This is a genomic window from Mycobacterium sp. E3251 (assembly GCF_001666835.1).
Classification (GTDB): Bacteria; Actinomycetota; Actinomycetes; order Mycobacteriales; family Mycobacteriaceae; genus Mycobacterium.
On record NZ_LZJF01000007.1, the window covers coordinates 1 to 53,836 of the forward strand.

52 protein-coding genes and 1 riboswitch are annotated in these 53,836 nt (G+C 66.6%); of the genes, 30 read left to right on the top strand and 22 right to left on the bottom strand.

The annotated features are described in order from the left end of the window. Positions 1–1,117: exodeoxyribonuclease VII large subunit (xseA, locus tag A5697_RS00660; RefSeq protein ID WP_231971930.1), on the bottom strand; the 1,117-nt coding region annotated here is incomplete at its 3' end. After that, positions 1,114–1,695, bottom strand: a complete 582-nt coding sequence (locus A5697_RS00665) for a lipid droplet-associated protein (protein WP_067949739.1) — start codon at positions 1,693–1,695, stop codon at positions 1,114–1,116. The genes A5697_RS00665 and xseA, both read right to left, overlap by 4 nt. Positions 1,696–1,784: 89 nt before the next feature. Between A5697_RS00665 and A5697_RS00670 the strand changes: the two genes are divergently transcribed. Then, complete coding sequence (locus A5697_RS00670) at positions 1,785–2,783, top strand: 4-hydroxy-3-methylbut-2-enyl diphosphate reductase (protein ID WP_067210529.1); 999 nt, start codon at positions 1,785–1,787, stop codon at positions 2,781–2,783. Between the two features lie 22 nt (positions 2,784–2,805). Here A5697_RS00670 and A5697_RS00675 read toward each other — a convergent pair whose 3' ends face one another. Further along, positions 2,806–3,960 carry a DUF6542 domain-containing protein gene (locus tag A5697_RS00675; protein ID WP_197500871.1) on the bottom strand — a complete coding sequence of 385 codons (1,155 nt, stop codon included), beginning with the start codon at positions 3,958–3,960 and terminating at the stop codon, positions 2,806–2,808. A 131-nt stretch (positions 3,961–4,091) separates the two neighbouring features. Between A5697_RS00675 and ychF the strand changes: the two genes are divergently transcribed. From ychF to A5697_RS00690, 3 genes are all read left to right on the top strand, one after another. Beyond that, complete coding sequence (gene ychF / locus A5697_RS00680) at positions 4,092–5,165, top strand: redox-regulated ATPase YchF (protein ID WP_068007058.1); 1,074 nt, start codon at positions 4,092–4,094, stop codon at positions 5,163–5,165. Positions 5,166–5,204: 39 nt separating this feature from the next. Next, positions 5,205–5,780, top strand: a complete 576-nt coding sequence (locus A5697_RS00685) for a dihydrofolate reductase family protein (RefSeq protein ID WP_068007061.1) — start codon at positions 5,205–5,207, stop codon at positions 5,778–5,780. Between the two features lie 123 nt (positions 5,781–5,903). Continuing rightward, positions 5,904–6,458, top strand: a complete 555-nt coding sequence (locus A5697_RS00690; protein ID WP_067949746.1) for a VOC family protein — start codon at positions 5,904–5,906, stop codon at positions 6,456–6,458. Positions 6,459–6,628: 170 nt separating this feature from the next. Here A5697_RS00690 and A5697_RS00695 read toward each other — a convergent pair whose 3' ends face one another. Together A5697_RS00695 and A5697_RS00700 are read right to left on the bottom strand one after the other, a co-directional pair. Next, on the bottom strand, positions 6,629–7,282 hold the full coding sequence (locus A5697_RS00695; RefSeq protein ID WP_068007064.1) for a TetR/AcrR family transcriptional regulator: 654 nt from the start codon (positions 7,280–7,282) through the stop codon (positions 6,629–6,631). Positions 7,283–7,350: 68 nt separating this feature from the next. Then, positions 7,351–8,286 (bottom strand): metal-dependent hydrolase, encoded by a 936-nt coding sequence (locus A5697_RS00700; RefSeq protein WP_068007153.1) that lies wholly within the window; start codon positions 8,284–8,286, stop codon positions 7,351–7,353. Between the two features lie 152 nt (positions 8,287–8,438). On the opposite strand from A5697_RS00700, the gene A5697_RS00705 reads away from it, so the two are divergent. The 7 genes from A5697_RS00705 (at position 8,439) to A5697_RS00730 (ending at position 13,032) form a co-directional block, all read left to right on the top strand. Further along, the gene (locus A5697_RS00705) at positions 8,439–9,455 is read left to right on the top strand and encodes a hypothetical protein (protein WP_068007068.1); all 1,017 of its coding nucleotides are present in this window, start codon (positions 8,439–8,441) and stop codon (positions 9,453–9,455) included. A gap of 62 nt (positions 9,456–9,517) precedes the next feature. Continuing rightward, the gene (locus A5697_RS26810; RefSeq protein WP_197500872.1) at positions 9,518–9,901 is read left to right on the top strand and encodes a hypothetical protein; all 384 of its coding nucleotides are present in this window, start codon (positions 9,518–9,520) and stop codon (positions 9,899–9,901) included. 107 nt (positions 9,902–10,008) lie between these two features. Further along, a complete protein-coding gene (locus tag A5697_RS00710; RefSeq protein WP_068007155.1) occupies positions 10,009–10,407 on the top strand; it encodes a VOC family protein in 399 nt (132 codons plus the stop codon). A gap of 85 nt (positions 10,408–10,492) precedes the next feature. Beyond that, on the top strand, positions 10,493–11,149 hold the full coding sequence (locus tag A5697_RS00715) for a DUF998 domain-containing protein (RefSeq protein ID WP_068007070.1): 657 nt from the start codon (positions 10,493–10,495) through the stop codon (positions 11,147–11,149). 175 nt (positions 11,150–11,324) lie between these two features. Then, a complete protein-coding gene (locus tag A5697_RS00720; RefSeq protein WP_067949754.1) occupies positions 11,325–11,684 on the top strand; it encodes a hypothetical protein in 360 nt (119 codons plus the stop codon). A gap of 145 nt (positions 11,685–11,829) precedes the next feature. Next, a complete protein-coding gene (locus A5697_RS00725) occupies positions 11,830–12,384 on the top strand; it encodes a glycoside hydrolase (protein ID WP_068007074.1) in 555 nt (184 codons plus the stop codon). A gap of 324 nt (positions 12,385–12,708) precedes the next feature. Continuing rightward, the gene (locus A5697_RS00730) at positions 12,709–13,032 is read left to right on the top strand and encodes a putative quinol monooxygenase (RefSeq protein WP_067949756.1); all 324 of its coding nucleotides are present in this window, start codon (positions 12,709–12,711) and stop codon (positions 13,030–13,032) included. Here the strand turns inward: A5697_RS00730 and A5697_RS00735 are convergent. After that, entirely contained in the window at positions 13,029–13,718 is a 690-nt protein-coding gene (locus A5697_RS00735) for a guanylate cyclase (RefSeq protein WP_068007076.1), read from the bottom strand. The two genes, A5697_RS00730 and A5697_RS00735, sit on opposite strands and share 4 nt — an antisense overlap. 100 nt (positions 13,719–13,818) lie before the next feature. On the opposite strand from A5697_RS00735, the gene A5697_RS00740 reads away from it, so the two are divergent. Next, the gene (locus tag A5697_RS00740; protein ID WP_068007078.1) at positions 13,819–14,028 is read left to right on the top strand and encodes a hypothetical protein; all 210 of its coding nucleotides are present in this window, start codon (positions 13,819–13,821) and stop codon (positions 14,026–14,028) included. Here the strand turns inward: A5697_RS00740 and A5697_RS00745 are convergent. Beyond that, positions 13,980–14,804: an adenylate/guanylate cyclase domain-containing protein gene (locus A5697_RS00745; RefSeq protein ID WP_068007080.1), complete on the bottom strand. Its 825-nt coding sequence runs from the start codon at positions 14,802–14,804 to the stop codon at positions 13,980–13,982. The two genes, A5697_RS00740 and A5697_RS00745, sit on opposite strands and share 49 nt — an antisense overlap. Before the next feature lie 124 nt (positions 14,805–14,928). Between A5697_RS00745 and A5697_RS00750 the strand changes: the two genes are divergently transcribed. Both A5697_RS00750 and gnd read left to right on the top strand, forming a co-directional pair. Beyond that, positions 14,929–16,332: a glucose-6-phosphate dehydrogenase gene (locus tag A5697_RS00750; RefSeq protein WP_067949802.1), complete on the top strand. Its 1,404-nt coding sequence runs from the start codon at positions 14,929–14,931 to the stop codon at positions 16,330–16,332. A 15-nt stretch (positions 16,333–16,347) separates the two neighbouring features. Next, positions 16,348–17,370: a phosphogluconate dehydrogenase (NAD(+)-dependent, decarboxylating) gene (gene gnd / locus A5697_RS00755; protein WP_068007081.1), complete on the top strand. Its 1,023-nt coding sequence runs from the start codon at positions 16,348–16,350 to the stop codon at positions 17,368–17,370. A gap of 68 nt (positions 17,371–17,438) precedes the next feature. Here the strand turns inward: gnd and A5697_RS00760 are convergent, their stop codons facing one another. Beyond that, positions 17,439–18,305 (bottom strand): alpha/beta fold hydrolase, encoded by an 867-nt coding sequence (locus A5697_RS00760; protein ID WP_067949766.1) that lies wholly within the window; start codon positions 18,303–18,305, stop codon positions 17,439–17,441. Between the two features lie 122 nt (positions 18,306–18,427). Between A5697_RS00760 and A5697_RS00765 the strand changes: the two genes are divergently transcribed. The 3 genes from A5697_RS00765 to A5697_RS00775 all read left to right on the top strand — a co-directional run bounded on the left by A5697_RS00765 (position 18,428) and on the right by A5697_RS00775 (position 21,160). After that, positions 18,428–18,901: a VOC family protein gene (locus A5697_RS00765; protein ID WP_068007083.1), complete on the top strand. Its 474-nt coding sequence runs from the start codon at positions 18,428–18,430 to the stop codon at positions 18,899–18,901. A 111-nt stretch (positions 18,902–19,012) separates the two neighbouring features. Beyond that, positions 19,013–19,918, top strand: a complete 906-nt coding sequence (locus A5697_RS00770) for an alpha/beta fold hydrolase (protein WP_068007084.1) — start codon at positions 19,013–19,015, stop codon at positions 19,916–19,918. Continuing rightward, on the top strand, positions 19,919–21,160 hold the full coding sequence (locus A5697_RS00775; protein WP_068007087.1) for a WS/DGAT domain-containing protein: 1,242 nt from the start codon (positions 19,919–19,921) through the stop codon (positions 21,158–21,160). On the opposite strand, the gene A5697_RS00780 is transcribed toward A5697_RS00775, so the two are convergent. Beyond that, positions 21,161–21,775, bottom strand: coding sequence for a hypothetical protein (locus tag A5697_RS00780; RefSeq protein WP_068007090.1), 615 nt, complete (start codon positions 21,773–21,775; stop codon positions 21,161–21,163). Continuing rightward, the gene (locus A5697_RS00785; protein ID WP_231971932.1) at positions 21,772–23,412 is read right to left on the bottom strand and encodes a pyruvate, phosphate dikinase; all 1,641 of its coding nucleotides are present in this window, start codon (positions 23,410–23,412) and stop codon (positions 21,772–21,774) included. Before A5697_RS00785 ends, A5697_RS00780 begins: the two co-directional genes overlap by 4 nt. A 140-nt stretch (positions 23,413–23,552) precedes the next feature. On the opposite strand from A5697_RS00785, the gene A5697_RS00790 reads away from it, so the two are divergent. Continuing rightward, positions 23,553–24,062, top strand: coding sequence for a DoxX family protein (locus A5697_RS00790; RefSeq protein WP_067949778.1), 510 nt, complete (start codon positions 23,553–23,555; stop codon positions 24,060–24,062). Positions 24,063–24,270: 208 nt separating this feature from the next. Here A5697_RS00790 and A5697_RS00795 read toward each other — a convergent pair whose 3' ends face one another. The 3 genes from A5697_RS00795 to A5697_RS00805 form a co-directional block, all read right to left on the bottom strand. Next, entirely contained in the window at positions 24,271–24,759 is a 489-nt protein-coding gene (locus A5697_RS00795; RefSeq protein WP_231971931.1) for a hypothetical protein, read from the bottom strand. A 69-nt stretch (positions 24,760–24,828) separates the two neighbouring features. Next, on the bottom strand, positions 24,829–25,155 hold the full coding sequence (locus A5697_RS00800; RefSeq protein ID WP_067949782.1) for a hypothetical protein: 327 nt from the start codon (positions 25,153–25,155) through the stop codon (positions 24,829–24,831). Between the two features lie 84 nt (positions 25,156–25,239). Continuing rightward, positions 25,240–26,604, bottom strand: a complete 1,365-nt coding sequence (locus A5697_RS00805; protein WP_068007098.1) for an FAD-dependent oxidoreductase — start codon at positions 26,602–26,604, stop codon at positions 25,240–25,242. A gap of 117 nt (positions 26,605–26,721) precedes the next feature. On the opposite strand from A5697_RS00805, the gene prpD reads away from it, so the two are divergent. Then, positions 26,722–28,230: a 2-methylcitrate dehydratase PrpD gene (gene prpD, locus A5697_RS00810; protein ID WP_082953175.1), complete on the top strand. Its 1,509-nt coding sequence runs from the start codon at positions 26,722–26,724 to the stop codon at positions 28,228–28,230. Positions 28,231–28,322: 92 nt separating this feature from the next. Here the strand turns inward: prpD and A5697_RS00815 are convergent, their stop codons facing one another. Next, positions 28,323–28,541: a hypothetical protein gene (locus tag A5697_RS00815; RefSeq protein ID WP_067949788.1), complete on the bottom strand. Its 219-nt coding sequence runs from the start codon at positions 28,539–28,541 to the stop codon at positions 28,323–28,325. Positions 28,542–28,664: 123 nt separating this feature from the next. Here A5697_RS00815 and A5697_RS00820 point away from each other — a divergent pair, with 123 nt between their 5' ends. After that, on the top strand, positions 28,665–30,389 hold the full coding sequence (locus A5697_RS00820) for a DUF3556 domain-containing protein (protein ID WP_068007103.1): 1,725 nt from the start codon (positions 28,665–28,667) through the stop codon (positions 30,387–30,389). Positions 30,390–30,457: 68 nt separating this feature from the next. Here A5697_RS00820 and metE read toward each other — a convergent pair whose 3' ends face one another. Continuing rightward, positions 30,458–32,728 (bottom strand): 5-methyltetrahydropteroyltriglutamate--homocysteine S-methyltransferase, encoded by a 2,271-nt coding sequence (metE, locus tag A5697_RS00825; protein ID WP_068007105.1) that lies wholly within the window; start codon positions 32,726–32,728, stop codon positions 30,458–30,460. 135 nt (positions 32,729–32,863) lie between these two features. Next, positions 32,864–33,057: riboswitch (cobalamin riboswitch) on the bottom strand. 65 nt (positions 33,058–33,122) lie between these two features. After that, positions 33,123–33,764 (bottom strand): SDR family oxidoreductase, encoded by a 642-nt coding sequence (locus tag A5697_RS00830; protein WP_068007110.1) that lies wholly within the window; start codon positions 33,762–33,764, stop codon positions 33,123–33,125. 191 nt (positions 33,765–33,955) lie between these two features. On the opposite strand from A5697_RS00830, the gene A5697_RS00835 reads away from it, so the two are divergent. From A5697_RS00835 to A5697_RS00845, 3 genes are all read left to right on the top strand, one after another. Beyond that, entirely contained in the window at positions 33,956–34,918 is a 963-nt protein-coding gene (locus tag A5697_RS00835) for an AraC family transcriptional regulator (RefSeq protein WP_197500874.1), read from the top strand. A gap of 208 nt (positions 34,919–35,126) precedes the next feature. Next, on the top strand, positions 35,127–36,755 hold the full coding sequence (locus A5697_RS00840) for a GMC family oxidoreductase (protein ID WP_156673028.1): 1,629 nt from the start codon (positions 35,127–35,129) through the stop codon (positions 36,753–36,755). A 20-nt stretch (positions 36,756–36,775) separates the two neighbouring features. Further along, positions 36,776–37,981, top strand: a complete 1,206-nt coding sequence (locus tag A5697_RS00845) for a cytochrome P450 (RefSeq protein ID WP_197500875.1) — start codon at positions 36,776–36,778, stop codon at positions 37,979–37,981. On the opposite strand, the gene A5697_RS00850 is transcribed toward A5697_RS00845, so the two are convergent. The 5 genes from A5697_RS00850 to A5697_RS00870 all read right to left on the bottom strand — a co-directional run bounded on the left by A5697_RS00850 (position 37,978) and on the right by A5697_RS00870 (position 43,210). After that, the gene (locus A5697_RS00850; protein WP_068007118.1) at positions 37,978–38,820 is read right to left on the bottom strand and encodes an SDR family oxidoreductase; all 843 of its coding nucleotides are present in this window, start codon (positions 38,818–38,820) and stop codon (positions 37,978–37,980) included. The genes A5697_RS00845 and A5697_RS00850 overlap by 4 nt on opposite strands. A 77-nt stretch (positions 38,821–38,897) precedes the next feature. Continuing rightward, positions 38,898–40,178: a TetR/AcrR family transcriptional regulator gene (locus A5697_RS00855; RefSeq protein ID WP_068007120.1), complete on the bottom strand. Its 1,281-nt coding sequence runs from the start codon at positions 40,176–40,178 to the stop codon at positions 38,898–38,900. A gap of 139 nt (positions 40,179–40,317) precedes the next feature. Next, positions 40,318–40,965 carry a nitroreductase family protein gene (locus A5697_RS00860; RefSeq protein ID WP_068007125.1) on the bottom strand — a complete coding sequence of 216 codons (648 nt, stop codon included), beginning with the start codon at positions 40,963–40,965 and terminating at the stop codon, positions 40,318–40,320. After that, entirely contained in the window at positions 40,965–42,068 is a 1,104-nt protein-coding gene (locus A5697_RS00865) for an acyl-CoA dehydrogenase family protein (RefSeq protein WP_068007128.1), read from the bottom strand. Before A5697_RS00865 ends, A5697_RS00860 begins: the two co-directional genes overlap by 1 nt. After that, positions 42,065–43,210 (bottom strand): acyl-CoA dehydrogenase family protein, encoded by a 1,146-nt coding sequence (locus A5697_RS00870; RefSeq protein WP_067947603.1) that lies wholly within the window; start codon positions 43,208–43,210, stop codon positions 42,065–42,067. The genes A5697_RS00865 and A5697_RS00870 overlap by 4 nt, the downstream gene beginning before the upstream one ends. A 164-nt stretch (positions 43,211–43,374) precedes the next feature. Between A5697_RS00870 and A5697_RS00875 the strand changes: the two genes are divergently transcribed. The 7 genes from A5697_RS00875 to A5697_RS00905 all read left to right on the top strand — a co-directional run bounded on the left by A5697_RS00875 (position 43,375) and on the right by A5697_RS00905 (position 52,093). Continuing rightward, positions 43,375–45,066: a nitric oxide reductase activation protein NorD gene (locus tag A5697_RS00875; RefSeq protein WP_068007131.1), complete on the top strand. Its 1,692-nt coding sequence runs from the start codon at positions 43,375–43,377 to the stop codon at positions 45,064–45,066. A 109-nt stretch (positions 45,067–45,175) separates the two neighbouring features. Further along, positions 45,176–46,030: a CbbQ/NirQ/NorQ/GpvN family protein gene (locus tag A5697_RS00880; protein WP_068007134.1), complete on the top strand. Its 855-nt coding sequence runs from the start codon at positions 45,176–45,178 to the stop codon at positions 46,028–46,030. A 20-nt stretch (positions 46,031–46,050) separates the two neighbouring features. Beyond that, positions 46,051–47,163 (top strand): ABC transporter substrate-binding protein, encoded by a 1,113-nt coding sequence (locus A5697_RS00885; RefSeq protein ID WP_067947600.1) that lies wholly within the window; start codon positions 46,051–46,053, stop codon positions 47,161–47,163. Between the two features lie 7 nt (positions 47,164–47,170). Further along, positions 47,171–48,313, top strand: a complete 1,143-nt coding sequence (locus A5697_RS00890) for a spirocyclase AveC family protein (protein ID WP_068007140.1) — start codon at positions 47,171–47,173, stop codon at positions 48,311–48,313. Next, the gene (locus tag A5697_RS00895; protein ID WP_068007143.1) at positions 48,306–49,295 is read left to right on the top strand and encodes an SDR family oxidoreductase; all 990 of its coding nucleotides are present in this window, start codon (positions 48,306–48,308) and stop codon (positions 49,293–49,295) included. The genes A5697_RS00890 and A5697_RS00895 overlap by 8 nt, the downstream gene beginning before the upstream one ends. Positions 49,296–49,303: 8 nt before the next feature. Then, positions 49,304–50,518, top strand: a complete 1,215-nt coding sequence (locus A5697_RS00900; protein WP_067947596.1) for a cytochrome P450 — start codon at positions 49,304–49,306, stop codon at positions 50,516–50,518. A gap of 90 nt (positions 50,519–50,608) precedes the next feature. Next, a complete protein-coding gene (locus tag A5697_RS00905; protein ID WP_067947595.1) occupies positions 50,609–52,093 on the top strand; it encodes an aldehyde dehydrogenase family protein in 1,485 nt (494 codons plus the stop codon). Positions 52,094–52,229: 136 nt separating this feature from the next. Here A5697_RS00905 and A5697_RS00910 read toward each other — a convergent pair whose 3' ends face one another. Continuing rightward, positions 52,230–53,780, bottom strand: a complete 1,551-nt coding sequence (locus A5697_RS00910) for an MCE family protein (RefSeq protein WP_068007147.1) — start codon at positions 53,778–53,780, stop codon at positions 52,230–52,232. Positions 53,781–53,836 lie beyond the last annotated feature (56 nt).

Here is a 53,836-nt window from a genome sequence, read left to right on the forward strand (position 1 = left end):
GGCCCGCGGCTATGCCGTGGTACAGGCGGTGCCGGACTCCGGGTCCGCGGTGGTGCTGCGGTCGGTCGCCGATGCGCTCCGCCTCCGCGGCGGCCAGGCGGGTGACGTCGCGGCGGATCGCCGACCGTGCGCGATGAATCTCGTCGGCGCGCGCCGTCAGGACCGTCAGCGGTTCGGCGAGCACCGGTCGGCTGCGGACCTGGGCCAGCGCCCGCTGTTCGCGAGCCACCCAGTTGCGCAGCGCCTGCGCGCTGCGCCGGCGCAGATCATCGATCAGGCGCTGCTCGGCGGCGGTGTCGGGTACGACCTTCTTCGCCGCGTCGGTCGGGGTGGCGGCGCGCAGGTCGGCGACCAGGTCGCACAGCGGATTGTCGGGTTCGTGACCGACCGCGCTGATGACCGGGGTGCGGCAGGCCGCGATGGCGCGGCACAGCGTCTCGTCGGAGAACGGCAACAGGTCCTCGACGCTACCGCCGCCGCGGGCCACCACGATGACGTCGACCTCGACGTGGCGGTCGAGTTCGTATAGCGCCTCGACGATCTGGGCCACCGCGTTGGGTCCCTGGACCGCGGTATTGCGCACGGCGAAACGCGCCCCGGGCCAGCGGCCGGTTGCCACCGTCGTCACGTCGCGTTCGGCCGCGCTGGCGCGGCCGGTGATCAGGCCGATCATGTTGGGCAGGAAGGGGATTGGTCGCTTGAGCCGGGGGTCGAAGAGTCCTTCGGCGTCCAGCAGCCGGCGCAGCCGATCGATCCGCGCCAACAGCTCACCCACACCGACGGCGCGAATCTCGCTGAGCCGCAACGAGAACGTGCCGCGACCGGTATAGAAAGACGGCTTGCCGCACACCACCACCTGCGTGCCCTCGGTCAGTTTCACCGGCGCGTTGGCCACCAGGTCACGTGAACAGGTCACGGTCAGCGACATGTCGGCGGCCGGATCGCGCAACACCATGAACACCGTCTTGGAGTCGGGCCGCGCGCTGATCTGGGCGAGCTGGCCCTCGACCCATACCGTGCCGAGCTTGTCGATCCAGCCGGCGACCCGAATTGCCACCGCGCGCACCGGAAATGGGTTCTCGGCGGAGTTCGGTTCGGATTGTGCGGGCGGGGTCACTTCGCGTTCGCGCGGGTGATCCTGTTGGCGAGCAGCGTCTGGAAAGGCGCGCGGGCCTTGGTGGCCTGCTCGTATGCCAGCAGGGCTTCGAGTTCGTCGACGCTCAGCGATTGCAGACGGGCACGCAGCTGCGCCAGCGTCAGTGCCGCGTAGTCCAACTCGGTCACCACCGACGGTTGCGCAACCGCCGGCGCGTCCGAAGATTTCCTGCCCTGCTTCAAGGGGGCGGCATCGGACGCGGCGTCGGCGAGCGAGTACAACGCGAACCGCCCCTCGGTTCGGCGGTCCCCCTCGCCGATACCCTCCTCGGCAGGTGCTTCGAACGCTTCGGGCAGGTCCTCATCGAAGGTTGCCCATTCGGGCTGCTCGTCCTTTGGCGGGAAGATGTTCTCCAGGGTGCTGTCACCCTTGATCGCCAGCTCGGCGAGGTTCTGCTGAAATCGCATCACAAGGTGCGCCGCCTGACTGGCTAATGTCATGGGGTACATCAGGATGGTTTTCGGCAGCTTCATGGTCTCCTCGACGGCGACTGTCGCCGCGCCGACCAATAGCCGAACTCCATACGGTGCAGTAGCCATGGGTCCAAGATTGCCTTAAGCGACGGCTAACTCCAAGCCCGCCGGCGCGAGCTGGCAAGCCCGTGTCCGCAGAACGTACCCTGGGTGTCATGCCGCCGACTGTCGACATGGGAATTCCCGGCGCGTCCAGCTCGGTAGCCAGCGATCCAGCCCGTAAGCGAGTGCTTCTGGCCGAGCCGCGTGGTTACTGCGCGGGCGTGGATAGAGCCGTCGAGACGGTCGAGCGCGCGCTGGAAAAGCACGGCGCGCCGGTGTACGTGCGTCACGAGATCGTGCACAACCGGCACGTGGTCACCACCCTGGAAAAGGCCGGTGCGGTGTTCGTCGAGGAGACCGACGAGGTCCCCGAGGGTTCCATCGTCGTGTTCTCCGCGCACGGCGTCGCGCCCACGGTGCACGCCGCGGCCGCCGCACGCAACTTGCACACCATCGACGCCACCTGCCCGCTGGTGACCAAGGTGCACAACGAGGCCAGGCGGTTCGCCCGCAACGACTACGACATCCTGCTGATCGGCCACGAGGGCCACGAGGAGGTCATCGGGACCGCCGGCGAGGCGCCCGACCATGTGCAGCTCGTCGACGGGGTCGCCGCCGTGGACAACGTGACGGTCCGGGACGAGAACAAGCTGGTCTGGCTGTCGCAGACCACGCTGTCGGTCGACGAGACCATGGAGATCGTCGACCGGCTGCGCCAGCGGTTCCCGAAGTTGCAGGATCCGCCCAGCGACGACATCTGTTACGCGACGCAGAACCGGCAGGTCGCCGTCAAGGCGATGGCCCCGGAGTGCCAGCTGGTGATCGTCGTCGGTTCGCGGAACTCCTCGAACTCGGTGCGGCTCGTCGAGGTGGCGCTGGGCGGCGGCGCCGCGGCCGCCCACCTGGTCGACTGGGCCGACGATATCCAGCCCGCATGGCTGGAAGGGGTGACTACCGTCGGCGTGACCTCCGGTGCGTCCGTCCCCGAGGTATTGGTGCGAGGTGTGCTGGAGCGGCTCGCCGATTACGGCTACGACGTGGTGCAACCGGTCACCACGGCACAGGAAACCCTGGTGTTCGCGCTGCCGCGCGAGATCCGGTCACTGCTCTGACACGTCGGGCGCCGGTTGGCGCTCAGCCGTCGTATTCCCATTCCGTCGGGGGTCGCTGAGACCGGCCGTACGCCCGTGAGCGGTTCCGCCGCTCGGCCTCCTCTGGTGCGCCCGCCCCCCGGTAGCGCACCTGCGAGATGGGGTGATGCGTCCCGTTGCCGTTCGGCGCGGGGCGGCGTCGCCTCGGCTCGTAGGCGGAGTCGTAGCTGTCGTAGCGGCCGAAACGCTCCCCGGGCGGGTCAAACGGGTCCCCGTACCGATCCGAGCCTTCGAAACGCGACCTCGGCTGGTCGTAGGGCCGTTCGTAGGGGCTACGGCGGCCGCGCGGCTCCCGACGGCCTTCCCGAGGCGATTGGCCGCGCGCGTCCGGATCGGCATCCGGCCTGGGGCGGCGCCGTGACCGGCGGGGCGGTTCAGCGGCGCCGTAGTCCCGGGCGCTCGTTGAGCCTCTCCGAGTCGAGCGCCGCTCGCTCGGATCGCCCGTGTCGTCCAGCGGTTCCCGCGGACGCCGCGACCGGTTCCGGGCGGAGCGAGTGGCGGTCCGATCATTGCGCGCCGTGCGGCGGGCCTGCGCGGCCGAGCTGCCCCCGCGGGTGCGCCGCGCCTTGGCCGGGGCCGCCTCGTCGGCATCGTCCTCGTCGGATTCCGGGCGCACGATCGCGCGGAGTTTGGCGACAATCCCGCCGACGACGGACTTGACGTCGGTGGACTCCGCGTCGTCGGAGCTCTTCGTCGTCGCGGTCGCCCCGTGCGACATCCCGAAGTACCACCTGGCCAACCCGATCAGCAGCACCACGCCGGCGGTTCCCAGCATCAGCGGGAAGCGCTCGATGAGCGGATAGCCGCAATTGATCAACAGATCTTTGAGATGGCCGACCTTGGCGTCGTGGAACAACCAATAAGCGCCGGGCACCGCGCAGAAAAGTATCAACGGGGGCTGGATCATCGCGGTGAAAAGCCCGTCCTGGCGCACCGCCAGCACCGCCGCCAGACAGCCGGCTATATAGAAGCCGGCGAAGACGTGCGTCAGCTCCTTGTGGCCGGCGTCGATTCCGTAGCCGATCGCGGTGGCGGTAACGGCGAGGAGCAGGGCGGCGTACCACGGCACACCTGGGATATCTGGGTGGATCGAGCGGTGGGAGGCCTCCACCGTCGACTTTGCCCGCTGTCCTGACACATGTAGACCGTACCGGGAAAGGGCGGAAAGCCCCGTAAATACCTCGTAGGGATCCCGGGCGTGCCATGACGATCGTGCACGAACGGTCCACAGCGGCCGGTGCCGCAGCCGACCCCTAGACTTGGGTCCCTGTGAGCCTGAGCCTGGGAATCGTGGGTCTGCCCAACGTCGGCAAGTCGACCCTGTTCAACGCGCTGACCCGCAACGACGTACTGGCGGCCAACTATCCGTTCGCGACGATCGAACCGAACGAAGGCGTCGTTCCGCTGCCGGATCCGCGCCTGGACAAGCTGGCCGAGCTGTTCGCATCCCAGCGCACCGTGCCGGCGCCGGTGACGTTCGTCGACATCGCCGGCCTGGTGAAGGGCGCGTCCGAGGGTGCCGGGCTCGGCAACAAGTTCCTGGCTCACATCCGCGAATGCGACGCCATCTGCCAGGTGGTGCGGGTGTTCTCCGATGACGATGTGACCCATGTGGCCGGTGAGGTGGATCCCCGATCTGACATCGAGGTGGTCGAGACGGAGTTGATCCTGGCCGACCTGCAGACGCTGGAACGTGCTCTGCCGCGCTTGGAGAAGGAGGCCCGCACCAATAAGGAGCGCAGGCCGGTGTACGAGGCGGCGGCCGCGGCACAGGAGACGCTCAACGGCGGGAAGACGCTGTTCGGTGCGGGGGTGGATGCGTCCTTGCTGCGGGAGCTGAACCTATTGACCACCAAGCCCTTTCTGTATGTCTTCAACGCCGATGAGGCGGTGCTGACCGACGCGGCGCGGATCGCCGAGCTGCGTGAGCTGGTCGCGCCCGCCGACGCGGTGTTCCTGGACGCGGCCATCGAAGCGGAGCTGAACGAGCTCGACGACGAGTCGGCCGCCGAACTGCTGGAGTCGATCGGGCAGAGCGAACGCGGGCTCGACGCGCTGGCCCGCGCCGGTTTCCACACCCTCAAGTTGCAGACATTTTTGACGGCCGGCCCAAAAGAGGCGCGCGCTTGGGTGATTCACCAAGGCGACACCGCACCGAAGGCCGCCGGGGTGATCCACACCGATTTCGAAAAGGGCTTCATCAAGGCCGAGATCGTGTCCTATGACGACCTGATCGCCGCCGGTTCGATGGCCGCTGCCAAGGCGGCGGGCAAGGTCCGGATGGAAGGCAAGGACTACGTGATGGCCGACGGCGACGTGGTGGAGTTCCGCTTCAACGTCTAGGGCTCGATGAATTCTGCCGATCGCGGAGGTCTACATACCATGGGAACCCTCTGTTACACCGCGACCATGTCTCTCGACGGCTACGTTGCCGACGGCAGCGGCGACTTCCAGTGGTCGGCCCCAAGCGATCCGGTGTTCACCGCGCATGTCGACCGCATGGCTGAGGTGTCGACCGAAGTGTTAGGGCGGAAGACTTTCGCGCTGATGCAGTACTGGGAGACCGATCCCGAGGACGAAGAATGGGCCTCGGCGGAGCGGGAGTTCGCCCAGCGCTGGCGAGGCATCCACAAAGTGGTGGTTTCGTCGACGCTGACGCACGAGATCGAATCGGACCGTGTCCGTTTGGTACCCGACCTGCGCTTGGACGAATTGAAGCGGATCGTCGCGCAGGCCGAGGGCGTAGTCGAGATCTTCGGGCCCACCACCGCGGCCGCCGCGATCCGAGCTGGCCTGATCGATGAGTTCCAGTTCTTCGTAGTGCCGAAGATGGTGGGCGCAGGTCTACGTGCCCTACCTGACGGCATGCGCCAGGATCTGAGTCTCGCCGGGCACCGCCTTTTCGACGACGGCACCGCTCACCTGCGCTACCTGTCTGGCCGCGACGTTGCTCGGTGACTGAATGCGGCGGAGTTCGGCTTCAACATCGGACGTGGTGGCGCGCCGGCAGATTAGAAGGGGCTTCATTGTGAGGGTGGCGGCGCACTAGATTGCGCAGTAAAGCGGTGTTGAGGGGGCGCGATGCGGTGGCGGGGTGTGTGTCATGTCGAGTTCGCGGTGCTGGACTACGACGACTCGGTCGCGTTCTATGACGCATTGTTCGGCTGGCTTGGATACAGCAGCTTCTCATCGCTGAACATGGAGTACCAGTCGATCTATTACATGACGCGTAATGCCCACCCGCACAGCTACATCGGCATTCAGCCTGCCCGTACCGGCGGGAAGCTGACGCACCGGGATCAGGCGGTCGGGATCAACCACATTGCGTTGTGGGCACGCAGTAGGGCAGAGGTCGACCGTTTTCATCGGGAATTCCTGATCGGTCGAGATGTCCCGGTCACGGACGAGCCGAAGGAGTACCCACAATACTGGCCCGGCTACTATGCCGTGTTTTTCGACGACCCGATAAACGGCATCCACTGGGAATTGGCTTGGATGCCGAAAGTGCCTACACCACGCCAAATTTGGTCGTTCTATCGCGCAATTCGTGCCTTCGCGGGAAGTCGGCCAGACTTGGCCAACACCGTGCCGGGCGTTGTCTCCCAGGCGCGGAGAACCCTGCCCAGCCGGCGGTGACGCGGTGCACATCCGCTTACCAACCCAGGTGGCGTCAACGTGTCAGAACAGCTTGATGGCACCGAAACGACCGTGGCGTTGTCACTCCGCAGTTGCGATGCGACAGTCGTGTAACGCGTGTCTTGCGTTCCGTCTAGGACAAATAAGGCGAATGGGGTGCCGCCAGGATGTCACGGCTGCCGAGTCGGAGCGGCGCCATACGTCAGTGCATCCACTACTTGAGCCAGGCGCGGATAGATGATCGCGGGGCCGAGCCAGCGGGCAATGAACCTGCGCAACTCGATACCGTCTCGATGCGGCTGGCCTGGGTCGACAAGGATCGAATGCAAAGTGCGTAGGCCCATTTCGGCGAGCTCGTCGAGCGCGGCTTCGTCGAATCCGTGCATGTCCCAGTCAACGTCGAGACGATGCAGCATCGAGCGGGAGAACGCCCGAGCTGTGTCGGAGGTCAGGGACACCGTATGACCTTCTGGCGCTCCGCTTCTCAACAGGCGTTCGATTTGGCGTTCTCCGGCAAGGCTTTCGACAGCGAATGCGACACCTTCGACGAGCGCCGCGGCGGGTTCGGTGAGTCCGCTGATATGCTCGGCGAGCTGGTCGAGGAAACCGTGGGCCGAGCGCATCGCGCTGGCGATCATGAGAGCCTCGGTTCCCGGGAAATAGCGATAGACCGTCTGCCGGGTGACGCCCAAGGTGCGCGCCACGTCGGTGAGCCGCATCGAGAATCCTTGTTCGGCGATGATCTCGTCGGCCACGTCGAGGATCCTGTCGATGGCCTCTTCGTCACTCGCTGGGGCGTTGCCCGCCCATCCGTGGCTACGCATGGTTGAACTCTAGGGCAGCGTGGTGGCCGCGCGAGCGCTGGATGCGTTGGGGCGAAATGTGTTAACGATCATCGACCGTCCAAGCCAGTTACGGCCCCGACGGAGTACCAACGCGCCGCGCTCTTCGGTTCCTCCGCGTACCGCTGGATCCATCTGGTGGCGAATTCGGGAATGATCTCGTGTTCAGGAGTGTGGCGCGGACCCTGTGAGCGGATCAGACCGGCGATCATGGCGAGGACTTCCCTTTTGGGCACACCCGCGTAGGTCGACTGACCCGGTCGAGTAAGCGCATGCGCGGCCCCCAGTGCGGCCCGAACTGCCTTCGCGGAGAGCCCATTTGGTAATAGTTGGCCCAGATCGCCGCCGTCCTCCTTCGGCACATGCTTCTGAAAGCCGCTGGAGATGATCCCCAGGATCTCATTCATATGCCTGAGCACGCCGACTATCGTCTTTGCGCGATACAGATAGCTGTCGTGCACGGCGTTGTAGACGATGAGCGCGGAACTGCGATGCTCGATTTCTTCGACAAAGTGCCAGAGGAACAGCGACGCTACTCGCTCGTCCCCGGCCCGAAACAGCTTGTCCTCGTGGTCGAGGAAGACTTTGAAGTAGGGCGTGAACGTGGCTTCGACAACTGCGGGATAAGCGAGACGCCAGGCGAGCGGCTTGGTGGCGGTGAGGCAGTCGTAGGAGGCCACGACGTCGGCCATCGTTTCCTGCAAGCCGGGCCAACGTCGGATCAGCGCACGGATATGGCTTTGGTGAGCGGCTGAGTGCTGTGCCTCCTGACGCAAGTAAGACTCTGCCTCCTCCGCCGTGGCCGGGTCCCGCATCAGCGGTATGGCTTCCCGCGTCGCGTCGACGATGAGTTTCTCGAAGCCGGGCGCGAAGAACGAAATGGCATTGCACTGCATTGCAAACGCGGGGCGCTCCGGCTGCCAGTTGAACGGGACATCGGCGCTCGCGAAGTCGAAGCGAACGCGCCTCACCTGTAGCTCCGTCATGGCGTCGACGTTAGCGGCCAAGATCGCCAGTGACAAGACAATGATGCATAGATGTATGGCGTTATGCTGGGACGACGCCGGTCAGCCTTGACGGCCAGGCCCTAGAACCATACGTTATACACAAAACGTCTAGTCAGATGGCAGGTGTCCAGATGAACCTGATCGTGTTCAACAGCCCCGCCGGTCTTCCCTGGCAGACGAATCTGTGCGACATCATGCTGCTGACCATGTTCCTGGCGGCAGTGGCGTACAGCGTCGTCCAGTTCCGCCGCGGAAGGCGCGTCTACTGCGCATTGCTGGCGGCAGCGGCAATCTACGGGCTCGTGCTGGAACTGGTCGGGATGGCCACACTCAACATGTACAAGCAGGGCGACTTCATGTTGATGATCAACTGGCCTGCCTTCCCGTTGTGGCACGGCACCACGATGATGCCCGCGTACGTTGTGATCTTTTACCCGGTCTTTCTGTTCACCGGTTTCAAGGTCGTCGAGGCGATCGGGACCGAAAAGCGTTGGCAGGGAGCCGTCACCGGTGGGCTATTCATGATTGCGCTTGACGCCCCCTACATCATTGAGGGCAACCTGCGCCACGTCGTGTGGTGGACCTGGAATCCAAACTTTGAGTACTTCCAGTTCTGGGTCGGCTGGCCCCTGCTCGATCTCTGTTGGCAGGGCATCTGGGACGCCGTCTTCATTTACATCATGCTTTGGGCCGCACCCCGAATCGACGGCTTGGCCGGTAGCGGTATCGCACGATGGTCGAATGCGAAGGCAATGGGCGCTTTTCCACCGCTCGCAGCCCTGATGGTCCTGGTGACCGGGCCCATCCTGATGTCACCGGTCACCGTCGTCACCGCGCTCGGCGGACGTCAGTGGCCTGTGGTCGTGATGCTCGTGGTCGGCTACTGCGCGGTCACTGTGACCGCACTGCGCTCTGCCAAAGCTAATCCGTCATTCGAACCGTTCACCCTCGGTCTGGTCGTCCTATACGTGGCAAGCCTTGGGGCGATGGTGATCGCCAACGTGGTCTACGAACGCGGTCTTACCCGGTACATCCTGGTTCAGGCCGTGGGCCTGATCGTGGTGAGCGGTCTTGCATCGTTCCCTTGGATTGCCACCCGCGGAGGCTCCCGTGAACTGGCCGGGCAGGCAGTTCAAGCCGTGGCCTGATGCGTCAAAAACCTTGACCTCGCCGTCTAGCGGACGGGTCTCAAGTCGACCATGCTTGACAGATGGCGAATGTCGAGCGGGCGGAACCGTTGGTCCGGCGGTCTACGAGGATCGTGGCGGGTTGTGCGTTGGTGCTGTCGGCTTTAGGGCTGGCGGGTGGCGTGGCCCAGGCCGTCCCGGCCCCGACCTCGCATTGGTGCCCGGGCAATCCGTGGGACCCGAGCTGGGGCAAGGTCTACGACTGGGACTGGAACCACTGCCACGACTGGCAAGGTCCGGCGGGCCAGAGTTTCCCGGCCGGTGCGGGCCCCTGGGGTCCACCGCCGGTGTGGGCGCCCCCGGCGCCACCCCAACCGGCATCGGCACCGGGGGCTCAGCTGATGTGGAATCCGACTGGCCCGGGCAATTGGGGGTTCTGGAACAACGGAATCTGGACGCCCGCCTGAGGGAACGCGCTGTAGTTCGCCCTTTGAGGCGGGCATCTTGTCGGTATGGCTCCTTAGCATGCCCTCGTCGCACTAACGTGCACCGCCACGGCCGCCAGGAGGGCTCCATGAAGTTCGTTTCCACCCGCATCATCACCGCCGACGTCAAGCGTCTCGTCGATTTCTACGAGACGGTCACCGAGAGCCCCGCCGTGTGGGGCAACGAGCTTTTCGCCGAAATCCCGACGCCGGTTGGCACGCTGGCGATCGGCAGCGACAAGACCGTGCCGCTGTTTGCGGCTGGATCGGCCGAGCCGGCCGCCAACCGCAGCGCGATCGTGGAGTTCATGGTCGACGACGTCGACGCGGAATATGAGCGGCTCCATGAGCGCGCCGGGGAGGTGGTGACAACGCCAACCACGATGCCGTGGGGTAACCGCGCGCTGCTTCTGCGCGATCCCGACGGGAATCTTGTCAACCTGTTCACCCCGGTGACGGACGAGGCCCGTGCCAAGTTCGGAATATGACTGGTGTGCAACGAACTTCGGCTGACTGCGTCTCGGTGGAGCTGTAAAGGCGCGGTGTAACTCAACGGTTAAGTAGGCTGAGCTGGTGTCAGTTGGCGGCCGCTTACCACGCGCGCGTTCTGTTCAGCTCCTCTGTGGCGCCCTCGCCGGGCCGCTCTTCGTGACTGCTTTCACCGCGATCGGAGCCGCGCGTCGGGGCTACGACTGGCGGCGCTACCCGGTCAGTTCGCTTGCGGTCGGTCGTCAAGGCTGGGATCAGCGCATCAATTTCATCCTTGCCGGAGTTCTATATTCATGTGCGGCTGCGGGTCTCGCACGTTGCGATCGGCGGCGCATTGGGCCGCGTGCCGTTCCGGCGGTCGTCGCAGGGGCGGGCGTTGGGTTGATCGGCTCGGGAGTCTTCGTCACCGATTATGTTGGTGATCGTCTCGGCGAGCTCCCCGCCCCGGCCCGGCGCACTCGTGCGGGGCGGATGCACGACCTCTGCGGGATCCCGGTCTTTGCGGGCATCCCGGTTGCCGGCGTGGCCAGCGCGGCCACCGCCGTGCGTACCGGGGACTACCGTTGGGCCTGCTACTCGGCAGGATCGAGCACGGTGATGGCGGGGACCCTGCTCCTGTTGGGTGCCGCTATCAAGGGTCGATCCGGCCTCAGCGGTAAAAGCGGTATCTTCCAACGTATCTCGATCATTGTCGGGCTCGGATGGCTGAGCTCCGTGTCGCTCCGCGGCCTTGGTGAATGACGAACCTCCGCCGGGCGTCCACCGATTTGGCGGCGGGCCGATGGATTGGCTCGTTGCCGGCTGCGAAATCTCGGCTACTTGGTACGAATTAGTCGGAGACATGCACGGCGGGGTCGGCGCCCACGGGTATCCAGGCACTCATGCGTGGTGGGCGGCGCGGCGTTAAGATCTCGTCGTGGTCGGTGAGGACTGCCCTGAGACTCCTGAGGAGTTGGAACGCCGGGCCGAGGCGCTCGACGAGCGCGAGCGGGAACTCGCGGACCGCGAGGCCGAGGTCGGACGGCGCGAGTGGATGGCCGGCAGACGAGATCGGCTCGCCGACCGGCGGGACCAAATCGCTGACGAGCGCGAAGAATTAGCGGACGAACGGGAGCGCCGCGCGGACGAACGCGAGGGCACGTCCGAACAGCGTGAGCGCGACCGGATCCGGCGCGTGGGCGAACAATCGAAGCGCACCGAAGCGACGGCTCGACGCGAGCAGGCGGACATCGACCGCGAGATAGCGGACACCGAGCGCGGGTCCGAAAGCCGCTGATCGTCCGCGCAGACGTTTGCTGGTAGGCGCATCTGCCGGGGCGTCCGATTTGCTGAAAGTGCGGCGAAGGCCATTGTCCGGTTTGCGAATGACGTGCGCCACAAATTTTGGCGGATAATAACTGGCATTGCTAGCGTCCCCGGCCATGGTAGTACTTGCAACATTGATGTCATTGATCAATCAGGTATCCGGAACGCCTTATATTGCGGGTGGGGATTCTCCGTCCGGGACGGATTGCTCGGGACTCGTTTCCTGGGTTGCCAACGCGGCATCCGACAGGCCCGTCTTCGGAAACCGGTTCAACACCGGCAATGAAGAAGCGGCTTTGTTGGCGCGCGGCTTTCAATACGGAACCGCCCCTAACGCCCTCGTGATCGGGTGGAACGGCGGCCACACGGCCGCGACCCTGCCGGACGGGACCCCGGTGTCCAGCGGTGAGCACGGTGGAGTGCACATCGGTGGCGCCGGCGCCTACCAGGCCGGGTTCACGCATCACATGTTCCTGCCGATGCCGCCGGATGGCGAAGGCGCCCTTCCGCCGCCGCCGGACGCGCCGCCACCGCCGCCGGACGCGCCGCCGCCACCGCCGGAGGCGCCGCCCGTCCTGGTCGACGCCATGGCTCCCGCACCGCCCGCACCACCGGCCCCGCCGGCGCCCGAAATGCCGCCGCCCGGCGAACCGGGAATTGCGAATCCTTAACGAAAGCAATTCGCGAAAGTCTCAATCTTTCGTGCCACTATTTGACGCATATAGGACACGCAAGCAGAACAGGAGCCACTGCACAGTGAAATAGCTCGGCTTGCGCACGGTCTGTGAGGCAGGCCACTTGCGCAGCTGCTAAGCGGTCCGCGATTCGCACGGAATCAATGCGAAAGTGCGCCCCGGGTGTTCAATTGCAACGCCCGGGGCGCACTTTGCTGGAGCCCGATCACGGCCGGCGGCGCCGACGGGCGGATATGCTGGCGCTGCCCGCCGCGACCGGGCGAGGCGCAGTATCCAGGAGCGAGCTAGGTGGGCACCGCAATGATCTTCATCGTCGTGAAGTTCGAGACCAAGCCCGAGTGGGCGGACCGCTGGCCAGAACTCGTCGCATCCTTCACCTCCGCCACTCGTGCCGAGGAAGGCAATCTCTGGTTCGAGTGGTCGCGAAGCCTGGACAACCCGGCGGAGTACGTTTTGGTGGAGGCGTTCCGTGACGGTGAGGCGGGCGGCATCCACGTCAACAGCGACCACTTCAAGCGGGCGATGCAAGAACTCCCGCAGGCACTGACGTCTACCCCGAAAATCATCAACCAGACCATCGACGCTTCCGGATGGTCCGAACTGGGTGAGATGTCGGTCGACTAGCCGGCTCCCGTTACCGTTACGGCGATTTCGTCGCCCAGCTGAAAGCCCGGAGCCAGCGGAAGCGTGTCACCGCTCCAGAACTTGCCGGGGTCAAACCAATTGGCGTCCTTGTCCGTGTTCAGCAATCCCATTTCCTCGTAGGTGATCGCCACCGTCTCCGCGCAATAGGCAGTGGAAAGGCTCATCTTGCGCTCTTCCCGGCGGCGCCGGGTCTGTTCGCGAACCTTGCTGTCCACCAAGGGGATTCCGCGCACCCAGTCATTGATGGTCGGGAGCCGGCCGCGGAACCAGCGACCGGTCAGCCGGGCAGTGGTGGGAAACGCGGTGCCGTCCATCCGGGCGATCACCCGCAGGAGCTTGTTTTCCTGTTCGCGGGTGGGGTGGGGTGTCAGCTGACGTAGCCAGCACCGCTGGTCGTAACGCTGCGTCCACTGCAAGACCGCCTGGTGCAGGTCGTTGAGCTGCACGCCGCGGTGGTTGGTTCCCGTCCACATGTCCTCGAGCTTGTCGCCCAGTTCGGCATGCCAAATCAACGGTGGCAGGTCGTCGATGGCCACCGTCATGCCGACGTGATTCACCGGTGCGTTCGTCAACGTCTGAATCGCGCGGTCGGGCCGGGAGCGGCCGCGAAACAACCAGAGGTCGCCCGTGCGAGTCTCGTTCAGCGCTTGATCGAGGGTGAGCATTATGAGGAGAGTACTTCGCGTCCGTCGTGAACACGTCCGCCCTCAGGCTTCGGAGTTGCAAGAGCGCACAAGTTGAACAAAGCGCGAATACCCTGGGTTCATGCGCAATGTGTGGAAATGGCTTGGGCTGGCCGGCGTCGCCGGTGTCGTCGCCGGGGGCGCGCTGGTGGCTCGCGACCAACGCAAACGACGCGCCTACACGGCCGACGAGGTCCGGTCCCGCCTGCACCAGCGGCTGGCCGAATACGACGGCGAGGGCTTTCAGTCCGAATCGGGATCGGCCGGGACGTCGACGGCGAACAACCGATAGTTGCCCGAAAATCCCTTGAGTTCGACGTCGCGGCCCGCGTCGAAGCGGATGTCGTCATTGTCGGAAAGGGCATCTCGCACCGGCTGACTCACCAAGATCTCACCACCGGCCGCCTGCGCCGCCACCCTCGCCGCCATTGCGACGTTCCGGCCGAACAGATCGTCGCCGCGACGCACCGAGCGGCCCATGTGGATGCCGATCCGGACGCGAATCTCCTCGTGCCGCTTGCGCTTTGCATCCTTGCGTAGCGCACGCTGTAGGTCGATGCCGCACCGCACCGCCTGGTCGGCGCGGGCGAATGCCACCATGAACCCGTCGCCCTGGCTCTTCACCACGTGACCAGACCGTCGCTGCACCAGCTCCGACACCAGCTTGTCGTGCGCCCCAATCAGCTTGACCCAGGCGCGATCACCGATCCGTTCGTTGAGCGCGGTGGATTCCTCGATGTCGGAGAACAGGATCACCACCCGGCCATCCGGTGTGACCCGCGCCAGGTCGGGGCGCTCCACCTCCGCCCAGTCGGCGAGGTCTTCGATCGAACTGCGCACGGCGGCGCCGAAGCCTTCTTTGCGTACTACGTTCGCGGTGTTCCACACCGTTTTGAGAGCCTCGCGGCCGCCCGACAGCAACCAATTGCGGGCGTCGGTGCGGTGCCGCAACTCGTCGATCTCCTGGCGGCTGCGGACCAGTAGCCGCGACACCACGGCGAGCGCGATAGCCTCGATCGCGGCAGCGCCGGCCAGCACGTAGACCGTGATATGCAGCGCGTCGCCCACGCAAGCATCCTGCCAAAGGCCGCGGTGGCTTGAGGTTGTCGGGTCTGTGTGCGGTGTCTAGTGTTAGGTCCGACCGCCGCGGGTAGTGAGTCTGGAAGAGCCGATGACTTTCGGAGGTGCGGGCTTGGCTGACGGCGGTGACAACTCTTCGAACAAGCTGGTGATATTCGGCATCACCGGAGACCTGGCGCGCAAGATGACGTACCGGGCCTTGTACCGGCTCGAGGCGCGCGGCATGTTGGACATCCCGATCGTCGGCGTGGCCAGTGACGACATCCCCCTCGAGAAGCTGGTCGGGCGTGCCCGCGACGCCATCAAGGCGTCGGGTGAGAAGTTCGACGACGCGGTGTTCGACCGGCTCGCGGGCCGGCTGTCCTATCTGCACGGTGACGTCACCGACGACAAGCTCTACGGCCAGCTCGCCGAGAAGATCGGCAAGGACTGCCGGCCGCTGTACTACCTGGAAATGCCGCCGTCCCTGTTCGCGCCGATCGTGGAAAACCTCGCCAAGGCCGACCTGTTGGAGTGCGCACGCGTCGCGGTGGAAAAGCCGTTCGGCCACGACCTGGCCTCTGCGCGTGACCTGAACGCCCGGCTGCGCGCGGTGCTCGACGAGGACCAGATCCTGCGGGTGGATCACTTCCTGGGCAAGCAACCCGTCGAAGAGCTGCAGTACCTGCGCTTCGCCAACAACGCGCTGGCCAAGCTGTGGGACCGGGACAGCATTTCCGAAATTCACATCACCATGGCCGAGGATTTCGGCATCGAGGACCGCGGCAAGTTCTACGACGCGGTGGGTGCCCTGCGTGACGTCGTGCAGAACCATCTGCTTCAGGTGCTCGCGCTGGTCGCTATGGAGCCCCCGGTCGGTCCCAGCGCCGATGACCTGAACGACAAGAAGGCCGAGGTGTTCCGCGCGATGCCGGCGCTGGATCCCGAGCGTTGCGTGCGTGGCCAGTACCGCGGCTACACCGACGTGGACGGGGTAACCAAGGATTCCCAAACCGAGACCTATATCGCGCTGCGGACCGAGATCGACAACTGGCGCTGGGCGGGCGTGCCGATCTTCTTGCGCGCGGGAAAAGCGTTGCCGGAGAAGGTCACCGAGGTGCGGATGTTCCTCCACCACGTTCCCGGATTCTCGTTCCTGCCCAACCGTCGGCCGCCCGCGCCCAACCAGATCGTGCTGCGCATCGATCCCGATCCGGGGATGCGGCTGCAGTTGTCCGCCCAAGTGGGCGACGAATGGCACGACGTACACCTGGACTCGTCGTTCGCGGAGGACCTCGGGGAAGCCGTGCGCCCCTACGAACGGCTCCTGTACGCCGCGCTCACCGGGGACCGCCAGCTGTTCGCCCGGGAGGACGCCATCGAGGAGACATGGCGGATCGTGCAACCCGTGCTGGACAAACCAGGCCGGATCCATCACTACGATCAGGGCTCCTGGGGACCCGAGGCCGCGCAGTCGCTGCTGCACGGCCACCGCAGCTGGCAAGAGCCGTGGCTGCCCAAGCAGACGTCACAGTAAGGAGAACAGGAAGAGATGCAGCTCGGGATGATCGGCCTCGGCCGGATGGGCGCGAACATCGTCCGCCGCGTCGCCAAGGACGGACACGAATGCGTGGTCTACGACCACAACCCGGACGCGGTCAAGGCGATGGCGGGGGAGGAGAGGACCACCGGGGTGGCGTCCCTGCAGGAGCTCGCCGAGAAGATGACCGCTCCGCGGGTGGTCTGGGTGATGGTGCCGGCGGGGACCATCACGACGGGGGTCATCGAGGAGCTGGCCAACACCCTGGACTCCGGCGACATCGTCATCGACGGCGGCAACTCGTACTACCGTGACGACATCAGCCACGCGAAGACGCTGTCGGAGAAGGGTATTCACCTACTGGACTGCGGCACCAGCGGTGGCGTGTGGGGCCGGGAACGCGGCTACTGCCTGATGATCGGCGGCGACGACGAGGCTTTCCTGCACGCCGAACCCATCTTCGCCTCTGTCGCTCCCGGGGTGGAAGCGGCACCGCGTACGCCGGGGCGTGACGGCGAGGTCGCGCGGTCGGAAAAGGGATACCTGCACTGCGGTCCGTCCGGCGCCGGGCACTTCGTCAAGATGGTGCACAACGGCATCGAGTACGGCATGATGGCCTCCCTCGCCGAGGGGCTGAACATATTGCGCGGTGCCGACATTGGCAAGCAGGTGCAAGAGGGCGACGCGGAAACGGCGCCGCTGTCGAATCCGGAGTTCTACCAGTACGACTTCGACATTCCCGAGGTCGCCGAGGTATGGCGCCGCGGCAGCGTCATCGGCTCCTGGCTGCTGGACCTGACCGCGATCGCGCTGCACGATTCGCCCGACCTCAAGGAGTTCTCCGGGCGAGTCTCCGACTCCGGGGAGGGCCGGTGGACCGCCATCGCGGCGATCGACGAGGGCGTCCCTTCGCCGGTACTGACGACCGCGCTGCAGTCCCGCTTCGCCTCGCGCTCACTCGATGACTTCGCGAACAAGGCGCTGTCGGCGATGCGCAAGCAGTTCGGCGGGCACGCCGAGAAGCCGGCGAACTAGCGGCGATCGCGAGCGCGGCGGAGCCGGGCGATGCGGGTCGCCGCCATCGGGACGCGGATCGCGGCCAATCAGTGCCGCTTGACGAACTTCACCACGGCGTCGCTGAACGCGTCGTTGTCGTCGCCGGCCGCGGTGTGCCCGGCGTTGGACAGCTCGACGAACTCCGCGCGGGGCACGCTGGCCAGGAAATGCCGGACGCCCTCGGGGCTCACCACGTCGGACAGCTTCCCGCGGATCAGTAGGACGGGAATCGAGAGGCTCTTCGCCGCCTGCTCGAACTTCTCGGTGCGCAGCTCGGGATCGTCGCCGGGCTTGGTCATGAACGCCGGGTCCCAGTGCCAGTACCAGCGGCCGTTCTCGCGCAGGCGCAGGTTCTTCTTCAGGCCCTCGGGGCTGCGCGGCTTGTCCCGGTATGGGAGGTAGGCGGCGACGGCGTCGGCGGCCTCCTCCAGGGAGTCGAAACCGTCGAGGCCGCTGATCATGAAGTCGCGAATGCGGGCGCTGCCGCCCTTCTCGAATCGGGGCACCACGTCGACGAGGACCAGTCGGGTCACCACCGCGGGCCCCGCCCGGTGGGCGGCGAGGATGCCGGTCAGCCCGCCCATGCTCGCGCCGATGATCATCACCGGCCGGCCGATCGCCTCGATCACCTTCAAGACATCGGCGGTCAGGGTCTCGACGTCGTAGTCGGCATTGGGTGCGCGATCGCTGTCACCGTGTCCCCGGCTGTCGACTGCGACGACGTGCAAGCCCTCGTCGGCGAGCGTTTGGCCGGTGTTTTTCCAGGAATGCCGGTTCTGGCCGCCACCGTGCAGCATGAGGACGCTCGGGCGCCCCGCGCCGTCGGTCCCGCCATTCCATTCGTCGGCGACCAGGGTGATGCCGCCGACACCGGAAAACTCGACCGTCTGAGGGAGGCTGCTGACGGTGCTCATGCGACCTGACGTTACATAGGGGGCTTAAGCACCGTCTCGCGGGTCGGCGACGCGATGAGTTTTCCCGCTGGCCGGGGTCTACCCAGTGACAACACCAACGATCAAAAAGGAGACCCGGGCCTATGCCATCGATCACCCCGTCGCTGTGGTTCGACCATGACCTGGAGGAGGCGGCCAGGTTCTACACCTCGATTTTCCCGAACTCTCACATCGAGGGCCTCAACCGAACCACGGAGGCCGGACCGGGCGAGCCGGGCACCGTCCTGTCCGGCAGCTTCGTGCTGGACGGCACCCGGTTCATCGGCATCAACGGCGGCCCGCACTTCCACTTCACCGAAGCGGTGTCGTTCACCATCCACTGCAAGGACCAGGACGAGGTCGACTACTACTGGGAGCGGTTGACCGACGGCGGCGAGGAATCGCAGTGCGGTTGGTGCAAGGACCGCTTCGGCCTCAGCTGGCAGATCGTCCCGGACCGGCTCTACGAGCTGATCAGCGACCCCGACCGGGCACGCGCGGCGGCCGCCACTCAAGCGATGTATGGCATGCGAAAGATCGTCATCGCCGATTTGGATCGGGCCGCCGCGCAGGTTTAGCGAAACTCCCTGTGGCAGCACCGCTTTGACCGCTTGGGGCATGCGGTCGGTGCGTCGCGGGCCCGCACGCGTTAGGTTGGTCCGTGCGGACGCGCCGAGCAGGGAGTGGACATGGGTGAACCAGGCTGGATCGACGTGCCCAGCCCTGCGGGGGACCTGAAGGCACTCACCTGGGGGCCACGCGGTGGCCCCATCGCCTTGTGCCTGCACGGCTTCCCCGACACGCCCTACGGGTTCCGCAAGATCGCTCCCCGGCTCGTCGAGTCCGGCTGGCGGGTGGTGGCCCCCTTCATGCGCGGATACGCGCCGTCGTCGATCCCGGCCGACGGCAGCTATCACGTCGGCGCAATGATGGACGACGCCTTGCGGGTGCGCTCGGCAGCCGGCGGCACCGACGGTGACGTGGTGATCGGCCACGACTGGGGTGCGATCGCCACCACCGGTCTGGCCGCCATGCCCGACAGCCCGTTCACCAAGGCCGTGATCATGTCGGTGCCGCCGTCCGCGGCCTTCCGCCGCAAGGCAGGCGCGGCGGAGCGCGGACGGCTGGCCGGCCAACTGGCGCGTCAACTGCTGCGCAGCTGGTACATCATGTACTTCCAATTGCCCTTGTTGCCAGAGCATTCCGCGTCCTGGGTGCTGCCGCTGCTGTGGCGGCGGTGGTCACCGGGCTATCGTGCCGACGAGGATCTGCGCCACGTCGACGCGGCGATCGGGACGCCGGAGAGCTGGCGTGCGGCGCTCGGACCGTACCGCGCCACGCTCCGCAACACCCGGCCGCCGGCGCAGTATGCCGAACTGAACGAGCTGTGGACAGCGGAGCCGGTGTGGCCGTGCCTGTACCTGCATGGCCGCGACGACGGCTGCATGACATCGGCTTTCGCCCGCTGGGCGGAGAAGGTGTTGCCGCCGGGCAGCGAGATGGCGATCGTGGATCACGCTGGGCACTTCCTGCAGCTCGAGCAGCCCGACAAGGTCGCCGACCTGATCCTCGGGTTCATCGGCTCACCCGGCTGAATGGCGCCGCAGCGGTTGGCCGCTGTCGATGCGCAGTTCTACTGGATGTCGGCCAAGATTCCCAACGACGAGTTCTTGCTCTACGCGTTCGACGGCGAGCCCGTCGACTACGCCCACGTCATTGAGCAACTCCGCCGGCGGGCCAGCGAGGATCCGGAGCTGGCGCTGCGGCTGCGGGATCGCGGCCCGCTCGTGTATCCGCAGTGGGTTCCCGCGGCCGTCACGCCCGACCAGGTCGTCCGCCACGACCTCGAGGACCGCAGCTGGGCCGGCTGCCTGGCCGCCGTCGTCGCCCTTGCCGGCGACCAGCTGGACGTGCGCCGGATGCCCTGGCGGCTGCATGTCTTCAGCGCGGTGCTGGGCATCCCGGGCGTGACCGGACCGGGGAGCGTGGCCGTAATGCAGGTCGCGCACGCGCTGGCCGACGGGGCCCGAGCCTCCGCGATGGCGGGTTGGCTCTTCGGCCGGCCGGACCACGTGCCCGGGGTGCGGCGGCTGCGGGCCGGATTCTTGCCGTGGCGAGCCGCGCAGGCGGCTCGCGCCCATCGGCAGTTGGAGTGCGACACTCGCGCGGGTCTGCTGACCGCCAAGGCAGATCCCCGGCCACTGCTGCCGACGAATGCGCGGCCTGGCGCGGCCCGGTCGGTGCGCACGCTGGTGCGGCACCGCTCGCAGTTGCGCGGCCCTACTGTCACGGTGGGCGCGCTGACGGCGATATCCGCGGCGCTTTACGAGTTGCTGGGCGACGCCGCCGATACGCTGGGCGCCGAGGTTCCGATGGCCAAACCCGGTGTCGCGCATGCGTATAACCACTTCGGTAACGTCACGGTGGGTCTGTATCCGAAGCTGGGGTGGGAAGCCCGCGCCGAGCGGATCGCGGCGGAGCTGGCCAACGGCCGGCGCCGCTTCGCGCATCCGGCCACGCGTTACGCCGACCGAGCCTTCGCGGCGGTACCCGCAGCCCTCTTACGTTGGGGCGTAGCCCAATTCGATTTCGATGTCCGCCCCGAGCAGGTATCCGGCAACACCGTGTTGTCCAGCGTGTACCGCGGGCCGGCCGATCTGACCTTCGGCGGAACCCGGGTGGTCCTGACGGCCGGCTACCCGGCGCTGTCGCCGGTGATGGGGCTGACGCATGGCGTGCACGGCATCGGCGACACCATCGCGGTCAGCGTGCACGCCGCCGAGTCGGCCGTCCCCGACATCGATGCCTACGTGCGGCTTCTCGACGCGGTGTTGTAGCTACTGCGCGTCACCGGATCGGGCGGCTTCCTCCCGCGTGAGGCCGACGGCGGAGATCAGCTCCTCGTGCAGCTCGAACCACACGGTGTGGTAAGAATCGATGAGCGGCCTGGTCAGCCATGCCGTCTCGCCTGCCCGCACTTTGCCCAGCGCCGCAACCAGTTTCGCCGGGTATGCGTTCAGCCGCGGCAGCTGCGCCGCGACCGACTCGATGATGGGCAGCACCCGCGCATGCAAATCGTCGAGGCGGGCCAGCACCGCCGCGTCGTATTCCGCGTCGTCGTGCGCGTTCGGGGTGCCGTCGGGACCGCCCTTGAGCTGCCAGTCGGTGACCAAGGATTTGAAATCGGCGTTGACGGGCCGAAAGTCGTCGTAGGCGGCGGCCAGCGCCGCCCGGTCGGCACCGCTGCGCTCCTCGGCCAGTAGCGTCGCGAGCCGGTCGCGCCCGGCGGGGGTGATCCGCACGGTCGCCTCGTTGACCAGTAGGCCTGCCGCGGTCAACTGTTCGACGACGGCCGTCACGTCGGCGAGGTCTTCGTTGAGTGTCGCGGCAAGCTCGGCGGGACGTAGCCGGCCCTTCAGCCGAACCGCTTGCAACACCGCCAATTCGGTCATGGCGTGGTCTCGCCCGCGAGCCGCAGCGCGGTCAGCATGACGATCAGCGGGGTGGCCGAAACGACGTCGGTGTGTCCGCGTTTCATCGCCTCCGCGACCGCGTCGTCGGTGGCGTCATCCAGCCGCATGTGGCCGCCAGAGGTGTGGGCGCGCAGCGGGCTGAGCCGTCGGGCGATGTCGGCCAACTCCCGCAGTTCGGGTGTATCGCTTTCGGACCACGCGGACAGGCTCAGGTTGCCCTCGCGCACTTCGCCTTTCGCGCCGTCGACGGTGATCAGCTTGCCGGCCAGGGATGCGGCGACCCCAGGGCCACAACCCACCACAGCCACCCGGCCGAGTTCGCGGCTGACCACCGCCGCGTGGCTGGCCGCCCCGCCGACCTCGGTGACGATGCCTTGCGCGGCGAGCATGCCGGAGACGTCTTCCGGCCGGGTGTGATCGCGCACCAGGATCACCGGCTCACCTCGCTCGGCGGCATCGAGCGCCTCGTCGACGTCGGTGTATGCCCTGCCCGACGCGACGCCCGGGCAGGCCGGCAATCCCTTGGCCAGAAGTCTTGCCGACAAACGTATTTCCGGCTGTAATGCCGGTAGCAGCAGAGTTTGTACGTGCGCCGGGGTCACCCGTCTCAGCGTCTCCGCGTCGTCGATGAGCCCCTCGTGCCGCAGCTGTAATGCGAGGCGCACCGCTGCCTGCGCCGACCGCTCCGCGCCCCGTGTCTGCAGCAGCCAGAGTTTGCCGTCTTCGACGGTGAACTCGATCTCTTGAACGTCGGACCCGAGTCGCTCCAATCTGCGGGCGGCGTCCATCAAGTCGTCGTAGACGGCCGGCTGCTCTTCGCGCAGGGCGGTGACCGGCTCGACGTCGACCGACCCGGACACCACGTCGTCACCCTGTCCGCCGGGTAGCCATTCGCCGAACGGTGTGCGGTCGCCGGTGACGGGATTGCGTGAAATGAGAACGCCCGCACCGGAATCGGGGCCGTGGTTGCCGAACACCATCGCCTGCACGACGACAGCCGTGCCGCTCTGATCGTCGCCGCCGGAATGGGCGCGGTAGGCGAGGGCCCGGGGCGAGTTCCACGAGGCGAACACCGCCTCGATGCCGGCGCGTAGCTGCGCATAGGGGTCGGCGGGCGCCGATTCTTGTTCGTCCAATCCGACGATGCGCCGATACATGCGGTCGAACCGCCGGCGCGTGTCGCGGGCGAACGCGGCGGCGCCGGCGGCGGCGAGCGCCTGCTCGACATCATCGTTCATGCCGAGGTCCAAGATCGTGTCCATCATGCCCGGCATCGACTGGGTGGCCCCCGAGCGCACGCTGACCAGCAGCGGACGCGGGCCCCGACCGAACGTGCGCGAAGTCTGCGCCTCCAGCCAGCTCATCCGGTCCAGCACGTCGGCCCAGATCGCGTCGATGGTGGCCCCGGGGTCGGCGAGGTACCGCAGCCCCACCTCGGTGGTGATGCAGAAGGCGGGCGGCACCGGCAGACCGTGGCGGTGCATCACCTCGATGCCGTGGCCCTTGTTGCCCAGCAGCGCCCGCGGATGACTGGCCGTGCCGTCCAGTAACACCACGGAATGCCCGTCAGGCGAGGCGCTAGACGCGCCACAGGGAGCGCCGCTGCCTCGTGCGATACGAGCCGTGGTGCACCCCCTTCTGGTCGGCTGCCGATCGGCCAATGTCGGAACGTCCGCAATGTTCCCACACGCGCCGCGGGAGTTAGCTGCTCGGCGGTCCTGTTATCCGGTCCGCCCGATGATCTAGGTTTGCAGGTATGACTCCCTACGACGTCGGGTTACTGATCTTGCGGCTGGTGTTGGGCGTGACGTTGGCCGCGCATGGCTACAACAAGTTCTTCGGTGGCGGCCGCATCCCGGGCACCGCGCGGTGGTTCGAAAGCATCGGCATGAAGCCGGGCAAGTTCCACGCCACCGTGGCTGCCACGACCGAGATGGCCGCCGGGTTGGGCCTGGCCGCCGGTCTGCTCACCCCGATCCCCGCCGCCGGCTTCGTGTCGTTGATGCTGGTCGCGGCCTGGACGGTGCACCGCGCCAACGGCTTCTTCATCGTCAAGGAGGGCTGGGAGTACAACCTGGTCCTGGCGGTCAGCGCCGTGGTCGTCGCCACCCTGGGCGCCGGAAAGCTGAGCCTGGACTACGTCGTGTTCGGGCACAACTGGATGGACGGCTGGCGCGGCTTACTCATCTCTGTCGTGCTCGGCCTGGCCGGAGCGCTCGGCCAGCTGGTGATCTTCTACCGTCCTCCCGCTAAGCAGGCCGGTTAGCTGGCGACCGACCGCGCCGGCGTGCGATGGCCGTGGCGAGTACTTCTATCCGCTGGCGCGACTGACTGATGCCAGCGCTCCGGGTGTTCCGATGGATAGCGGTGTGAGTCCTGCGGGATGAGCGGCTTACCGGGATCGCGGACGCCGAGCGCACTTGAAGTCGCGCTATCCGTAGCGATGTGTCTCGACTTTGATACCGCGGCCAAGGTCAGCTCTGCCGGTTCACCTGCGGAGTGGATGGTTCGCTGACAGCCCTCTTCCTTTTGGCAACGGTAAGCGTGGCGCATACCACCAGTACGCCGGTGGAGGCGGCTTCGGCGATCAACGCCCAGGAGTTCAGCACTTGCCGGTCGGGGACCACGGATATGCCTAATTCGTTCTTGGCGTCGCCGGCGAGTACGGCCGGATACGCCAGACACAAGACGGCGCTGAGGAATGCGACGACCGCGCATCCGCACGCCACGAATCCGAGCACCCGCACTCGGCTCGCGCCAAGCAGCGCGCCGCCGGCGGCAATCGAGGCGATCAGTACGACCCACCCCGGCGTGCCGTTGACCAGGCCGGTGAACAGGCCACCATAGTGATCGCCGTGCTCGCCGATGTAGATGCCCAGACCATTCCAGCGAATGGGCAGGCCCAACGGGCTGACATCGACCCATGGCAGAAGAGTCAGTGCGGCCGACGCGATGGCCGCCACGACGGCCACTACATCAATTACCCTGGTACGCAACGGTTCCCCCTCGATCCATTCAGCCGCCGATTTCTGTCATGAGTTGGGCATGATCTCAACGGGATTTTCGCTCAGGGGCTCAATCACGATGGCGACGTCCTTCATCAGCTCGATCGAGCGATTAGTTTCGAGGACACTCTGTACGTCTCCCTCGAGAATCATGTAGCCCGCACGATTCATCTTCTCAAAGAAGTCGATAAGCGACTCCCTGCTGCGGAACACCGGGAAGAACTGCATTTCGCCGCGTCCTAGTAAGAAAGCCTTTTGTCTGCCGTCTTTAGTGTTGCCAAAAGGGGTGGAGTAGTAGACCTTTTCCGCACTGAGAGCTTGTGCGGAGTGACTTTTCTTCCTGAAGAAGCCCACAGTGTCTCCTCCCCCCGTGCCGCTGGTCGGCCAGCCAGTGCGACGTTACATCCAAACCGCGGGCCCTGAACCAGAAGTGGCCGGCTAGGCGACCGCCGCTGTCTCGGCCTCCCGCACTTCGGTCGCCGCGCGCTCACCGGAGCGGATCGCGCCGTCGATCCACCCGCACATGACGGCCGAGCTTTCCGTCCCCGCCCAGTGGATTCGGCCGCAGGGCTCGCGCAGGGTGTAACCGAATTCGGTCAGCACGCCGGTCGGGGCGTGGCTGATCATCCCCCCGCCGGAGTAGCGCTCGACGGTCCAGTTCTGCTCGTGGTACTCCTGCGGCGTCCTCGCCTTCTCACCGAACCGGTCCACCAGCTCACCGACGAGCGCCGCTCTGCGCTCGGCCTCGTTGAGCTTGGTCAGCCGCCGCGCCGCGGGCCCTTCGGTGATGACGCACATGACGCCGGGGTCACCGGTGTCCGTGCAGGCGTCGATCGTCAGGGTGGCCGGGGATCCCGGTGCGGCCGATTGACCCGACAGCCCGTCGGCGCGCCAGAACGGCTCGTCGTAGATGATCGACGTCTTGATCACCGCGCCGCTCGGCATCCGATGGTGCAGCATCGCCCGATCCACCGGCAGCAACGGCTCGTAGACGATCGAGGCGGCGATCGCCAGCGGGATCGCCACAATGACTCGCCGGGCGCGCACCGTCAGGTCGGCGGCGGTCACCGTCACGCCGTCGGAGTCCTGGGCGATTTGCCGGACCGGTTGCGAAAGGTGCACCGCGTCACCCAATTCGGCCGCGATGGGACCGTAAATCGCGCCCATTCCCCCGACCGGGCGGGCGTCCTGGGAGCCGCCCTTCCCCGAAATCGCGAACGTCAGCCCGCCCGCGGACGCCGTCTGCAACAACCCCCACAGCAAGGACGTCTCTGACGCAGCCGAGGTGTAGAGGCCGGCAAAAGCCATGTCCAGCATTTCGCGGGCCTGCTTGGACATGGTGTTCTGCTCGATCCACTCGCCCAGGCTGATGCGGTCCCACTCGTCGGCGTGTTTGGCGTCCCAAGGCGCCTCGCACGGAAGCGATTTGGCCATTTTCTCGATCGACAGCAAACCGACGCCGAGGTTGGCGACCGCCCATGGGCTCATCGTCCAGGGGACGGTGCCGCCGTAGCGGTGCTTCTTGCCGTCGACGATCATCATGGCGTCGCCGTCGTTGTGCTGCTTGTACTCGGAGACGCCGAACTCGTCCATCAGCGCGTAGATCCGGTCCTGGCCCGGTCCGATCCATGCGCCGCCGCGATCGATCCACGTACCGTCGGGGCGGTACTCGGTGAAGGTGCGGCCGCCGACCCTGTCGCGCGCCTCCAGCAAGGCCACCGAATGACCCGCCCGCTTCAACCGCAGGGCGGCCGTCAATCCCGCGAATCCCGCTCCGACCACGCAATAGTCGACCTCTGACATGGCTGGCTCCTCAACCTATGCCCCACCCAGCAGCAAATTACACCGCCGGCGGCATCGGCAGGAGCGGGTTCACGCAGATTTCCGCACGCATTATCGCCACCCATAGGGTGCCAATTTGTGTTGGTGCATACGGTTCGGACACGGCGCAGCTCCGACGACTTTCCCCGTCCCGAACACCTCGCCGCCAAGATCGCCGAAGTCGCCGCCGACCTGGTTGCCGTCGAACCGGAAACCGCGGAGATGGTGGCGAACCGGATCATCGACAACGCGGCGGTGAGCGCCGCCGCCGTGCTGCGCCGGCCCGTCACCGTGGCGCGACAACAGGCGCTGGCCCGTCCCGTGCGCTGCGGGGCCAGGGTTTTCGGCGTCGACGGAACCTATTCGGTCGAGTGGGCGGCCTGGGCCAACAGCGTCGCGGTGCGCGAACTCGACTTCCACGACACGTTTTTGGCCGCCGAGTACTCCCACCCGGGTGACAACATCCCCCCGCTGGTCGCTGTCGCCCAGCAGCTGGGCCTGCCCGGCGCCGACCTGATCCGCGGCCTGGCCACCGCCTACGAGATACAGATCGACCTGGCCCGCGGAATCTGCCTGCACGAGTACAAGATCGACCATGTCGCGCATCTGGGGCCGTCCGTGGCGGCTGGCATCGGGACCATGCTGCGGTTGGACACCGAGACGATCTACCAGGCGGTCGGGCAGGCGCTGCACCTGACCACCAGCACCCGCCAATCCCGCAAGGGGCTGATCTCCAGTTGGAAGGCCTTCGCCCCGGCCCACTCCGGCAAGGTCGCGATCGAGGCCGTCGATCGGGCGATGCGCGGCGAGGGATCTCCGGCGCCCATCTGGGAGGGCGAGGACGGGGTGATCGCCAGGCTGCTGGGTGGGCCCGAACGTGAATACCGCGTGCCGCTGCCCGCTCCCGGCGAGCCGAAGCGCGCGATTCTGGACAGCTATACCAAGGAGCACTCGGCCGAATACCAGAGCCAGGCGCCGATCGACCTGGCCCGACGGTTACGCGAGCGCATCCGCGACCTCGGTGAGATCGCGAGGGTCGTACTGCACACCAGCCACCACACCCATGTAGTCATCGGAACGGGCTCCGGGGATCCGCAGAAGTTCGATCCGGACGCGTCGCGGGAGACGCTCGACCACTCGCTGCCCTACATCTTCGCCGTTGCGCTGCAGGACGGCAGCTGGCACCACGAACGCTCCTACGCTGCCGAGCGGGCCCACCGGCCCGACACCGTCGAGCTGTGGCACAAGATCTCGACGGTGGAGGATCCGGAATGGACCCGCCGCTACCACACGACGGATCCCGCCGAGAAGGCGTTCGGGGCACGCGCCGAGGTCACGCTGAAGAGCGGGGAAGTGATCGTCGACGAGCTGGCCGTCGCCGACGCCCATCCGCTGGGCGCCCGGCCCTTCCGGCGTCCGCAGTACGTGCAGAAGTTCACCGAGCTCGCCGGCGACGTGGTGGAACCGGCCGAGCGGGAACGGTTTCTCTCCACCGTGGACGCGCTCGCCGATCTGCGGTCGGGCGATCTCGGCGCGCTCAACGTGACGGTTGATCCGCGGGCGCTCGGGCGGGCGCCGGTGACGCCGCCGGGACTCTTTCGTGAGTGAAATCGCTTGTGCACAAACGGTTTTCAGTGTGCGTCCAGCGCGGTAATTTCACGTGGTTCCCGCCCTCGGCTCACCCGGAAAGCGCGGGCGAGCTAGGGGCTGGGGGCGGGCCCGCCGTATTGCCACACCAGGTCGTGGGTGCCCGTCATCGTGGGGTTGCACCACATCGTCCTGTTGTTGGCATCCTGGGTGGTCGCATGCAGGACCGTGCAGGCATCACCGGGCGCGGGCGCGTCGGCGCGGGCGACGGGCACGGCACTGACGAACGCCGCCAGCGCTGCGGCCGATATGAGAATTTGAAACCTGGTCATGGTGGACGCCTCCTAGGGGCCGCGCCGATCCGGTTTCACGCTATCCGGGGGCGTCGTCGCAGGCAAAGCCTTCTTGCCGGGCTTGGGTCACGCGCGCCTAGAACACGTTCTAATCTGACCACCATGGGATTTCTCAAGCCCGAGCTGCCGCAGCTCGACATGGCCGAGTGGAACAAGGGCACCCGTAGCGAAAAGATCCGCCCGATGGCCAGGCACTGGGCCGAGGTCGGCTTCGGCACGCCGGTCGCGCTGCACCTGTTCTACGTCGTCAAAATCCTGCTCTACATCCTCTTCGCGTGGCTGTTCGCCTCGGCCACCAGGGGCCTGGGTGGGTTCACCCACGTCGCGTCGTGGTGGTCGGAGCCGATCGTCTTCGAGAAGGTCGTGCTCTACACGATGCTGTTCGAAGTGATCGGGCTCGGTTGCGGCTTCGGGCCGCTGAACAACCGGTTCTTCCCGCCGATGGGCTCGATCCTGTACTGGATGCGGTTCGGCACCATCCGACTGCCACCCTGGCCGGACCGGGTCCCGCTTACCGCGGGCACTAAGCGCAAGCCGATTGATGTCGCGCTGTACGCGCTGTTCCTGCTGGTGACTTTCGCGGCGCTGTTCGCCGACGGTACCGGACCGATGCCCGAGTTGGGCACCACGATCGGGCTGCTGCCCGTCTGGAAGATCGTCCTCATCCTGCTGCTGCTCGGCGTGCTCGGGCTGCGCGACAAGGTGATCTTCCTGGCCGCCCGCGGCGAGGTGTACGCGACGATGGCGGTCACCTTCCTCTTCGGTGCGCCCGACATGATCATCGGGTCCAAGGTGGTGTTCCTGGTCATCTGGATGGGCGCCGCGACGTCGAAGCTCAACAAGCACTTCCCGTTCGTGATCTCCACGATGATGTCCAACAACCCGCTGGTGCGGCCCCGGTGGCTGAAGCGGCAGTTCTTCGAGAAGTTCCCGGACGATCTGCGGCCCGGGCGGTTGTCGCGGTGGGTGGCGCACCTCAGCACGGCGATCGAAATGCTGGTGCCGCTGCCGCTGTTCTTCTGCCACGGCGGCTGGCCCATCACGGTTGCCGCCATAGTCATGGTCTGTTTCCACCTGGGCATCCTGGTGTCGATCCCCATGGGCGTCCCGCTGGAGTGGAACGTCTTCATGATCTTCGGGGTGCTGTCGTTGTTCGTCGCGCACGCCCGCCTCGGTCTGCGCGACCTGAGGCACCCCGTGGTGGTGGCGATCTTGTTCGTCGTCATCGCAGGAATCGTCCTGCTGGGCAACATGTTTCCGCGCAAGATCTCGTTCCTGCCGGGGATGCGGTATTACGCCGGCAACTGGGACACCACGCTGTGGTGCATCAAGCCCTCGGCCACCGACAAGATCACCCGCGGCATCGTGGCGATCGCGAGCATGCCGCAGGCCCAGCTGGAGCGGTTCTACGGCAGCCCGGAGGCCGCGCAAATCCCGCTCTATATGGGATATGCCTTCCGCGGGTTCAACACTCACGGCCGTGCCTTGTTCACGCTCGCGCACCGCGCGATGGCGGGCCAGAACGAGGACGACTACGTCCTGACCGACGGCGAGCGCATCTGCAGCACCGCCATCGGCTGGAATTTCGGCGACGGCCACATGCACAACGAACAGCTGATCGCCGCCCTGCAGGAGCGCTGCCACTTCGCGCCGGGCGAGGTGCGAGTGGTCCTGCTCGACGCGCAGCCCATCCACAAGCAGACCCAGGCCTATCGGCTGGTGGACGCGGCGACGGGCGAGTTCGAGCGCGGCATCGTCCGGGTCGCCGACATGGTGACCCGGCAACCGTGGGCCGACGACGTCCCCGTCGAGGTGCTGTCGGGATAGGTTCGCGAGCGTAACCGCACTGCGAAATAACCGCGTGAAAAGCGCGGTGCGGTTACGCTCGCGGAACGCTAAGCCCCCGCCCGCACCTCCCGCGCGGCGGCGACCATGTTCTTCAGCGACGCGGTGACTTCGTCGGAGTTGCGCGTCTTCAGCCCGCAGTCGGGGTTGACCCAGAGCCGTTCCGCCGGAACGGCTCTCAGCGCCGCGCGCAAGGACTCAGCCATCTCGGCGGTGCTCGGCACCCGCGGCGAGTGGATGTCGTAGACGCCGGGGCCGACGCTGTTGGAGAAGCCGATCGAGTTGAGGTCGTCCAGCACCTCCATGTGTGAACGTGCCGCCTCGATCGACGTCACGTCGGCGTCCAGGTCGGCGATCGCCCCGATCACCTCACCGAACTCCGAGTAGCACAGGTGCGTGTGGATCTGCGTGGCGTCGGCGACGCCGGAGGTGGCCAGCCGGAAAGACCCTACGGCCCAACGCAAGTAGTCCTCCTGATCGGCGCGGCGCAGCGGCAGCAGCTCGCGCAGCGCCGGCTCGTCGACCTGGATGACCGCGATGCCGGCCGACTCCAGGTCCACGGTCTCGTCCCGGATGGCCAGCGCAACCTGGTTGGCGGTGTCGGCCAGCGGCTGATCGTCGCGGACGAACGACCACGCGAGGATGGTGACCGGGCCGGTCAGCATGCCCTTCACCGGCTTGTCGGTCAACGACTGCGCGTACTTGATCCACTCGACGGTCATCGGGTGGGTGCGAATCACGTCGCCGTACAGGATCGGCGGCCGCACGCAGCGGCTGCCGTACGACTGCACCCACCCGTTCTGCGTGGCGAAAAAGCCCTCCAGCTGCTCGGCGAAGTACTGCACCATGTCGTTGCGCTCCGGCTCGCCGTGCACCAGCACGTCGAGCCCGAGTTCCTCCTGCAGCTTGATCACGTCGGCGATTTCCTTCTTCATCCGCTTCTCGTATTCCGCCTGGTCGATCTCGCCGGAGCGCAGCGCGGCGCGCGCCTTGCGGATCGCGGAGGTCTGCGGGTAGGAGCCGATGGTCGTGGTCGGCAGCGGCGGCAGGTGCAGCCGCTCGTCCTGGCTGGCCCGGCGCCCCGCGGCGTCGCCACGGTGGGTGCCCGACGCGACGATCGAGTCGATGCGTTCGCGTAGCCGGTCGTTGTGCAGCCGCGGATCGCTCGTGCGGGAGGCCACCGCGGCATTGGACGCCGCGATCGCATCGGCGACGGCATCGCGTCCGTCGCGCAGTGCGCGCGCGAGCGTCACCACCTCGGCGACCTTCTCCTGGCCGAACGCCAGCCAGCTGCGCAGCGCGTCGTCCAGATCGGTTTCCGGTTCCAGTGAGTACGGCACGTGCATCGTCGAGCAGGAGGTCGAGACCGCCACTCTCGCAGCGCAATCCCGCAGCTTAGCCAACTTGACGAGCGCCGCCTCCAGGTCGGTGCGCCAGACGTTGCGCCCGTCGACGACTCCGGCCACCAGGGTCTTGCCGGCCAATTCCGGTATGCCCGCCACCGCCGTGTCGGGGCCGTACACCAGGTCGACGCCGATCGCCTCGACGGGGGTGCGGGCCAGCCCGGCCAGGGCGGCGCCGGGGTCGCCGAAATAGGTGGCGACGTAGATGGCGGGGCGGTTGCCAGCCTTGCCCAGCGCGCTGTACGTGGCCTCGGCCAGGGCCGGAGCATCGGCGGAGATGTCGGTCACCAACGCGGGCTCGTCGAATTGCACCCACTGCGCACCGTTGTCGACGAGCAAGGACAACAACTCCGAGTAGATCGGCATCAACTCCTGTAGCCGCTCGATCGGAGCATTACCGCCGTTGACCGCCTTGCTCAACAGCAGGAAGGTGATCGGTCCGATGACGACCGGGCGGGCGGGAATCCCTTGCCCGAGAGCTTCTTTCAGCTCGGAGAGCACCTTGTCGGGGTTGAGCGAGAACGTGGTCGCGGGCTCTATCTCGGGAACCAGGTAGTGGTAGTTGGTGTCGAACCACTTGGTCATCTCCAGCGGCGCGACGTCGGAGTTGCCGCGCGCGGCGGCGAAGTAGCGGTCCAGATCGTCGGATGCCTGCGCGGCCCGGGACGGCAGGGCGCCCAGCATCACCGCCGTGTCCAGCATCTGGTCGTAATAGGAGAAGGTGTTCACCGGTATCGAGTCCAGGCCGGCGGCGGCGAGGCCGGCCCACATGTCTCGGCGCAGCGTGGCGGCAACGGATTCCAGCTCCGATCGGCTGGTGCGCCCGGCCCAGTAGCCCTCGGTGGCGCGCTTGAGTTCGCGTTTTGGCCCGATACGGGGGGAGCCGGTGACGGTGGCGGTGAATGGTTGAGCGGTCACGGTCTGGTCCTATCAATCAGCGGGGTGGTCACCGCCGGAGGACGCGCAGCCGATCCGTTGCGGTGTGCACCTTGCGCACAACAGCAACGTATTCAGCCAAACGCCCATTCCACGAGGCGATGAGCCGCCGGACGCGGCGCGCCCGGCACAGCTGGCAGGTCTTCGGACTCGCAGGCGCGCACCGGGTGGTGCTCCTACTGACCGTCGCTTCCCAGTCTTGCGACCAGTGCTTGTGTGACGGCGGTCGTTCCTGCATACCGCTGCGGGACAGTCCCGGGCTCTCACCGGGTTCCCTCTCGCGGGGCGCTACTAACGTGCCTCGCTCGATGCCGAAGCCGCGTGGTGCGGCGACGGCAGACCAGCTGCGTAGCGGAGCTTACGCCCGTCGTGCCGGTCAGCTCGCCAGCGCCTCGGCGATCGGCACCTCGCCGTTGTTGAAATCGATCGTTCGGCCGACGGTCGAGTCGTCCGCCAGTGCGGCCGCCGCCACGAGGGCGACGTCGGCCCGCGACACTTCACCCTTGCCCCGGCCGAGGGTGATGCGCCCGGTGGGCGGTTCGAGGGTGAGCCGGCCCGGTCCCAGCACGGTCCAGTCCAGGCCGCTCGCGCGCAGGTGGGCGTCGGCCGCCGCCTTGGCTTCCGCGTAGGCGAAGAATGAATCACCTTGCGGCACACCGTGATCAGGTCCCGCGCCGAAGTAGGAGACCATGACGAATCGCTTGAGACCTTCGCGTTCGGCGGCATCGATCACCCGGATGGCGGCGTCGCGGTCGACGGCATAGGTGCGGGCCGGGTCGCCGCCGCCGGCTCCCGCCGAGAAGACGACCGCGTCATGGCCGGCCAGCAGGCGGGCCAGGGCGTCGGTGTCGAGCTGTTCGATGTCGGCCACCACCGGCTTGGCCCCGGTGGCCGCGACGTCGTCGGAGTGGTCGGGATTGCGGAACACCGAACTCACCTCGTCGCCGCGTTCGGTGAGGATGCGGGCCAGTTGCAGCGCGACCTTGCCGTGGCCGCCGATGACGATGATCCGTGCCATGCACCCGACGGTAGCTTCCGCGAGGATCGCCCGCGCTCAGGCTGCGGTCGGTGGCTCGCAGTCCCTCGATCACGAGTTCGCCGGCTGACAACGACCCGATGAACCGCTGGCCGTGCTCGGCCGTACATGCAGAGGAGCGTTTTGTTGACCGAGAGGGAACGATGGGGCGGGTAGCTTCCGATGGCGACGGATTGACCACCTTTCGCACCCGGTCACCCGAGCACGCGATCCATCTGTGTGAATCGGCGTTCCATCCCCACAAACTTCGCCTGCTCGGTCCGTCGAAGGATTTCGGCTTCACTCAACGACTCGTGCAGGCCGGATCGATCACGCTGGCCGACCTCACTTACGACACCGACGTGTCGCTCGGTTTCGCGGAGGGCCGCGACAGCTACTACGTACACATTCCGATTCAGGGCTGGCTCGAGTCGCAACAACTCGGGCAGGAGCTGGTGTCTTCTCCGACCACCGCGTCGATATACCGCCCCAATGCCGACATGGCGGTGACCCGATGGCCCGGCGGCAGTCGTCATCTGGGGGTCAATATTGATCGACTGGTTGTCGACACTGCGCTTGAGACCCTCCTGGGCCGCCGGCCGGAGGCCGCCGTCGCATTCGACCCGACGTTGCCGCTCACGGACGGCCCCACCAGGAGTTGGGTGAGTCAGCTTTTCTGGATCAACCGAGAACTGGGCCGCGTCGACAACCCTTTGCGACACTGGGCCGTTCTAGACCGACTGGCGGAGAGCCTGGTCTACGGATTGCTCTTGGTAGCGAACCATCCCCATCGCGAGGAGCTGGCGTCCGCGGTGCGGCCGGCCAGACCGGCAGCTGTGCGCGAAGCGATGGACATCATCGAAAGAGCGCCGCAGTCGCCGTTGTCAACTGCGGCGCTGGCGCGACAATGCAACGTCAGCGTGCGGGCACTGCAGGAAGGCTTCCAGCGGAGCCTCGGGATGTCGCCGATGGGTTACGTTCGTGCGGTCAGGCTGCGCCGCGCGCACGCCGATCTGCGTGCGGCGCATTCGTCGCAAACCACCGTCGCGGCCATCGCCCAGCGTTGGGGGCTGGGCCACCTCGGTCGGTTCGCCGCGGCCTACCAAGCCACGTTTGGCGAGACGCCGGTCCAAACCCTTCGCGCTAGCGCCGACTGACGCGGCCTCGCGGGGCGGGGCCGGTCGCGTTCGGCGGTCCCGGCCGGCATATCCGGAAAACGCGGAGCGGTAGCCGGCCACCGCGCCTGTCCGCGCCGGACATCGCCAGTGATCACGCCGCCGGTGTAGCCATGAAACATGGCTGGAACCAACCGGTTTCGACGAACGTCGATGACCGCCCCGCCAGGTTGAGGAGATGAGGAACGAAATGACATCGGCATCCGATGAACGAGGATTTCTCGCAGCGGTATTCGCGGATCGCGCGCACCGCAATCAGAGGCGACTTGCTGCCCGGCTGAAGCCGCAATACGACTTCATCGTGTGCGGATCCGGGTCCTCCGGATCCGTGGTCGCCCGCCGGCTGGCGGAAAACCCTGACGCCAGCGTCCTCGTCCTTGAGGCCGGTGGCTGCGACGACGGGCCCGAAATCAGGCAACCGGAGATGTGGCTTGCGAATCTGGGGAGCGACCGCGACTGGAAGTTCACCGCCGAGCCGAATTGCCACTTGAACGGGCGCGCCATCCCGTACTCGATGGGGAAGGTCTTGGGTGGTGGCTCCAGTATCAATGTCATGGTGTGGGCGCGGGGGCACAGAAACGATTGGAATTACTTCGCCGCTGAAGCCAAAGACCCGCAATGGAACTATGATTCGGTGCTGTCCATCTACCGGGCGATCGAGGATTGGCACGGTGTTCCCGATCCAGAACACCGTGGCACGGGTGGGCCGGTATATGTCGAACCCGCAGCCGAGCCCAGCCCGATCGCGCATGCGGGACTCGCGGCCGCAAGCTCGCTGGGCATTCCGACCTTCACCAGCCAGAACGGTGCTCTGATGGAACGAGAAGGCGGCGCGTCGATTGTTGACCTGCGTATCCGTAACGGGCTGCGCCAGTCGGTGTTTCGCACGTACCTGTACCCGCTGACGGACCGGCCGAATTTGACGGTTCTGACGGGCGCGTTGGTTACTCGAGTGGCGCTCGACGGCGGGCGCGCCACCGGCGTGGAGTTCATTCACGGCGGCAAGTCGCACCGCATCGAGGCGAAATCCGAGGTGGTTCTGTCGCTCGGAGCGATTCACACACCCAAGGTCCTCATGCAATCCGGGATCGGTGACCAGAATGAGTTGCGACCGCACGGTATTCCGGTCGTACAGCATCTGCCGGGCGTCGGCCGAAATCTCCAGGACCACCCGGGATTCTCCTGCGTCTGGGAGTACCGGGAACCGCTACCCTGGCGCAACAGCGGTGGGGAGATGACGGTCTTCGCCCGAAGCGACTCCAGTTTGCGCACGCCGGACCTGCAGGCTTATCAACTCGAGTTTCCGTTCTCCAGCGAGAAGAACGCCGAAAGATTCGGCTTACCGGAGTCAGGCTGGAGCATGTATGGCGCAGTGGTGCGCCCGAAAAGTCGCGGACAGATTCGGCTGACCGGGCCGAACCCGGACGACCCGGTGCGGATCCACGCCAATCTCCTCTCGCACCCCGACGACCTCACTGCCGCGGTGTCGTGTCTCGAACTGTGTCGCGAACTTGGCAATTCGGGGCCTCTTCGTCGATTCAGCAAACGCGAAGTCATGCCGGGGAGCCTCACCAAGGCTGACCTCGCGCGCTTTATCCGCAACGAAGCCACGACTTATCACCATCAGACAAGCACGGCGAAGATGGGTCGGGACAGCATGTCGGTGGTGGATGCTGCCTTGAAAGTGTATGGCGTGGAGGGCCTTCGGATCGCGGATGCGTCCATCATGCCGCGTGTCACCACCGGAAACACCATGGCCCCTTGCGTCGTGATCGGCGAGCGCGCCGGACAGATCCTGCGCCACCGGCACGCTCTGTGAGCCGACTCGGAGAAATGAAAATGGGATCGAAACCCTTGGTGGACCTGACCGGTAGCTTTACCAGACGGATGCACGACGTACTCGCCGAGGCCGCGCGACGCGGACCGTTGGCGACAGACGAGACAACCGGCGCAACCGTGGTGTTGCGGCATCGCGACGTTGAAACACTGGCCCGCGACGAGCGGCTGAACGGAATCGGGCTGGCCCTGTTCGACACCATGGGCATCAGCGACGGGCCCCTGCGCGACTGGTACAGCAAGCTGATGTTCACCACCGAGGGTGATTATCATCGCCGCCTGCGGTCGCTGGTCTCCCGCGCCTTCACCCCGCGCTCGGTCGAGGAGCTGAGGTCGACCGCAGCGGACATGGCCGCCGCTGCCATCGCTTCGGCGATGCTGAACGGGGGAGACCTGGTGGCTTCCTGCGCCGGACTGTCAACCCGGTTGATCTGTCGCCTCCTCGGAGTCCCGGACAGCGATGTCGGTGTGTTCTCCCGATGGGCGGATGCTCTGAGCCCGGTGTTTTATGTGATGACGCCCGGCCAGATCGCGGGGGCGACGAGCGCGATCGTCGAATTGCAGCACTATGTCGAGGCGCTGGCGCAGCGCCGAACCGAAGACCCCGGTCCCGATCTCATCACCGGCTTGTTGACCGCCGAGGCCGGCGGGGAGATGCTCACCCGCGACGAGACCGTGGCGATGATCGCGAATCTTCTTGTCGCCGGCCATGACACGATGGGCAGTCAGATACCGTGCAGCCTGCTGATGACGTTGCAGTACCGCGACCGCCTCACTGAGGTGGCGCACGATGACACGCGGCTTGCGAGTGCTGCCGCTGAGACCATGCGCCTCGAGCCCAGCATCCCGCTCATACCGCGCACCGCCGTCGCGCCGATCGACCTGCACGACACAACCATCCCGGCGGGGGAGATGGTGCTGCTCTGCATCGCCTCGGCATGCCGGGACGCCTCGGCGTGGCGGTCGCCGAACTGCTTCGATCCCGAGCGGTTCACCCGGGCGGGCACGCCCCGGCTCATGAACTTCGGTGCCGGAGCGCATTACTGCCTGGGTACCTCGCTCGCGAAAGTCGTGGTGGAGGAGTGCGTACGCGCCGCGCTCGCCGCACGGCCCGCCCTGCACTTGGGGCAGGACCCCGCCCGCATCCCGTGGCGCCGCATGCTGGGCCGCAGCCCGGTACGCCTGCTCATCGGCGTCGACGAGAGCTAGAGCTTTACCCGCCCCATAATGATGTCGATGATCGGCTTGCCGGGCGGATAGGCGTTGGTGAGCGAGGCCATCGTGTGCCCGTAGTCCACCAGCAACGTGATCCCGTTGATGCCGAAGGCGGCGGCGCTGTTCAGGAACGCCATCACATCACCCATCTGCTCCGGGGTGTGCACCTTCGAACCGGTCTCTTCGCGATAGTCCTGCGCGAAGGTAAGCCAGAGGTCGGCGTTGGCCTGGGCCAGCGGGGTGTCGGTGGGTCCTGGGCAGATCGCGTTGATCCGGATGCCCTTCTTCAGCAGCGGGTAGCCCTGGGTCGCGACGTAGGCGTTGACGACCTTCTTCGAGAGGCCGTAGTGGATGATGCCTTCGGCTTCGTGCGCCTTGACCCACTCTTGCGCCGAGGCGAAGTCCGGCGTGGCGAGGAACTCCGTCAGCAGCTCCAGGTCGTTCTCCCAGCCCATGCCGGCGACGGACGAGATGAAGCAGATCGCCGAGCCCGAGGGGAGCTGGTTCTTTGCGACCAGGCGGTCGATGAGATGCCGGTGGCCGATGAAGTTGATCGCCATTAGGTCGGTTGTGCCTTCGGCGATGCCGGCGGCCGAGAACAGGGCGTGGATCGGGCCGTCCAGCTGCTCGACCGCGGCGTCGATCGACGCAGGATCGCGCAAGTCCACCTGGATGGACTTGGCGACGTCGTAGTTGACCGGCGCGTAATCCATCACGATCACCTCGGCGCCCAGCTCTGCGGCCGACTTGGCCGCCGCGGCGCCCATGCCGGTGGCGCCGCCAACGACGAGAGCCCGCTTGCCGTCGTAACGCAACCGATCGACAACAGTCATGGAAATCCCCTTCTCATCCACTGCCAACGCGATTCTAATCGCCCAACTGTATGGGTAACAGTTTTTTGGTTCAACACCTACCCTGCGCGAACCGCGACACCACGCAATACCGTGTCCCGCACGTGCACCAATGCCGCGCGTTTGCCGACCTCGGCAAGGATGTTCTCCGGTATCCACTGCAAGCCGATGACGCAGCGCGCCAGCATCGCCGTCGACGCGCCGTCCACACTGATCTCGCTGGATCGGATGCCCTCGGAAAGTAGCGTTTTCATCTGCCGGAGTCGCGTCGCGTACAACCAGCCCGGGTTGGGAGTGTCCGGCGGCGATTGACGCATCCAGGCGAGCTGGATGCGGAACTCGTCGGAAAACCGATCGAGCGCATTGACGTTGACCCAGCTCAGTGCATCCAGCTTCGCGGTCGGCGTGGCATCCGAACGCAGGACGTTGACCCAGCCCGCCTCGACTTTCCGGCCGAACGATTCCATGATCGACGCGAGTAGCTCGTCCTTCGATCCGATCACCCGGTAGACGGTTCCGGTCCCGAGGCCGGCCGCGGACGCGATGTCCCTGATGGTGGTGGCCTCGTAGCCTTTGCGGCCGAATTCCGTTCGCGCCACCGCACGAACGTGCGCCGCTTTGTCGCTGGGATCGGCGTCGCTGTCATCCGACCAGGTCTCGATGACCCCCCTGGCGGCGGCGAAGGCGTTGGACCGGTCGAGCTCCGAGTCGGTGGGCGGCCGGGTTGCCAATCCCTGCAACATGATTCGGCACAGCAGCGCGGCGACCTGGTCAGGGGGCGACTTATGCCGCATGACGTCGAGGCCAACCTGCAGCATGGTTTGGCAGATCCGGTCGGCCAAGGTGGGTAGATCGATGTCGGGTTTGATGTAGCCGCTCCACCTGCCCGCGCGCAGGGTTTGCAGCATCGCCTCCTGAATCGCCACGGGCCGCTGCTGCGTCAGCTTCATCAGCTCCGGATCCGTGCTCGGCCCCTCGTAGAACGACATCTGCAGCGCCGCCCGGTGCCGCACGGCGCACTCGGCGATGGCCGAGCCCAGTTCGACGATCTGCTCGGGAACCGGGCGGGGGTCGGGTTTGTCCAACTTCGCTTGCGCGGCTTGCCCGATCCGGTCCAGATCCTCCTGATAGCGGTGGATCAACTCAATGAGGATCGCCTCTTTGGACTCGAAATGGTGGTAGAGGCTGCCGGGAAGAATTCCCGCGGCGTCGGCGATCTCCTGCAACGAGGTCCGCAAGCCCGACTGCGCGATCAACGAGGCGGCGGTGGTGAGGATCTCGGTCCGGCGAGTCCCCAAATCGGCTGTGACGCCGGCTCGCAATGACTCCGCTTTCGGCATGATCAGCCGGGCGCACGTCCGGACGATTGCGGACTGGCATCCATTCGCACTCGTCCCTCTCACCGAACCAAATCTTTGTTAAAGGCTATCAGACCCGGAGTGACGAATGCGCTGCATAACGGCGGTGCCGGGGACCATTCTAAAGCGCGGGTCCGTCCCAACCGTCACACGCGACCACCTCGTCGACGGGTCGTCGCCGGGCGGGCCGGAACGTGTGCCCGGCGCGCAGCCGGCCCACCGGAAGCAGGCATCCCTGGACATAGCTTTCGGGAATCCCCAGCAGCCGCCGCACCTCCGCCTCGCGATGCAGGTGCAGGGTGGTGATGCAGGTTCCGTATCCGCGGGTGTGTAGCGCCAGCTGAAAGTTCCAGACCGCCGGGTAGATCGAGCCGTACAGCGTGGCCTGGTGAAACGATTCGTCGCCCTCGATGCGGGGCAGGTAGGGCTGATAGCAGGGGATCACCAGCAGCGGAACCCTCGACATGTTCTCGACCAGCCACTCCGTCGACGACATGATCCGGTTCTCCGGCGTTCCGGCCGGCATCAGGTCGGCGATCAGCTGGCCGCCGACCCGCAGCAGGTAGGCCGCGCGGTACAGCTCGGCGATCTCAGCGCGTAACGCCGGGTCGGTGACCACCAGCCAGCGCCAGGACTGCTGATTGGAGCCGTTGGCCGCCTGCAAGCCGATGCGCAGGCACTCCCGGATGTCCGCGAGGTCGACCGGCGCGTCCAGGTCGAGCGTCTTGCGTGCCGAGCGGGTAGCGGTGAGCAGGTACTCGATGTCCATCACCGGTTCCCCCTGTTGGCAAGGCGCGCACCGAGTTCGGTGAGGTATCGATCGGGCCCGGCCAGGAACGCGCTCCAGCTGAGCAGGCGCTTGAGGTAGAGATGCGCGTCGTGCTCCCAGGTGTAGCCGATCCCGCCGAACACCTGGATCGCCGTGTCGCCCACCGTGGCAAGCCGCCCGGCGAACGCCTTCGTCCGGATGGCGGATTGGTGCCGTTCGTCGGCGTCGGCGTTGTCGGCGGCCCACAGCGCGTGGATCATGCCACTGCGGGCCAACTCCACGGTCTCGAACATATCGACGCACAGATGCTGGACTGCCTGGAACGAGCCGATCGGCTGCCCGAATTGCGTTCTGGTCTTGGCGTATTCGATGGCCGCGGTCATGACGGCTCGTGCAGCGCCGAGTGCGTCGGCCGCCGTCGCGATCAGCACATCGTCGATCACCGCGGCGACGTCCCCCGGGGCGGCCGCGGCCAGCCGCCGCGCGCGCGCTGAGTCGAGCGTGACCCGGAAGCGCTTGCGGGTCTGGTCGATACCGCGCTCCGGCGCAACCGAAACGCCCGGCGAGTCGGTGCGGATCGCGAAAAGCCCTCGACCGCCGTCGTCCTCGGCGAGCGCCAGCAGCACGTCCGCGGCGGCGACGTCGGGGACGGCGGTCATGTCGCCCCGTAAGACGACATCATCGCCCCGCCGGCTCGCGGCCACCGGCGCGCTTTCGGCATCGAGGAAGCCGACGGTGGCGACCGTGGTGCCGTCGGAGATCCCGCTCAGCAGCTCGGCCGCGGCGTCGGTTGGCCCGAGCCGCGTCAGCGCCCGGGTGGCGGCGACCGCGGTCGACAACCATGGCCCCGGGTGCAGGGCGGCACCGAGCTCTTCGGCAACGATTCCGGCCTCGACCATCGTCATGCCGGCGCCGCCGTGGGCCTCCGGCACCAGCAGACCCGTGATCCCGAGGCCGGTCAGGCCGCGCCACACGGGCTCGGTGACGCCGGTCGGGTCGTCGAGCAGCGGGCGCACATGGTCGGCGATGGAAGCTTTTTCGGCGAGATAGCGTCGGGTGGTGTCGCGCAGCGCGACCTGCTCGTCGGAGAGTTCGAGGTTCATTTGCGAGGCAACCCGAGTACCCGCTGGGCGGTGATGTTCTTGGTGATCTGGCTGGTACCGCCCGCGATGGTCAGCGAGCGCGACGTCAGGCGGTAGTTCGCCCACGGCGCGCCAGCGCCGCTCGTGCCCAGCACGTCAAAGGCCAGCGCGGCCATGTCCTGTCCGATCTCACCCCACACGGTCTTGGCGAGGCTCGCCGATCCGAAGGCGTCACCGCCATGCAGCGTGGCCGAGATCGAGCGCTGGCAAAGGACTTCCAGATACTTGATGCGCAGCGCGATTTCGCCGAGGCGCCGCAGCGTCACGGGGTCTTCGAGCGCGTCGCTGTGCGCGGCGATGTCGTCGGTCAATTCTTCGAGCCGCACCTGCATCTCGGCGTACAGCCGGGCGGCCCCGGCCCGCTCGTGGCTGAGCGTGGTGGTTGCCACCTGCCATCCCCCGTTCAGCGGACCGAGCAACGCGTCCGCAGGCACGCGCACGTCGTGAAAGAACACCTCGGCGAAATCGGCGTCGCCGTTGAGCGTTACCAGCGGACGGACTTCGATGCCCGGCAGTCTCATGTCGACGATCAGGCAGGAGATGCCCTTGTGCTTGGGCGCTTCGGGGTCAGTACGCACGTAGAGCTGGCACCAGTCCGCCCGATGCCCCAGCGACGTCCAGATTTTCTGGCCGTTGACGACGAAGTCGTCACCGTCGCGCGCCGCGCGGGTGCGCAGCGCGGCGAGGTCGGACCCCGCTTCGGGTTCCGACATCCCTTGGCACCAGATGTCGTCGGCCCGCATCATGCGGGGGAGCAGCGTGAGCTTCTGTGACTCGGTGCCGTATTGCATGATGGCCGGCGCGATGTTGTTTAGGCCAATGACGTTGAGCGGCATGGGGGCTCGCGCCCGCGTGGTTTCCTCGGTGTAGACGAGTTGCTCGAGAACCGTCGCGCCGCGGCCGCCGTACTCGCGAGGCCACGAGACCGCGGCCCAGCCGGCATCGGCCATCGTGGCGCTCCAGGCGCGCAGCATCTCGAAGGCGACGTCGTCTCGTCCGGCGGGCCGACGGGCCGCCACCAGCTCGTCGGTCAGGTTCTTCGATAGCCAGTCGCGCAGCTCGGCGCGGAACTGCTCCACTTCCGCCGGGTATGAAAAGTCCACTTTTCCTTGTTTTCTGGTGAATTTGCGACCTAGCCGGACTTTACGGTCGAGCGGATAGCCGGTCAACAACGGCGGCGGCGCCCGGCGATTGACTGCGGTGGCACCGGACTCTACGGTGGAACAGATATTTGGTCAACGGAGTCCAGGCGGTTCGGAGATTGAGTATGTCCACCGACGTTCGCGGTGACCGGCTGCCGGGTCTCGGCATGCTCGCATCCGCGCTCGCGGGCCGGGCCGTAGCGGTGGCCGAACTGCGTCCGGGCGAACCGTCGTGGACCGACGGCCAGACCATTCACGTCGACGCGGGTGCGAGCGCCCGCCGGCAGCTCGAAGCCGTTGCCGTGCAGGCGTCGATGATCGCGGCCGGCAGCCTGGATCCGGACATGATGCGCCCCCTACTGCGCCGCCCTCGGGTGGCCAAGCGCTACCTGGCGGTGGAGGGGCACCGCGCGCTCGCGGCCAACGCCGACCTGTTGCCGGGCGTTCTGGCTTCCCTCGCCGACCCCGACGCCGCGGGGCGGAGCGATTCGCCCGCCACTTCGCTGCGGCTCGCCGACGGGCGGGAGCCGATCGGTAACCCCGCACCGGAATTCGGCATCATTCGCGCCGGGAAGGTGCTGGCCGCGTCGGCCCGGGCGCCCGAACGGCGAGAAAAGGAACAACCCGGGCATATCCCGAGGAGCGGCGGCACCGACGATCTGAAAGAACTCGCCGTGGACGAGACCGACGACTCCGACGGCCCCGACATGTTCACCAGCCCGGTGGGTGGGGGCGGTTTCATCGGCAAGTGGCTGAAGAAGATGCTGTCTTCGGCGCGCAACACCGCTAACGGCGGCGGACCACCCGGCGCGGACACCCCGACGCATCGGACCGACTCCGCCAGGCGCAGGTTGCACGCGGTGACCTCGCTGGCCCCCACGTCGAGCGGGGACGGCGAAGATCAGCCGAAGCCCACGGACGGCTTCACGTATCCGGAATGGGACGCCGGCCGCAAGAAGTACCGCTCAGCGTGGTGCACGGTGCGCGAGGTCGAGGCGGGGATCAAACCGTCCGTGACGCACGCGATCGAACCCGCCATCAGCGTGCGCCGCCCACTCTCCCGACTCGGGATGGGCCTGCACCGCCGCCACCGGCAGTCGCAGGGCGACGACATCGACATCGACGCGGCGGTCGAGGCCCGGGTTGAGGTGCTGGCGGGATCGGTGCCTGACGAGGCGGTGTACCTGGACAGCCTCCGCCGCAGGCGAGACCTGTCGGTGCTGCTCCTGCTCGACGTGTCGGGGTCGGCGGCCGAGCCGGGCACGGTGGGGCGGACGGTGCATCAGCAACAGCGGGCGGCGGTCGCCAACCTCACCGTCGCACTTCACGACCTGGGCGACCGGGTTGCGCTCTACGCCTATTACTCGCAGGGGCGGCGCGCGGTGACCGTGGTGCCGGTGAAGCGGTTCGACGACCACCTCGACACGCGAGTCATGAAGCGGCTCAACAGCCTTGAACCCGGCGCGTACTCACGCCTCGGTGCGGCCATTCGGCACGGGTCGGCGGTGCTGGAGGCGCGCGGTGGCACGTCGCGGCGGCTGCTGATGGTGGTTTCCGACGGGCTCGCCTACGACCACGGGTACGAGCGGACCTACGGCGCCGCCGACGCGCGCCGCGCCCTGAGCGAGGCCCGCCATCGTGGCACCGGCTGCGTCTGCCTGACCGTCGGCGCGGGAACCGACGTGGCGTCGCTGCGCCGGGTCTTCGGCACCGCCGCGCACGCCACCATCGCGCGCCCGGACCAACTCGCCGGCGTGATCGGGCCGCTGTTCCGGTCCGCACTGCGCTCGGCCGAGGTCCGCCGCAGGGTGTCGTGACATGCCGCCCGATCGCATCGCCGAACTTAAACATGCTCGTCAGAGCGCTTGAAACAAATATCTGTTCCGATATAGGCTGCATGCACCGTCGGTAGCAGAAGGGGAAGCTATGGCCAACGAGTCCGGGCTTGCGCACCGGAACGGCGCGGTCCCCGAAGCCGGCGGAACGCGGCCGTATTACCAAGCGATCGGCGGCGAGGAAGCCATTTTCAAGGCCGCGTACCGCCAGGGGCTGGCCGTCGTCCTGAAGGGCCCGACGGGATGCGGCAAAACCCGATTCGTTGAGGCGATGGCCCATGACCTCGGGCGGCCGCTGATCACCGTCGCCTGCCATGACGACCTCACCACCGCGGATCTCGTCGGCCGGTATCTGCTGCGGGGCGACGAGACGGTGTGGCTGGACGGACCGCTGACCCGGGCGGTGCGCGAGGGCGCGATCTGCTATCTCGACGAGGTGGTGGAAGCGCGGCAGGACACCACCGTGGTGCTGCATCCGCTCGCGGATCACCGGCGACAGCTGCCGATCGAACGACTTGGAGTCACGCTGGACGCGGCACCCGGATTCGGCCTGGTGGTGTCCTACAACCCCGGCTACCAGAGCGTGCTGAAGGACCTCAAAGATTCCACCCGGCAGCGGATGGTCGCCATCGAATTCGATTTCCCCGCAGCAGATGTCGAAGAAGGCATCGTCACGCACGAGGCCGGGGTGGACCCTGCCACCGCCGCCGAACTGGTGCGGTTCGGACAAGCTATCCGCCGACTGGAAACCGGAGGACTGCGCGAAGTCGCGTCAACCCGGGTACTGATCGCGGCGGGCCGGCTCATCGTGGAGGGGCTGACGATGCGCGAGGCGGCTCGCGCCGCGATCGCGGGGCCTCTCACCGACGACGTGGCGGTGGGCAGGGCGCTGGGCGAGATGATCGAAATCTATCTGGGCGGGGCATCGAATGAATTGCGGCAGTGAGCTAGTCACCGGGAGGTCAGATGTCCTACGAAAGCAGCGCTGAGCCGATCAAGGTCGGCTACCTGATGGATTTCACGCTGCCACCGGGGTTCCCGGAAGAACTGATGGCGAGTTTCACGCGGTGCTTCGACCTCGTATTCGAAGAAGCCGTCGAACAGGGCCTGATCGATCGTCCGGTGCAGATGATCTACCGCGAGGTGGAGGGTTTACCCAAAGGTTCGGTCAAGTCGGTGATCGACGCTTTCGGCGAGCTGGTCGACGAGGGCTGTCTGGTGGTGTTCGGGCCGCACATCACCGACAACTGCGTGCCGACCCGCGAGGCGATCGAGGAGCGGTTCAAGGTGCCGGCGATCAGCGTCACCGGCACCGACGACTGGCTGGGCGAATGGACCTTCGCCTTCCCGCAGGGCTCGATGACCGACGAGCCGATCTTCATCGCCGACCTCGTCGCCAAACGCGGACTCTCCGAGATCGGAGTACTCGTGGAGCAGAACCTGATCGGCGAAAGCTACCTGAAGAACCTGCGAACCGCATGCCGCCGCAAGGGGATCCGAATCGTCGCGGAAGCGGCGATCGCCCAGACCGCGCAAGACATCAACGACGCCGTCCGCGCGCTGCACGAGGCCAAGTCCGAGGCGGTCGTGCATCTGGGCTTCGGCTTCGGCATCGTGTTTATCAACCCCGCGCTGGAAGCCGTCGACTGGGATCCACCGCGATTCACCACCACCGCTTTCCAGAACGCCTGGGTGAACCCCATCATGTGGGACGCGTTCATGGGGTGGGTCGGGGTCGACCAGTATGACGAGGCGAACCGGCTCGGCCAGGAATTCCTCGACCGGTACGCGATGAAATACGACGGCAGCCGGCCCGAATATTGCGTATCGGTGGTCAACCATGACGTTGCCGCCACACTCGTCCGCGCGTTTTCCGACGCTCACCCACTCAGCCCGCGCGGCGTCAAAGAGGCATTGGAGCGGGTGAAGATGATGCCCGCCGCGTCGGGCGCACCCGGCACCCGCGTCTCCTTCGGGAAATGGACCCGCCGTGCCTGGATGGGCGCCGGCTATCTGGTCGCACGGACGCTCGACGCCGACCACACCAACTCGCATCTCGTCGATCGCTTCGGAGAGTAAGGCTGACATGAGCACCGAACAATCGACACCGCCTGCCGCACAAGAAGAACCGGTATCGCCGCGAGGTACCGAGAAACGCGCCTGGGGCGGTTGGATCGCCGGCGCCGCGCTGGCCGCGTTCGCGCTGTTCTTCATCGCGAACTGCCGCGTCGCCCTAGACCCGCGCGTCGCCAACCCGAACGTGCAAGGCCGGCCCCGCCCCGTCAAGTTCATCTTCGGCCTGGACTACATCACCTTCCTGCACATCGCCACGTGCGTCATGCTGGTCGTCCTGCTCGTGGTGTTCATCAGGGGCTGGCGCCGCAACCCGGGCAGCCCGGTGATGCTGATGTTCCTGTGCACCACGCTGATCGTGTGGCAGGACCCGATCATGAACTGGGCCCCGTTCGCGGTGTACAACCCCGACCTCATCCACTGGCCGGAGTCCTGGCCGCTGGTGTCGCTCTCGCCCACCGTCGAGCCGTTCGTCGTATTCGGTTACGTCACCTTCTATTTCGGGCCCTACTTTCCGGCGGTCTGGATCCTGCGCAAGCTGCAGGCCAGGTACGGGGCGACGTCGTTCGTGGCGCGGCACCCGCTGGTCAGCCTGGGGCTGCTGACCTGTGCGATCGGCTTCGTCTTCGATGCCTGGCTGGAGATCCAGCTCGTCCACATGGGCATGTACGTCTACTCCCAGGTGATTCCGTGGGGCTCGGTGTTCACCGGCACGACGTTCCAGTTCCCGCTGATCTGGGAGTCGTTCTCGGTGACCTTCGTGATGGTCCCCGCGGCGATACTGTGCTACCGCGACGACACCGGCAGATCAGTGGCCGAGAAGCTGGCCGCGAAGGCCAGGATCTTCCCGGCGCGCCCGGTGCTCGGCACGTTCCTGGTGATGTTCGCCATCATCAACGTCTCCTACTTCACCTACGGGGCGTGGTTCTGGGTCATCAAGGTCAGCCATGCGGCGACTTCCGTCGCGTGCCCGTGGCCTTACCCCGAGGCGAAAGTCTATGACCCGCAAGGCTATTACGAGAAGGCTGGCGCGCAAGGTCCCTACTCGGTCGGCATCTGGTCGACCTGGGCAAGCGGGGAACCCAATGGGCGACCACATGTGGATCCGCTGCCGCCGGGCGAAGGTTCCTGCGCAAACCTGAGCACGCATGGCTGAGCCGCGCACCGTCGTCATCACCGGTGCGTCGCGCGGACTGGGGTTCGCCTCGGCCGTGCGCCTGCACCGCGAAGGCTGGCGCGTGGTCGCGGCCATGCGGACGCCCGATCGCGCCCTGCCGCTGCTCCGGGAGGTGACTGGGGCGGTGGAAAACGATGACCGGCTGATCGGCGTGCAGCTCGACCTGTTAGACCCCGCGTCGGTCTCGTCGGCGGCCAAGGCCATCGAAGAGGCCGTCGGGGCTCCCTACGCGCTGGTGCACAATGCCGGGATCTCCGCCGCCGGAATGGTGGAGGAGACCGATATGGCGCTGTGGCAGAACATGTTTGCCACCAGCGTCCTGGGCCCCGTCGCGCTCACCCAGGCTCTGCTGCCGTCGATGCGGGCGGCGGGCGAGGGCCGCATCGTTCTGGTATCCAGCGCGGCCGGGGTGCGCGGTCAGCCGGGCACCGCGCCGTATTCGGCGGCCAAAGGGGCGCTGGAGCGGTGGGGTGAGTCGATGGGGTGCGAGATTGCGCCGTTCGGCCTCGGTGTCACGGTTCTGGTGGCCGGTATGTACGACACCGAGATCATCACCGACGCGGGGACGATCGACAATCGCGACTTCGGCGGCCCGTACGCGCGGCTGCACACCACCATGGACAGCCGGGGCAGGGCCGCGATGAAATTGGCCCGGCCGCCCGAGCGATTCACCGATGGCCTGCTCAAGGCGCTCGATGACCGGGAGCCGTTCCGCCGCCGCGGTATCGGCCCCGATGCCTCAATGCTGCTGGCCGCCAGCAGGATCCTGCCGGCCTCGGGTATGCACCACATGTCGCGGATCGTGCTCGGCATACCGAGACAAGGGTCGATGCGGGATGGGGGGTGGCCGTTGACGGTGGGCCAACGGGCGATGGTGTTCGCGGCGCGCGTGTTACCGCAGCCGGTGTTGCAACGCGTGGCCGCGGTGGCGGCGAAGCGCAGGGAAAGGCAAGGGGGCTGAACGAAAGTATGGAACAGCTATTCGACGATCTGGAGGACTTCGGCGCCTTCGACGATGCGGTCTCCGGCGATGTGCGCGACCCGTACACCGAACTGGCGCGACTTCGCCGCGAGGAGCCCATTCAACGGTTGGATGTCTCCGGGATGCCGCATGAGGAGTCCAAGCCGGTCTTCATCGTTTACCGCCACGAAGATGCCCAGCAGATGCTGCGTGATAACGAGACGTTCTCGTCGGCGGCGGTCATCGCGGCGTTCGGTCCGGTGTTGGGCGAGCGGGTGATGCTGGGCATGGACGAGCCGGTGCACGGGCGGTTGCGATCGTTGGTGTCAAAGGCGTTCTCGCAGAAGGCATTGGCACGATGGCAAGACGAGTTGGTCGGGCGGGTGGGCAACAGCCTGATCGACAAGTTCGCCTCGAACGGCAAGGCCGATCTGGTCAAGGAATTCACCTTCGACTACCCGAGTCGGATCATCGCGGGCCTGCTGGGCCTGCCGGAGGAGGACTACCCCCAGTTCCAGCGATGGTCCATCTCGTTGTTGAGCTGGATCCTGAATCCCGAACGTGGCCTTGCCGCGTCGGCCGCGCTGTGCGATTACTTCGCGCCGATCCTGGCATCCCGCCGCCTCGAACCCCGGGACGACCTGATCAGCGCGCTGGCCGAGGCGGAGATCGACGGGGAGAAGCTCGCAGACGAGGAAATCTACTCGTTCCTCCGCCTGCTGCTCCCCGCCGGGGTGGAGACGACGTACCGGTCCCTCGGCAGCCTGCTGCTCGCGCTGCTGTCGGCTCCCGCGCAGCTGGATGCCATCCGCGCGGACCGGTCGCTACTGCCACAGGCCATCGAGGAGGGTGTGCGGTGGGAACCGCCCCTGCTGACCATCACCCGGGTGGCCACCCGCGACACCGAACTCGGCGGGGTGCCGATACCGGCAGGCTCGACGGTGATGCCGATGCTGGGTTCCGCCAACCGGCAGGAAGACCGCTACCCCAATCCGGACACCTTCGACATCTTCCGGCAAGCCAGGGCGCACCTGGGGTGGGGGCACGGCGTGCACGTCTGCCTTGGCATGCATCTGGCCCGGCTGGAAATGCGCACCGCCATCAACCTTTTGCTCGACCGGCTACCGAACCTGCGGCTGGACCCCGGTGCGGACGACCCGCATATCCGCGGGCAGGTTTTCCGCTCGCCGACGTCGGTACCGGTGCTGTTCGACCCCCGATGACCAGCCCCGTAAAGGTTGCGCCTTGCCAATCGGCTAGTTTCCGGTAAGGCTCTCCGTAGCCCCTCCGCGATTTCAAAGAGAGTGACAGATATGACTGAGGCTGTAAAGGTTCGTTTTGAGCCGAAGATGATGATCGACGGCAAGCTCGTCGACGGGCAAGCCGGCACCTTCACGAACATCAACCCGGCGACCGAGGAGCCACTCGGGGAGGTCGCCGACGCATCCAAGGAGGACATGCACCGGGCCATCGACGCCGCCCGGCGCGCCTTCGACGAGAGCGACTGGTCGACCAATCGCGAGCTGCGGAAGCGCTGCCTGTTGCAGCTGCACGAGGCGATCGAATCGGAGAAGGAAGAGCTGCGCGAGGAGCTGATCCTGGAGGTGGGCTCGCCCCGGGCGATCACGTTCGGCCCCCAGCTGGACGCCCCGCTGCAAGACGGGCTGAAGTATCCGGCGAGGTTGATCGACGAGTACGCCTGGGAAACCGATCTCGGTGATCGGGTGATCAGCCTCACCGGCACGAACACCACCGTCAAGGTATGGCGCGAACCGGTGGGCGTCGTCGGCGCGATCGTGCCGTGGAATTTCCCCTTCGAGGTCACGCTCAACAAGCTCGGCCAGGCGCTGGGCACCGGCAACACCGTGGTGCTCAAGCCGGCGCCCAACACGCCGTTCAACGCGACCCGCCTGGGCCGGCTGATCGCCGAGAAGACCGACATCCCCGCGGGCGTCGTGAACGTCGTCACCGCGTCGGATCATTTTGTCGGCGAGGAGCTTACGCTGTCGCCGAAGGTCGACCTCATCTCGTTCACCGGGTCCACCACGGTCGGCCAGCGGATCATGGAAAAGGGCGCCGCGACGATGAAGCGGCTGTTCCTGGAGCTCGGCGGCAAGTCGGCAACCATCGTCCTTGAGGACGCCGATTTCGGGATGGCGTGTGCGATCGGCATCGCGCCGTGCATGCACGCGGGGCAGGGCTGCGCGAACCCCACCCGGATGCTGCTGCCGCGGTCCCGCTACGACGAGGGTGTAGAGATCCTGAAAAGCATCTACGAGAACGTCACGTGTGGCGACCCGCAGGACCCCGGAACGCTGTGTGGGCCGGTGATTTCGGAGGTGCAGCGCAACCGCGTGATGGGCTACATCCGCAAGGGCGTCGAGGAGGGCGCCACCGCGCTGGTCGGCGGACCGGACGCGCCCACCGGGTTCGACAAGGGTTTCTATGTCAGGCCAACGCTTTTCACCGACGTCGACAACTCGATGACGATCGCCCAGGAGGAGATCTTCGGCCCGGTGCTGGCGGTCATTCCGTTCGACGACGAGGAGGACGCGATCCGGATCGCCAACGACAGCAAGTACGGGTTGGCGGGCAATGTGATGTCGGGCTCGCTCGAGCGTTCGCTGGCGGTGGCCCGGCGGATTCGCGCCGGCTTCATGGGCGTCAACGGCGGCGCACCGTACGGCGCCGACACCCCGTTCGGCGGTTACAAATACAGCGGGGTGGGCCGCCAGAACGGGGTCGCCGGGTTCGACCAGTACACCGAGGTCAAGTCGGTCGGCTATCCCGCCGGCTGAGAGGGTTATTCTTCGGCGAGATTGCCGTCGTGGCTGTGGTTTTCGCTCGACCGCGACCCTGGCGGCAATCTCGGCGCGGGTGCGGGTAGCGGGGCGCGACGTCGTGCGATTCGCGTGACGCTGGAGCCGGCGGGGTTCAACCCGGTGGCGCCAGCATGTCCTTCCACCCGTCGTCTCCCGTTCCGCTCGAATTTCTGACCGTGTACCTGACACCGTCGGGCCCCACCAGTTCGCCGCTTTGGGGTAGGTAGACGGCCGGGGGAGGGCCGCCGGGGGTGTAGACGCATGGATTCGGCTGCTGCCCGTTGCATTTCACGGTTCCCGATCCCGGCCGTTGCAGTGGATCGCTGATCGGCGGTGGCGTCCCGGCCACCCTGTCGGAGGGCGCCGGGTTGAGGCCGTTGTTGACCGACGGAGCGGGTATCACCAGCCCCGGTTTCACCGGCTGGTCGCAGCGCGCCGCGGGCGCCGGGCAGGTCACGAGCTGGTTGGGTTCGCCGTACCACGGGTTGGTGCCCAGCGGGACATAGGGTTTGGGGTCGCGGCATTCCCGCGGCGTCGCCGCGCGTTTGCCGGGGACATCGACGCATGGAAGGTTGCGCGCCCCGCGCACCACGTTGGCGGGGGTGTCCTGCGGGATCTTGCAATAAGTTCCGGACGGCAGCGGGGCCGGGCTGGTATCCGCGGGAGACCGCCACTGGGAGGCCGGGAGAAACCCGGTCAGGCACGGCGGGGGTTGGTTCGTCGTCATCGCGGTGTCGAGTGCGGCGTAGCCCGGGAACGGCGTTGTGATCGTCTGACTTTCCGCGGCGCCCTGCGGATAGGCCACCAGCAGTTGCTCGACGCCCTTGTGGTAGCGCTTGAGCATGTCCAGCGTGATTTCGAGGTTTGCCAGTGTCTGCGGCAGTGTCTCGCGGACATCACTGAACACCGAGTTGACCTGATCAAGGGTCGGTGCCGCACGGGCGAGGATACGTTGCACGCGCTGATCGTTTTTCCCGCCCTGCGTGGCCAAGCTGTTCAGGTTGTGTGCCCAACGTTCGATCGAGTCACCGGAGTTGACCTGGCTGTCGATAATGGGCCCGGAGTTTTGGATGATGTCGTTGATGTCGGAGATGTTGGTCTTGAAGTCGCCGGCGATCGCCTGGCTCGAGTCGACCAGTCGCTGCAGCGCGGGGCCCAATCCGCCTACCGCTTGGGCTGATTCGTCGAGCAGCGCGGCGAGCTTGTCCTTGGGCAGTACGTCCAGCTGGCGGTTGGCGGCGTCCAGCGCCGGCCCGATGGGTGTGGGCACGCTGCCCTTGGTAATGGTCTGACCGGGCGAGAAGTATTGGCGCGGATTGCCTACCGACACGAGGTCGAGATACTGCTCACCGACCGCCGACACCGAATGCACGTTCGCCGATGCGTCGACGGGGATCTGGTAGCGGTTGGCAATCGCCATGGTGACCCGCGCGCCGGTCCTTGTCGGCTCGACTGCGGTGACCTTGCCGATTGTTTCCCCGCGATACGTCACGTTGGCGGTCCTGTATAGGCCACCCGACGCGGGTAGGTCCGCCTTCAGCGTGTACTGGCCGATCCCGGCCGCAGTGGGAATCTGCAGGTAGTACCAGCCCAGCGCAATCGCTGTGATCGTGGTCAGGATGCTGAGCAGAATCAGCTGGCTCTTGATGAAGCGGGTCAGCATTGCCTATCCGCCCTTTCGACCAGCGGGCCGCCCGGGGCGTCGTTCGGATTGGACGT

Coding starts and splice junctions, on each gene's coding strand:
- A5697_RS00665 (WP_067949739.1), bottom strand. CDS start 1,695: ATGGCTACTGCACCGTATGGAGTTCGGCTATTGGTCGGCGCGGCGACA.
- A5697_RS00670 (WP_067210529.1), top strand. CDS start 1,785: ATGCCGCCGACTGTCGACATGGGAATTCCCGGCGCGTCCAGCTCGGTA.
- A5697_RS00685 (WP_068007061.1), top strand. CDS start 5,205: ATGGGAACCCTCTGTTACACCGCGACCATGTCTCTCGACGGCTACGTT.
- A5697_RS00690 (WP_067949746.1), top strand. CDS start 5,904: ATGCGGTGGCGGGGTGTGTGTCATGTCGAGTTCGCGGTGCTGGACTAC.
- A5697_RS00695 (WP_068007064.1), bottom strand. CDS start 7,282: ATGCGTAGCCACGGATGGGCGGGCAACGCCCCAGCGAGTGACGAAGAG.
- A5697_RS00700 (WP_068007153.1), bottom strand. CDS start 8,286: ATGACGGAGCTACAGGTGAGGCGCGTTCGCTTCGACTTCGCGAGCGCC.
- A5697_RS00705 (WP_068007068.1), top strand. CDS start 8,439: ATGAACCTGATCGTGTTCAACAGCCCCGCCGGTCTTCCCTGGCAGACG.
- A5697_RS26810 (WP_197500872.1), top strand. CDS start 9,518: ATGGCGAATGTCGAGCGGGCGGAACCGTTGGTCCGGCGGTCTACGAGG.
- A5697_RS00710 (WP_068007155.1), top strand. CDS start 10,009: ATGAAGTTCGTTTCCACCCGCATCATCACCGCCGACGTCAAGCGTCTC.
- A5697_RS00725 (WP_068007074.1), top strand. CDS start 11,830: ATGGTAGTACTTGCAACATTGATGTCATTGATCAATCAGGTATCCGGA.
- A5697_RS00730 (WP_067949756.1), top strand. CDS start 12,709: ATGATCTTCATCGTCGTGAAGTTCGAGACCAAGCCCGAGTGGGCGGAC.
- A5697_RS00735 (WP_068007076.1), bottom strand. CDS start 13,718: ATGCTCACCCTCGATCAAGCGCTGAACGAGACTCGCACGGGCGACCTC.
- A5697_RS00740 (WP_068007078.1), top strand. CDS start 13,819: ATGCGCAATGTGTGGAAATGGCTTGGGCTGGCCGGCGTCGCCGGTGTC.
- gnd (WP_068007081.1), top strand. CDS start 16,348: ATGCAGCTCGGGATGATCGGCCTCGGCCGGATGGGCGCGAACATCGTC.
- A5697_RS00760 (WP_067949766.1), bottom strand. CDS start 18,305: ATGAGCACCGTCAGCAGCCTCCCTCAGACGGTCGAGTTTTCCGGTGTC.
- A5697_RS00765 (WP_068007083.1), top strand. CDS start 18,428: ATGCCATCGATCACCCCGTCGCTGTGGTTCGACCATGACCTGGAGGAG.
- A5697_RS00770 (WP_068007084.1), top strand. CDS start 19,013: ATGGGTGAACCAGGCTGGATCGACGTGCCCAGCCCTGCGGGGGACCTG.
- A5697_RS00775 (WP_068007087.1), top strand. CDS start 19,919: ATGGCGCCGCAGCGGTTGGCCGCTGTCGATGCGCAGTTCTACTGGATG.
- A5697_RS00780 (WP_068007090.1), bottom strand. CDS start 21,775: ATGACCGAATTGGCGGTGTTGCAAGCGGTTCGGCTGAAGGGCCGGCTA.
- A5697_RS00790 (WP_067949778.1), top strand. CDS start 23,553: ATGACTCCCTACGACGTCGGGTTACTGATCTTGCGGCTGGTGTTGGGC.
- A5697_RS00805 (WP_068007098.1), bottom strand. CDS start 26,604: ATGTCAGAGGTCGACTATTGCGTGGTCGGAGCGGGATTCGCGGGATTG.
- A5697_RS00815 (WP_067949788.1), bottom strand. CDS start 28,541: ATGACCAGGTTTCAAATTCTCATATCGGCCGCAGCGCTGGCGGCGTTC.
- A5697_RS00820 (WP_068007103.1), top strand. CDS start 28,665: ATGGGATTTCTCAAGCCCGAGCTGCCGCAGCTCGACATGGCCGAGTGG.
- A5697_RS00830 (WP_068007110.1), bottom strand. CDS start 33,764: ATGGCACGGATCATCGTCATCGGCGGCCACGGCAAGGTCGCGCTGCAA.
- A5697_RS00840 (WP_156673028.1), top strand. CDS start 35,127: ATGACATCGGCATCCGATGAACGAGGATTTCTCGCAGCGGTATTCGCG.
- A5697_RS00845 (WP_197500875.1), top strand. CDS start 36,776: ATGGGATCGAAACCCTTGGTGGACCTGACCGGTAGCTTTACCAGACGG.
- A5697_RS00850 (WP_068007118.1), bottom strand. CDS start 38,820: ATGACTGTTGTCGATCGGTTGCGTTACGACGGCAAGCGGGCTCTCGTC.
- A5697_RS00855 (WP_068007120.1), bottom strand. CDS start 40,178: ATGCCGAAAGCGGAGTCATTGCGAGCCGGCGTCACAGCCGATTTGGGG.
- A5697_RS00860 (WP_068007125.1), bottom strand. CDS start 40,965: ATGGACATCGAGTACCTGCTCACCGCTACCCGCTCGGCACGCAAGACG.
- A5697_RS00865 (WP_068007128.1), bottom strand. CDS start 42,068: ATGAACCTCGAACTCTCCGACGAGCAGGTCGCGCTGCGCGACACCACC.
- A5697_RS00875 (WP_068007131.1), top strand. CDS start 43,375: ATGTCCACCGACGTTCGCGGTGACCGGCTGCCGGGTCTCGGCATGCTC.
- A5697_RS00880 (WP_068007134.1), top strand. CDS start 45,176: ATGGCCAACGAGTCCGGGCTTGCGCACCGGAACGGCGCGGTCCCCGAA.
- A5697_RS00885 (WP_067947600.1), top strand. CDS start 46,051: ATGTCCTACGAAAGCAGCGCTGAGCCGATCAAGGTCGGCTACCTGATG.
- A5697_RS00890 (WP_068007140.1), top strand. CDS start 47,171: ATGAGCACCGAACAATCGACACCGCCTGCCGCACAAGAAGAACCGGTA.
- A5697_RS00895 (WP_068007143.1), top strand. CDS start 48,306: ATGGCTGAGCCGCGCACCGTCGTCATCACCGGTGCGTCGCGCGGACTG.
- A5697_RS00900 (WP_067947596.1), top strand. CDS start 49,304: ATGGAACAGCTATTCGACGATCTGGAGGACTTCGGCGCCTTCGACGAT.
- A5697_RS00905 (WP_067947595.1), top strand. CDS start 50,609: ATGACTGAGGCTGTAAAGGTTCGTTTTGAGCCGAAGATGATGATCGAC.
- A5697_RS00910 (WP_068007147.1), bottom strand. CDS start 53,780: ATGCTGACCCGCTTCATCAAGAGCCAGCTGATTCTGCTCAGCATCCTG.